At 71.1% G+C, this 57,671-nt stretch carries 31 protein-coding genes (2 of these 31 cut by a window edge); 20 read left to right on the top strand and 11 right to left on the bottom strand.

The annotated features are described in order from the left end of the window. Both CHC08_RS17535 and CHC08_RS17530 read right to left on the bottom strand, forming a co-directional pair. Positions 1–958: the 5' end (the start) of a tetratricopeptide repeat protein gene (locus tag CHC08_RS17535; protein WP_089208368.1), read on the bottom strand. 1,229 nt of this gene lie to the left of the window's left edge; only the first 958 of its 2,187 coding nucleotides appear in the window; its start codon is at positions 956–958; the stop codon falls past the left edge of the window. Positions 959–1,084: 126 nt separating this feature from the next. Then, entirely contained in the window at positions 1,085–2,176 is a 1,092-nt protein-coding gene (locus CHC08_RS17530) for a YihY/virulence factor BrkB family protein (protein ID WP_245878382.1), read from the bottom strand. A 145-nt stretch (positions 2,177–2,321) separates the two neighbouring features. On the opposite strand from CHC08_RS17530, the gene CHC08_RS17525 reads away from it, so the two are divergent. Further along, positions 2,322–2,867 (top strand): ferritin-like domain-containing protein, encoded by a 546-nt coding sequence (locus tag CHC08_RS17525; RefSeq protein ID WP_089208366.1) that lies wholly within the window; start codon positions 2,322–2,324, stop codon positions 2,865–2,867. 160 nt (positions 2,868–3,027) lie between these two features. Here the strand turns inward: CHC08_RS17525 and CHC08_RS17520 are convergent, their stop codons facing one another. Further along, entirely contained in the window at positions 3,028–4,113 is a 1,086-nt protein-coding gene (locus tag CHC08_RS17520) for a cellulose binding domain-containing protein (RefSeq protein WP_089208416.1), read from the bottom strand. A gap of 181 nt (positions 4,114–4,294) precedes the next feature. Then, positions 4,295–5,443, bottom strand: coding sequence for a serine hydrolase domain-containing protein (locus CHC08_RS17515; RefSeq protein WP_089208365.1), 1,149 nt, complete (start codon positions 5,441–5,443; stop codon positions 4,295–4,297). Between the two features lie 178 nt (positions 5,444–5,621). Here CHC08_RS17515 and CHC08_RS17510 point away from each other — a divergent pair, with 178 nt between their 5' ends. Beyond that, positions 5,622–6,236 (top strand): TetR/AcrR family transcriptional regulator, encoded by a 615-nt coding sequence (locus tag CHC08_RS17510; protein WP_089208364.1) that lies wholly within the window; start codon positions 5,622–5,624, stop codon positions 6,234–6,236. Between the two features lie 627 nt (positions 6,237–6,863). Here CHC08_RS17510 and CHC08_RS17505 read toward each other — a convergent pair. From CHC08_RS17505 to CHC08_RS17495, 3 genes are read right to left on the bottom strand one after another with little or no spacing between them, the layout of a single operon-like run. Next, complete coding sequence (locus CHC08_RS17505; protein ID WP_089208363.1) at positions 6,864–8,159, bottom strand: FAD-dependent monooxygenase; 1,296 nt, start codon at positions 8,157–8,159, stop codon at positions 6,864–6,866. A gap of 52 nt (positions 8,160–8,211) precedes the next feature. Continuing rightward, positions 8,212–11,292 carry an AfsR/SARP family transcriptional regulator gene (locus CHC08_RS17500; protein ID WP_089208362.1) on the bottom strand — a complete coding sequence of 1,027 codons (3,081 nt, stop codon included), beginning with the start codon at positions 11,290–11,292 and terminating at the stop codon, positions 8,212–8,214. Positions 11,293–11,331: 39 nt separating this feature from the next. After that, a complete protein-coding gene (locus CHC08_RS17495; RefSeq protein ID WP_089208361.1) occupies positions 11,332–11,733 on the bottom strand; it encodes a histone-like nucleoid-structuring protein Lsr2 in 402 nt (133 codons plus the stop codon). A gap of 648 nt (positions 11,734–12,381) precedes the next feature. Between CHC08_RS17495 and CHC08_RS17490 the strand changes: the two genes are divergently transcribed. From CHC08_RS17490 to CHC08_RS17410, 16 genes are all read left to right on the top strand, one after another. Next, positions 12,382–13,050, top strand: a complete 669-nt coding sequence (locus CHC08_RS17490) for an L-ribulose-5-phosphate 4-epimerase (RefSeq protein WP_089208415.1) — start codon at positions 12,382–12,384, stop codon at positions 13,048–13,050. Beyond that, a complete protein-coding gene (gene araA / locus CHC08_RS17485; protein ID WP_089208360.1) occupies positions 13,047–14,552 on the top strand; it encodes an L-arabinose isomerase in 1,506 nt (501 codons plus the stop codon). Before CHC08_RS17490 ends, araA begins: the two co-directional genes overlap by 4 nt. A gap of 361 nt (positions 14,553–14,913) precedes the next feature. Further along, positions 14,914–15,987 (top strand): MerR family transcriptional regulator, encoded by a 1,074-nt coding sequence (locus CHC08_RS17480; RefSeq protein WP_179282086.1) that lies wholly within the window; start codon positions 14,914–14,916, stop codon positions 15,985–15,987. After that, a complete protein-coding gene (locus CHC08_RS17475) occupies positions 15,984–17,363 on the top strand; it encodes an MFS transporter (RefSeq protein ID WP_089208358.1) in 1,380 nt (459 codons plus the stop codon). The genes CHC08_RS17480 and CHC08_RS17475 overlap by 4 nt, the downstream gene beginning before the upstream one ends. 158 nt (positions 17,364–17,521) lie before the next feature. Continuing rightward, positions 17,522–17,977, top strand: a complete 456-nt coding sequence (locus CHC08_RS17470) for a hypothetical protein (protein ID WP_089208357.1) — start codon at positions 17,522–17,524, stop codon at positions 17,975–17,977. Between the two features lie 109 nt (positions 17,978–18,086). Continuing rightward, entirely contained in the window at positions 18,087–18,389 is a 303-nt protein-coding gene (locus CHC08_RS49615) for a hypothetical protein (protein WP_089208356.1), read from the top strand. A 402-nt stretch (positions 18,390–18,791) separates the two neighbouring features. Beyond that, positions 18,792–19,661, top strand: coding sequence for an LLM class F420-dependent oxidoreductase (locus CHC08_RS17460; RefSeq protein ID WP_089208355.1), 870 nt, complete (start codon positions 18,792–18,794; stop codon positions 19,659–19,661). A 442-nt stretch (positions 19,662–20,103) separates the two neighbouring features. Then, the gene (locus CHC08_RS17450; RefSeq protein WP_089208353.1) at positions 20,104–21,912 is read left to right on the top strand and encodes an ABC transporter substrate-binding protein; all 1,809 of its coding nucleotides are present in this window, start codon (positions 20,104–20,106) and stop codon (positions 21,910–21,912) included. Then, positions 21,909–22,952: an ABC transporter permease gene (locus CHC08_RS17445; protein ID WP_089208352.1), complete on the top strand. Its 1,044-nt coding sequence runs from the start codon at positions 21,909–21,911 to the stop codon at positions 22,950–22,952. Before CHC08_RS17450 ends, CHC08_RS17445 begins: the two co-directional genes overlap by 4 nt. 76 nt (positions 22,953–23,028) lie before the next feature. Then, positions 23,029–23,958, top strand: a complete 930-nt coding sequence (locus CHC08_RS17440; protein ID WP_089208351.1) for an ABC transporter permease — start codon at positions 23,029–23,031, stop codon at positions 23,956–23,958. Between the two features lie 255 nt (positions 23,959–24,213). Beyond that, a complete protein-coding gene (locus CHC08_RS17435; protein WP_245878381.1) occupies positions 24,214–25,254 on the top strand; it encodes an ABC transporter ATP-binding protein in 1,041 nt (346 codons plus the stop codon). Beyond that, a complete protein-coding gene (locus CHC08_RS17430) occupies positions 25,251–26,261 on the top strand; it encodes an ABC transporter ATP-binding protein (RefSeq protein WP_089208350.1) in 1,011 nt (336 codons plus the stop codon). The genes CHC08_RS17435 and CHC08_RS17430 overlap by 4 nt, the downstream gene beginning before the upstream one ends. After that, positions 26,258–27,235 carry a GNAT family N-acetyltransferase gene (locus CHC08_RS17425; RefSeq protein ID WP_245878380.1) on the top strand — a complete coding sequence of 326 codons (978 nt, stop codon included), beginning with the start codon at positions 26,258–26,260 and terminating at the stop codon, positions 27,233–27,235. Before CHC08_RS17430 ends, CHC08_RS17425 begins: the two co-directional genes overlap by 4 nt. A 112-nt stretch (positions 27,236–27,347) precedes the next feature. Continuing rightward, positions 27,348–28,265 carry an N-acetylmuramic acid 6-phosphate etherase gene (gene murQ / locus CHC08_RS17420; RefSeq protein ID WP_089208349.1) on the top strand — a complete coding sequence of 306 codons (918 nt, stop codon included), beginning with the start codon at positions 27,348–27,350 and terminating at the stop codon, positions 28,263–28,265. Between the two features lie 65 nt (positions 28,266–28,330). Further along, positions 28,331–29,389: a serine hydrolase domain-containing protein gene (locus tag CHC08_RS17415; RefSeq protein WP_245878379.1), complete on the top strand. Its 1,059-nt coding sequence runs from the start codon at positions 28,331–28,333 to the stop codon at positions 29,387–29,389. Between the two features lie 326 nt (positions 29,390–29,715). After that, positions 29,716–30,423, top strand: coding sequence for a VOC family protein (locus CHC08_RS17410; protein ID WP_089208347.1), 708 nt, complete (start codon positions 29,716–29,718; stop codon positions 30,421–30,423). A gap of 43 nt (positions 30,424–30,466) precedes the next feature. On the opposite strand, the gene CHC08_RS17405 is transcribed toward CHC08_RS17410, so the two are convergent. Beyond that, a complete protein-coding gene (locus CHC08_RS17405; RefSeq protein ID WP_089208346.1) occupies positions 30,467–31,807 on the bottom strand; it encodes a lysine N(6)-hydroxylase/L-ornithine N(5)-oxygenase family protein in 1,341 nt (446 codons plus the stop codon). Between the two features lie 85 nt (positions 31,808–31,892). Between CHC08_RS17405 and CHC08_RS17400 the strand changes: the two genes are divergently transcribed. Next, positions 31,893–32,837: a methionyl-tRNA formyltransferase gene (locus CHC08_RS17400; RefSeq protein ID WP_089208345.1), complete on the top strand. Its 945-nt coding sequence runs from the start codon at positions 31,893–31,895 to the stop codon at positions 32,835–32,837. Between the two features lie 520 nt (positions 32,838–33,357). On the opposite strand, the gene CHC08_RS17395 is transcribed toward CHC08_RS17400, so the two are convergent. Genes CHC08_RS17395 through CHC08_RS17385 form a run of 3 tightly spaced genes read right to left on the bottom strand, consistent with a single transcriptional unit; the run spans position 33,358 to position 36,450 of the window. Next, positions 33,358–34,194, bottom strand: a complete 837-nt coding sequence (locus tag CHC08_RS17395) for an ABC transporter ATP-binding protein (protein WP_089208344.1) — start codon at positions 34,192–34,194, stop codon at positions 33,358–33,360. Between the two features lie 4 nt (positions 34,195–34,198). Next, entirely contained in the window at positions 34,199–35,422 is a 1,224-nt protein-coding gene (locus CHC08_RS17390) for a FecCD family ABC transporter permease (RefSeq protein ID WP_245878378.1), read from the bottom strand. 2 nt (positions 35,423–35,424) lie between these two features. Then, entirely contained in the window at positions 35,425–36,450 is a 1,026-nt protein-coding gene (locus tag CHC08_RS17385; protein ID WP_179282085.1) for a FecCD family ABC transporter permease, read from the bottom strand. A gap of 174 nt (positions 36,451–36,624) precedes the next feature. On the opposite strand from CHC08_RS17385, the gene CHC08_RS17380 reads away from it, so the two are divergent. Continuing rightward, a protein-coding gene (locus CHC08_RS17380) for a non-ribosomal peptide synthase/polyketide synthase (RefSeq protein ID WP_143653250.1) crosses the window boundary here: on the top strand, positions 36,625–57,671 show its 5' portion. It continues 2,629 nt past the right edge of the window; 21,047 of the gene's 23,676 nt are visible here — the first part of the coding sequence; the start codon lies at positions 36,625–36,627; the stop codon falls past the right edge of the window.

The following is a 57,671-nucleotide window of genomic DNA, read 5'->3' as shown; positions in this document are numbered from 1 at the left end:
CGGAGGGATCGTCGGCCAGCAGGCCCGCGAGCTCCCCGCCGACCTCCGCCGCCCGCGCGAGCAGGGGGCTGTCCAGCAGGACCTGGAGGACCACGTCGAGGGCGCGCGTCCGAGCACGGCCGTCGGCGCCGATCCGCCGGGCGAGCTCGGCGGCCTGCTCGGCCGTGCGCAGCCGTCCGGCCCATTCTCCGGCGAGCGGGACGAGGTCGCGGGCGAACCAGTGTGCTTCGAGCGCCGCCGCCTGATGGTCGGCCGGGCCTTCGGGGTCGTCGACCATCGAGCGGAAGGCCAGCTCCGACAGGCGCTCGGCGCTCGCCTCGGCCCAGCCGCCGGGGGGAACGCCGACCGTGAGCGCGGCGCGTTCCAGCCGGGGAGCCAGGTACCGCGCGTACGCGGTGACGCGGCCGTCCCACCCGGCGGCGGCCGTGGCGCCGTAGACCTCCGTCGTCTCCCACACCGGCTGGCTCTGTCCCGCGGACAGGCGTTTCTCCGACGTCGAGATGTCCCCGATCCCCAGGCGCACCTGGCTGAGCATGAAGCGCTCCACCTGGTGGAAGCGGGCCACCCTGCGCAGCGCCGCGGTGACCAGGTTCTGGGCGTCGAGCAGGGAGTGCGGCGGCTCGCCTCCGGCCGCGTCGCCGTCGGCGGCACCGGTTCCGCCGGCGGCACCGGTTCCGCCGGTGGCGTCGACGCTGTCGGCGTCGCAGGCGGTGAACTCGTCGAAGGCGTGCTTGACCGCCAGGGCCACGAGCACGCGCCGGCTCCTGACCTCGTTGTACAGCCAGACGGCGCTGCGTCCCCTGTCGCGTTCACCGCCCCGTGGCAGCCGTACGCGCTCCGCGACGTCCTCTGCTCTCACCTGGTGATAGCCCCCGTGGCGGAAGGCGTCGGCCGAAGCCGCCGCGATGGCGGCGAGCCTGCGTTCCTGCGCCGACACCTCTTCACCCCTCTGATTCACGGCATATGAATATATTTCACTATGGTTTTGCGCAGCCTAGGGGGACGAGTTGGCTATCGCAAGGGATGTCCGGCTCACGCTTTCGCGGAGGTTCCCGGCGAGGCGGCGTCACGAGCCGCCCCGCCGTCAGGCGGCAGGCGGCCTGTTCTTCGAGCCCGCGCGGCGGGGCCGGAATCCCGGCAGTTTCCGTACGGCCGAGACGACCTTGGTGCCCGAGGCCGTCGCCGTCAGCTTCCGCACGCCCGCGATGACCGCGCTGCCCGCGGCTCCCACCAACGGTTCCCGTTCCTCCTCGGCGGTGGGGCCGGGATCCGGCAGGACCGGTCCGGTGCCCCCGGCGCGGCGCGCCTCCAACTGCGCGGCGAAGGCCAGGCCGAGGAAGAGCGCCATCGAGCTCAGAAACGACCACAGCAGCAGCGCCACGACGGCGGTGAGCGGGCCGTAGGTGGCGCCGAAGGTGCCGCTGCTCTCGATGTAGAAGGCCAGCAGCAGGGTGAAGACCGTCCACAGGGCGAGGGAGACCAGGGCCCCGAACGCCAGCCAGGTATGGCCCGGCTGTCTTCGCCGGGGCGCGGCGCGGAACAGCACCGAGGCGGACAGCAGCGCGAGGAGGAAGCCGAGCGGCCAGCGCACCAGGTGGTACGCCCCCATGGCTCCGTCACCCCACCCGTAGACCTGGGCAAGGGCTCGCCCGATCGCTCCGCCGCCGACCATCACGACAAAACCGACGGTCATGAAGGCGCCCGCGGTCACCGCCATCAGCAGGGCCCTGCCGTATTTGCGATGGAACGGGCGATCGCGCTCGACACCGTAGATGCGGTTCGCCCCGCGTTCCACCTGGGCCATGGAGCTGGTCAGCGAGACCAGAGCGGTGATCAGGCCGAGCCACAGGGCGACGGCGCCCCCGGCGTGGCCCGCCTGCCGGTGGCTGTCGGCGAGCACGTCCCTGACCGCCTCGACCCCCGCGCCTGGTGCGATCCGGCTCAGGGTCAGCTCCAGCACCCGGCCGAGCTCCCGCTGGTTGAGCATCGAGCTCAGCCCGACCAGCGCGATGGCGCCGGGGATGATCGACAAGCAGATCTGGAAGGCCAGCGCTCGTGAGTTGGTCAGGCCGTCGCCGTACCTGAATCGTGCGAAGGAGTCACGGACGAGATGCCAGCGGCCGTACTCGCGCAGGGTGTCCCACGCATGGTCTGCCGAGAGCTCATCACCGTTCATGCCCCGTGTCTGCGGAACTTTCGTCGCTGTGCCCATATCAGGGACCTGACTACCCGAAAAGCGACACCGCGAACAAGGGAAATCCCTTCTCACCCTGTGTTGAAGAACACTTGATGTGTCCGAAATTCGGGGTAGGGGGAGGGGCATGGCTGAATTCCTGACAGATATCAAGGAGATCCGGGCACGAGCTCGGGAGGAGATCGAGAAGGGGCCGATCACGTCCGCCTACGGCGGAGATCTCCCCCGGGTGATCCAGGTGTGCAACGAGGCGCTGGCCACCGAGCTGGTCTGCGTGCTCCGGTACAAGCGTCACTACTACACCGCCTCCGGGATCCACGCCGGGGCGGTGGCGGCGGAGTTCCTGGAGCACGCGGCCGAGGAGCAGGAGCACGCCGACCGGATCGCCCAGCGCATCGTGCAGCTCGGCGGCGAGCCGGACTTCAACCCAGACACCCTGACCGCCCGCTCGCACGCGCAGTACGACGACAACCTCGACCTGATCGAGATGGTCAAGGAGGATCTGATCGCCGAGAGGATCGCCATCGCCTCCTACACCGAGATCGTGAAATGGCTCGGTGACGACGACGTGACGACCAGGCGCATCTTCGAGGACCTGCTCGCCCAGGAGGAGGAGCACGCCGACGACCTCAAGTCCCTGCTGGAGAGACTTCCCGGGGCGCTCGGCGGCTGAGTCCACCGATCGGGCCGCCCGTACGACGGCTGGAAATACTCCCTGGTGGGCTCAGCCACTGAGCCCACCGACCGGCCGCCCGTACGGCGGGGCGAACCGCACGGGCGGCCGGTCGAACAGTCGGTGAGCCGGTGAGAGAACCGCGGACGGTGGCGGCTCCCTAGCCGGTCGTGCAGGACACCTGCGGGTCGGGGGAGCCGGTCCCGGAGGAGATGAAGCCGAAGGTGGCGGTCGCCCCGGAGGCCAGGGAGCCGTTCCACGCGGCGTTCCGCGCGGTCACGGCCGCTCCCGTCTGGGTGAGCGTCGCATTCCACGCCTGGCTGATCTGCCGGCCGGTGAAGGTCCAGCTCGTCGTCCAGCCGGTGATCGCGGCGCCCGCGTTCTTGACGGTCACCTCGCCCTGGAAGCCGCCCGACCACTGGTTGGTGGTCTTGTAGACGGCCGTGCAGCCGCCCGCCGGGGGCGGGACGGTCGGAGTCGGGGTGGGCGTGACGGGCGGAGTGGGGGTGGGCGTGACGGGCGGGACGGTCGGGCCGCCGTCGAGCAGGGCGGTCAGTGCGGGGAACCAGCGGTCGGCCATCTTCTGGTCGCCCGACGCGTTGGGGTGCACCCCGTCGTAGGTGTCGGTCGCGGTGCTGAAGCCCGTCCACTGGTCGACCACCACGACGGGCGATCGTGCCGTGGTCTTGGTCGCCGCCCAGCCCGGGATCGCCGCGTTGAGCGCGGAGGTCCGCTGCCCGCACTCGGCACAGGTGGAGGGATTCATGGGGATTATCTTGGCGACCAGGATCTTCGTGTCGGGGTTGCTCGTCCGCATCTGGTCCACCAGCTTGCCGTAGGCGGCCAGGATGGTCGCGGTCGGACGGTTGCTCCAGACGTCGTTGGTGCCGAAATGCATCAGCACGATGTCGGGCCGGGTCGCCGAGAGCCAGCCGGGAAGCTGGTTCTGGTCGGCGACACTGGTGACCAGCGCCCCGCCGTGACCCTCGTTCTCCCCGTCGTAGGCGATGCCGCAGCCCTGGGGTGGGAGCGTCCCGACGAAGTCGACGTTGGTTTGGCCGGTGTTCGCGAGCCGGCTCCAGAGGAGGGCCCGCCAGCATCCGGGCGAACCGGTGATGGAGTCTCCGAGCGCCATGATCCGGGTGGCCGCGGCCTGTGCCGGCACCGCCGTACCCGCTAGAAGGAATCCGAGGGTCGCGGCCATCGCCACCAGGACCGTCAGAACCGATGTGCTTCCGTGCGTCATGCGCCGCATCGTCCGCTCCTGCCGTAGTCGGCTCGATGCTAGGCAGCCCTTCCTCGGGGCGGGAAGCCGTCGGCCCGTCGCGGGGAGGCCGACCTGCGGTGATGGTGACGGCGGGAGTGTAACTTTCAGTTACCGGACGAGGTTCCGGCCTTCCCGCGTGTGCCACGAGCCGGCGTGCGGCTCATCCGCCGGTCAGGCACTCCCGTACCGCCGCGACGAGCCGGCCGGCCCGCGCGTCGCCATGGCCGATCATCCGGTTGGCGACATATCCGAAGCCCACCCCGAACTCATCGTCCCCGAAGGCGAACTGGCCGCCCGCGCCGTCGTTGCCGAAGCTGCGCCGGCCGAGCATGGGCCGGAACCGGGGCGCGTCGAGCAGGAAACCCGAACCCCACCGGGCGCCCAGGTCCGGGAACCCCGACCACGAGACCCCGGACGACAGCTCCCGCACCGCGTCGGTGACGGTGTCCGGGGTGAGCAGCCGCGCCGAGCCGTTGACCCCGGTCACGGCCGCGGCGTACAACCCGGCCAGGCCGCTCGCCGAGGAGACCGCGCCCGCCCCGGGAAGCTCGGCGCCGAGCAGCGCGGGGTCGTTCCAGCCGTGAGGCTCCTCCAGGCCGGGGAAGGCGAGCGCGCCGTTCATCGTCACCATGCGCATGATCAGCGATTCGGGGTCGGGCATCGCGGGCCGCCCTCCGGCCTCGACGAGCCGGGCCAGGTGTACGGCCTCGTCCCGCGGCAGGCCGATCCAGGTCCTCGATCCGAGCTCGTCACCGATGGCCTTACGGAAGTACGGGCCCGGGGTGAGCCCGGTGATCCGCCGGATCACCTCGCCGATGAGGAAGCCGAAGACATGCCCGTGGTATTCGTGATCGCGGCCCGGCTCCCACAGCGGCTCCTGCTCCTCGATCGCGCGGACCACCGGGGTCCACTCGACGATCTCCTCGAAGCTGAGGACGCGATCCAGGACGGGGAGCCCGGCGCGGTGCCCGAGCACCATGCGCGGAGTGATCGTCTCCTTGCCGCCCCGCGCGAACTCCGGCCAGTACCGGCTTACCGGAGCGTCGAGATCCAGCCGTCCCTCCTGCGCGAGGAGGTGGGCGCAGATGCTGACGATGCCCTTGGCGCAGGAGAAGACCGGGACGACCGTGTCCTCGTCCCACGGCCGGCCACTGCGCTCGTCCGCGACCCCGCCCCACAGGTCCACGACCTTGCGTCCGCCGACGAACACGGTGACGGCCGCGCCGAGTTCACCGTACTCGGCGAAGTTACGGGAGAATGCGTCCGCGACCGCTCCGAACCGTTCGTCGGCCCATCCGGTGTTTTCCACGGTGTCTCTTCTTTCTCATCTCGGGTTGCCGGCGGTTTCGGGCAGGGCTCTCCTACGCGCACACGTATGGGGACCCGGAGAGCTCCTGCTCACTCACTGCTCTCACGGTGCGGAACGCTACAGTTCCTAGGCATATTAAGCAAATGCCTAGGGGTCCTAGGAAAAATGGAGATGGCGGATGGCTCGTGCGGGACTGACGGCGGAGCGGGTGACGGAGGCGGCCGCGGAGCTGGCGGACGCCGTCGGGTTCGAGAACATCACGGTGTCCGCGCTGGCGCGGAGCTTCGGGGTCAAGGACGCGAGCCTCTACTCGCACGTCCGAAACCTTCAGGACCTGCGGGAACGCGTCGCACTGCTGTCCGCAGGCGAGCTCGCCGACCACATCGCCGCGGCGGTCGCGGGCAGGGCCGGGAAGGACGCCATGATCGCGTTCGCCAACGCGTACCGGGAGTACGCGCTGGCCCACCCCGGCCGTTACGCGGCGACCCAGATCCAGCTGGAACCCGCTGCCCTCGCCGCCCTCGCCAAGAAGTCCACCGCCTACGCCCGCAACGTCGAGCTCACCCACGCGATGCTGCGCGCGTACCGGCTGACCGAGCCGGACCTGACCGACGCGGGCCGCCTGCTGCGCAGCGCCTTCCACGGCTACATCACCCTCGAGGCCAACGGCGGATTCAGCCACTCCCGCGACGTGCAGACGTCCTGGGAACGGGCCCTCGACGCCCTCCACCTCCTGCTGGAGCAGTGGCCCTCGGAGCCGTCGCGTCACGCGGCGGAGGAAGAGGGGATCTGACGTCCTTCCGGACGTCGATCTCGACGGTCCGCGGACTACGGGCCCGGTGAGCCGCCCGGCCGGGCGTGACGTGATCGAGTGGGGAGGGTGGGCGTCACACACCCAGGAACGGGTTACCCACGGTGAAACCTGTCCTGGTTGAAAGGGCTCGCGTAGCCGACGATGGATCCACGGCCACCACCGTCAAGCATCGTCAAGCATCGCAAGCCCGCCGATCACCGACCACAGTCCACCTCGAAGCCCGTCGATCACTCACCACCGCCGTCCACCCCCGAAGCTCGCCGATCACCGACCACTCCGCCCCATGGACACCACGAGAGGAATCACGCTGATGTATGTACACACCTACGACATCAACGATTTGAAGGCGCTGTTCGTGGCCTTCGACGTCCTGTTCACGGTGCTGATGTTCGGTGGTGTCGGCGCGTTGCTCCGTCACTCGTATCCGAACGGACCACACGGCGTCCGCCGGTCGTCCGAGGAGAACCTGCTCTTCAAGAAGTTCGCCAACGGCAAGATCGACGATGACGAGTACCGGCGGCGCAGGGAAGCCCTCAGAAACTCCGCCGACGCCGCCCACTGCGCGGTGATCGACTCGTGGGGCGTGCCCGGGAACCGCCTCGACGGTCAGTCGCCGTTGGGGACGGGATCCGTCTTCGGCTGCGGAGGAGTCGCCGTTCGCGCCACGGCTCGCTCGTCGGAGAGCCGGACCGTGGCGCACGCTCCAGGCTCCCCGTCGCGGGTTTCGGCGCCGTCGGAGGACCTGACGAGCGACGTGTAGTCCTTGAGCTCTATGTCCGTGGCGAACCTGTCGGTCACCCTCAGCATCGCCCTCAGCAGGAACCCGCGCTTGAACATCCAGTTGCGCATCCTGATCCGCCCCCGCGTCGACGGGGCGAGGAAGGGGCCGGCGCTGCCCTGCCCGGCCACCTTGGCATAGCCGCGGAACGCCTCGTCGTACTTCTGGAACGCCACCCGGTGGTCGCCGTCGGCCGCCGCCAGTTCCCCGGCCAGCACATACGCGCCCACGATGGCCAGCTCGGTGCCGAAGCCGCCCAGGGTGTTGCCGTAGGCGGCGTCGCCGAGCAGAACCACCCGGCCCCTGGCGTAGCGGTCGATCCTGACCCGGCTGATCGAGTCGAGATAGAGCCCGCGCGCATCCGGCACACCGGCCATGAGCTGGGGGATCAGCCAGCCCGCGCCCCGGTAGGCGTCCGCCAGGATCCGCTTCTGCTGATCGACGTCGTATCGGTCGTAGTCCAGCTTCTCGGAGGCGAAGACGAAGAACGCGGGTGCCTTGGGGCCGCCGAACGACGCCAGCCTGCCCGGCTCGTTGTACATCACGCTGTCGAAGCCGGTGTCGAGGTCGAGGTCGAGGTCGACCAGGGCGTAGTGGTACCCGAGGAATTGCACGTACTCCGACTCGGGGCCGAAGGCCAGCCGCCGCACGTTGGAGTGGATGCCGTCCGCTCCCACCACCAGGTCGAAGGTGCGCGGTGCGCCGTGCTCGAAGGTGACGTGCACGCCGCCGGCCGTCTCGGTCAGCGAGGTGATGGAGTCGCCGAAGACGTACTCACAACCTTCCGCGGTCCTCTCGTACAGCAGGGCGGCGAGGTCGCCCCGGAGGATCTCGATCTCCCCGCCGGAGAACTCACCCGGCATGACCGTCAGCCGCCTGCCGTTCGCGTCGACGATGACCTGGTCGGTCCCGCCGGTCTGGCGCCGGCGTACCTCCTCCAGGATTCCCATGCGATCCAGCACGGTGCGGTGGGTGACGCCCTTGAAATCGACGGCCTGGCCGCCGGCGCGGAGCCCGGGGGCCTTCTCGACGACGGTGACGGTGTGGCCGTAACGGTTCAGCCAGTAGGCGAGTGCGGGACCGGCGATGCTCGCGCCGGAGATGAGGACCGTGGTGTTCTCCATGGCCACGAGCTTCGCGAGGGTTGTTGACAGTTCACCGCCTACCGGCTGACACTCACGCGTCCTCGCCGCCGAGCACTGTCAGCGCCTCCTCGCGGCGCATCGCGGCTCCCCGGGCGAACGCCGACGCGAACGCCTCCGCACCGATGAGATCCCGGGCGTCCGCGGCGATCCGGGCGACGTCGCGGTCACCGGCGACGGTCGTCCCGCGCAGCGCCACCGCCACACCGAGCAGCAGCGACGCCCGCAGGTTCGTGCCCGCCATCAGGGCGGCTCCGGCCTGGCCTTCGGCGGCGTCGGCGAGGTCCGCCGTCAGCGGCGACCTCCGCGCGGTGGCCAGTGCCTCGCGATGACGCAGCCGGGCCTCGGCGACCTCGCCCTCGGCCTCGGCCAGCCGGGCCAGCGCGGTGAACACCCGCGCCCGCGTCCCCTCGGCGCCGAAGGCCCCGGTCTCCGAAGCACGCAGGGCCGCCTCGAACCGGCGGCGGGCCCCGGCGGGGTCGCCCTCGAGCCGCGCGATCTCCCCCAGCCCCAGGTCGACCGGGGCGGGCGTGCCCGGCAGGCCCGCCTTACGGGCGAGTTCTCCGGCGCGACGGTAGTCGGCGGCAGCGGCGGCGAGATCGCCCTCACGCACCAGCCCCTCGGCCCGGCGTCCCAGCACGTCCGCGCTCTCCTCCAGGGCGCCGAGCTCTTCGAGCAGCTCCAGCGCCTCCGCCCACAGCTCGCGGGCGCGGGCCCACTCCCCGCGCCAGCTCGCGATCATGGCCAGCCAGTCGAGCCCCTGCGCCGTCCCCCAGCGCTCTCCCAAGGAACGGAAGCGAGCCAGCACCTCCCGGAGCTCTCGCTCGGCCACGGTCGGCTCACCGTTGAGCAACGCCAGCAGGGCCAGGCTCAACCTTCCCAGAGCCAGGTTCCACGGATCGGCGCCGAGCAGCCGCTCCGTCTCGGGGCCCATCGGTCCCGACGGCCCGGCGACCATGCCCCACAGGGCGGCGGTGAAGGGGTGCCGAAGCGGCCGGTCCAATGACCGCATGATCGCCTTGGCCCGTGCCCAGTGCTCGGGCAGCGCTCGTGGTACGGCATGCGCCACGCACATGACGTACTCCTCCTTCAGCCCCGGGACGGGCCGGACGATCGCCCCAAGAAGCTCGGCGGCCGCCTCCCCGGCCTGACTGCGCCGCCCGCTCAGCCACCAGTACGCCGCCAGCGCGGCGATCAGCCGCAGCGCCGTCTCCCGGTCGTTCGGTACGGCCCAGCGCAGCGCGGCCATCAGGTTGCCGTGCTCGGCGGAGAGCCGGGCCAGCCACCGGAGCTGTTCGGACCGGCGAAGGTGGGGGTCGGCGCGCTGTGCCAGATCGAGGAAGTATCGGGCGTGGGCGCCGGCCAGGCGCTCGCGCTCCCCGGTCTCGGCCGGCCGTTCGGCGCAGAACAGCATGATCGTGTTGATCATTCGGTATCGGCCGCCGTCCATCTCGATCAGCGACTTGTCCACCAGATCGGCCAGCAGCCCGGCGGCTCCCTCCACCTCGCAGACCGCCTCGACCGCTTCGGAGGAGGCGCTCCCCGCGAACACGGCGAACCGTCTGGCCAGCGTCTGCTCCTCCGGCGTGAGGAGGTCCCAGCTCCACTCCACCACCGCGTGCAGGGTCCTGTGCCGGGCCGCCGCCGTACGGTCACCGCGCGACAGCAGCCGGAACCGGTCGTCCTCGGCCAGGCGCGTGGCGATCTCCTCGACGGTGAACGACCGCAGCCGCGCCGCCGCCAGCTCGATGGCCAGGGGCAGCCCGTCCAGTGCCGAGCAGATCCGCGTGACCGTCTCGACGTTGGCCTGCCGTACCTCGAATCCCTGCCGTACGGCCGCCGCCCGGTCGGCGAACAGCCGCACGGCCGGGTAGGCCAGCGCGTCGGACGGAGAAGAGCCCCGCGGTGGGATGGGGAGCGGGGCCAGCGACACCAGCGTCTCGCCGGTGATGCCGAGGGGCTCGCGACCGGTGGCCAGGATGCTCAGCTTCGGACACGCGCTCAGCAGGCCGCGGGCCAGCGTGGCCGCGGCGACGATCACGTGCTCGCAGTTGTCGAGGATGAGCAGCAGCTCCTGCTCGGCGAGCGCCGACACCAGGCGTTGCGCGAGATCGGGTGGTGACTGAAACGACTGCAACGAGATCTCGCGCAGCCCGAGCGCGCCGAGCACCGCCTGGGGCACCTGGTCGCCGTCGTCGAGCGGGGAGAGGTCGACGAAGCACACCTCACCTCGAGTACGTCCGGCCGCCTCGATCGCCAGCCGGGTCTTGCCGGTGCCGCCGGGCCCGGTGATCGTGATCAGCCGGGAGTCACGCAGTGTGTCGATCCGATCGAGCTCCCGCTCGCGTCCCACGAAGCTGGTGAGCTGAGCCGCGAGCCGCTGTCGCGGCGCCGGGCGCTCGGCGCGCAGGACGGACAGGTGGACCGCGGCGAGCTCGGGCGAGGGGTCGGCGCCGAGTTCTTCGGCGAGCCGCCGCCGGACCTCCTCGAACACGGCCGACGCCTCGGCCTGCCGCCCCGTCGCCTGCAGGGCGCGCATCAACTGCCCGCTGAGCCGTTCCCGCAACGGATGCGCGGCCACCAGCCGCTGCAGCTCGGCCACCGAACAGCCCTCGGGAAGGGCGAGTTCCGCCTCGACGAGATCTTCCGTCGCCGTCAGCCGGAGCTCCTCCAGCCAGGCCACCTGGGCCTGCCGGAAAGGCAGATCGGCCAGGGCGGACCCCCGCCACAGATCGAGAGCCTCCCGCAGTAGCCCCGCCGCGGCGGCGGGACGGCCCGCGGAGACCAGCCGCCGCCCTTCGCGGGCGAGCCGCTCGAACCGGTGGACGTCGACGTCGTCGGGATCGATCGCGAGCCGGTATCCGGTCCCGTGAAACTCGATCAGCTCCGCGCCCAGGGCGCGGCGCAGGCGGGCCACCTGGGCCTGCACCGCGTTGACGGCACCGCCGGGGGGCGCGTCGCCGTACTGGCTGTCGATCAGCTGGTCCACGCCGACCACGCGGCCCGCGTTCAGCAGCAGGATCACCAGAAGGGCGCGCGGCCGGGGCCCGCCCACGACGATCGTCTCACCGGCAGGGGAGCGGACGTCCAACGGCCCGAGGATGCCGAACTGCATGGCGTTGATTGTCCCGCATGCCGACGGCCTCCCTCGAACTCAGACCTCGTGCTGTGCGCCTGGCGTGTCCGGCGCGTCCTGCTCCTCCGGCGTCGCGTCGGGGTGGGCGGCGATGAACCTGTCGACGATCTCGTCCGTGATCTTTCCGCGAGGGGAGATCTCCAGCCCCTGGTCGCGCGCCCATTCGCGAACGTCGGTGTTGGTGTAGCCGCGCAGCCGGGGCGCGGTGTCGACGGCCTTCCTGGAGCGGGTGGCCTGCTTGACCTCGCGAGATCTCTCCAGGATCCTCTCGATGAAGGCGAGGGCGTCGCCGAGTCTCTGCTGGTTGCCGTCTGACAGGTCGATGGCGAAGGTCCTGTCGAGCAACGGGAATTCCCGGCGTATCACGTCGGATCCCTCGGAATTATCGAGGTCGTCCACCAGGATCACCTTCTGTGCCATCTGCCGTCCTTCCCAATGAATCTTGGTCGCTGTCGCCCGTGGCATCCTGCCGCCCCGGGCCGGATCGATCATGCTCTTGGCTCATTGTTTGTCGATTTGTTTGTCGATCCACGAGGTTTTCCCGGCCCTGCCGGGCCGGACGGGATCCGTACCGCCGGTCGCCGGGACCGCCGCGCCCGCGGGTGGGTCGAGGCAGGCGACGGGCTGTGTTTTTCGGGGGTTCCCGGGAAAATCCCCGGGGATTCCCCGGCAGATCTCCCGGTGGTTCCCTCGAAGGAGGGCGTCCAGGTAACAGGAGCGGGGTTGACGCGGTGAGTGTTAGCGCTATCACTGGACGGGGTCAAACAGCTCCTCCTTTTTAACAGGAAAAATGCGGTTCCCTGGGAGAGCCTGGTCTGGGCTTGACACCTAACCCTGTTATCGCAAACACTCAGAGGCCCCAGTGTGCGTGACCCCCGGACCGCCGGATCGGAGATCGTCGTCCGAGAGGCCCCCGGAGTCCGCTCACGTAGTCGTTCCTCAGCAGAAAGGCGCTTGTCCCTGAAGGAAAGGGGCTTGCCTCCATGGGATCGTTCCGCGCCGGATCGGCCCATGTCATGGCCGTTAACGCAATCACAAGCAAGCGATAGGTTAGTGAGCGAGGAGACGATGACCGTACCCCTTACCCGGCTCCGTGAGGAACTCGCGGAGCACCACCGGCAGCTGGTCGCCTCCGAGCTGGTCGTGTGGACCGCGGGCAACGTTTCCGCGCGAGTCCCCGGCGAGGAGCTGATGCTCATCAAGCCGAGCGGCCTGCCGTACGAGGAGCTGACGCCGGAGTCGATGGTCCTGTGCGACCTGTACGGCGAACCGGTGGACGGCGGGTTGAAGCCGTCGAGTGACGTGTTCGCGCATGCCTATGTATACCGGAACATGCCGCAGGTCAACGGTGTGGTGCACACCCACTCGACCTATGCGACCGCGTGGGCGGCACGCGGCGAGGCCATTCCGTGCGTGCTGACGGCGATGGCCGACGAGTTCGGCGGGGAGATCCCGATCGGCCCGTTCGCGCTGATCGGCGGCGACGACATCGGCCGGGGCATCGTCGAGACCCTCTCGGGTCATCGCTCGCCCGCCGTGCTGATGCGCAGCCACGGGGTGTTCACCATCGGCGCTTCGGCCAAGGCCGCGGTCAAGGCCGCGGTGATGTGCGAGGACGTGGCACGGACCGTGCACATCACCCGGCAGATCGGCGAACCCGTCAAGATAGCGCCGGACGACGTCGACAAGCTTTACGACCGTTACCAGAACGTCTATGGGCAAGGAGCCGACAGGTGAAGTCCCTCGAAGAGCGCGAGATCTGGTTCCTCACGGGAAGCCAGGCACTCTACGGCGATGACACTCTGCGCCAGGTCGCTGAGCAGTCGCGGCAGATCGCCGACGCCCTGAACGACGCCTCCGGCGTACCCATCCGCGTGGTGTGGCAGCCGGTGCTCACCGACGCCGAGTCGATTCGGCGGATCTGCCTCGACGCGAACACCTCGGACGCGTGCGCCGGCGTGATCGCGTGGATGCACACGTTCTCGCCGGCGAAGATGTGGATCGCCGGGCTCGACGCGCTGCGGACACCCCTGTTGCACCTGCACACGCAGGCCAACGTGACGCTGCCGTGGAGCTCCATCGACATGGACTTCATGAACCTCAACCAGGCGGCGCACGGCGACCGGGAGTTCGGCTACATCCAGTCGCGGCTCGGGGTGGCCCGCAAGACCGTCGCCGGGCACGTGAGCGACCCCTCGGTGGCGGAGCGGATCGGCGCGTGGGCGCGGGCGGCGGCCGGGCGCGCGGAACTGAGCTCGCTGCGGCTGGCCCGGTTCGGCGACAACATGCGCGACGTCGCGGTTACCGAGGGCGACAAGGTGGAGGCCCAGCGGCGGTTCGGCGTGTCGGTCAACACCTACGGCGTCAACGACCTGGTGGCGGCCGTCGACGACGTCGCCGAGTCCGAGGTGACCACGCTGGTCGGCGAATACGCGGACACCTACCGGGTTGTGCCTGAGTTGCGCTCCGGCGGGGACCGGCACGACTCGCTGCGCTACGCCGCGCGGATCGAGCTCGGCCTGCGGCACTTCCTCGTCTCCGGCGGCTTCGGCGCGTTCACCACGAACTTCGAGGACCTCGGCGGGCTGCGGCAGCTCCCCGGTCTGGCCGTGCAGCGGCTGATGGCCGACGGCTACGGCTTCGGCGGCGAGGGAGACTGGAAGACCTCCGTACTGCTGCGCACGCTGAAGGTGATGGCCGGCGGGCTGACCGGCGGGACGTCGTTCATGGAGGACTACACCTACAACCTGGAGCCGGGGCAGGAGCGCATTCTCGGCGCCCACATGCTCGAGGTGTGCCCGTCCATCGCCGAGGGCGTGCCCTCGTGCGAGATCCACGCGCTGGGCATCGGCGGCCGGGAGGACCCGGTCAGGCTCGTCTTCGACGCCGAGCCCGGTCCCGCGGTGGTCGTGGGCCTGGCGGACATGGGGGACCGGTTCCGGCTGGTCGCCAACGAGATCGAGGTGGTCGCCCCCACCGAGCCGCTGCCGAACCTCCCGGTGGCCCGTGCGGTGTGGAAGCCGCTGCCCGACCTGCGCACCTCCACGGAGGCGTGGCTGACGGCCGGAGGCCCGCATCACACGGTGCTCTCCTCTGCCATCGGTGTTGAGGAGCTCGCCGACCTCGCCGACATGGTCGGTGTCGAGCTGCTTGTCATCGACGCGGATACCAAGATCCGGGAGTTCGCCAAGGAGATCCGCTGGAACCAGGCCTACTACCGCCTGGCCCAGGGCTTCTGAGAGAGCGTCACCACAACCGGGGCCCAGGCCGGTTCGGAGGATTCGGGGGAACGGTGACGGCCCGGCCGTCCCCCGGGGTGCGGGAACTCCGCACCGACGGCGGTCGCGATCCGCGACCGCCGTCGGCGCGTCCATGACCGGTCTCCACGATCCGCTCGCCGGACCGGCGCCGCCGGCCCGGCGGAGCCCACCGGAAGCGCGCCGGTTCGATCTCTGGGCGACACCCCGTACGGTGACGTGCTCGGCGGTGACGACTTCTGTCGTTCACGGCCTGATTCACGGTGAGGGGTGGACCTTGCCCCTGGGTGAAGGCCCAGCATCATGGTGCCGGTCGCCTTGGCCGGCACGAGGAGGGTTGGGCGTGGAGCTGCTGACGATCGGGGCGTTCGCCCGGGCCGCGCGACTGTCGCCGAAGGCGTTACGGCTGTACGACGAGCTCGGGTTGCTCCGGCCGGCCGCGGTGGACGGGGAGTCGGGATACCGCTTCTACGATCCGGCGCAGCTGGAGCGGGCACGGCTGATCGTGTGGCTTCGGCGGCTGGGAATGCCGCTGGCCCGCATCCGCCAGGTGTGCGACCTGGAGCCGGAGGCGGCGGCCGAGCAGATCGCCGGCTACCGCGCGCAGATCGCGGCCGAAGCCGCCGCCCGCGAACAGCTGGCCACCTTCCTCGTCGACTATCTCTCAGGAAGAGGCAGCGCCGTGGAAGACAGGGAAACCATGATCGGAATCCGTTATGCGGCCCGGTCGGAGCTGGGACTGGTCCGCACGAGCAACGAGGACGCCGTCTACGCCGGCACCCGGCTGCTGGCGGTGGCCGACGGGGTGCGCGGGCCGGGCGGAGATCTCGCGAGCGCGGCGGCCATCGACGCGCTCAAGCCGCTGGAGACGAGGGCCGTACCCGCCGGCGACCTTCTCGGCGCGCTCACCGACGCGGTCGGTCAGGCCGGCCGGGCGATTCAGGACATCGCCGAGTCGACACCGTCCGGTGAGGCGGTCACCACGCTGACCGCGATGCTGTGGTCGGGCTCCCAGCTGGCGCTGGTGCACATCGGCGACACGCGGGCGTATCTGCTGCGCGACGGCGAGATCTTCCAGATCACCCATGATCACACCCACGTGCAGTCGCTGGTCGACGCGGGCAACCTCAGCCCCGAGGAGGCCGCCTCGCATCCGCAGCGCTCCCTGCTGGTCCGCGCGCTCACGGGTACGGGCGGATCCCAGCCGGACCTGTCGCTGCACACGGCCGCGGCCGGCGACCGTTACCTGCTCTGCTCCGACGGGCTGTCCGCCGTCGTCCCGGAGGAGTCCCTGCACGGCGTGCTGAGCGGCGAGGGGGACCCCGATCAGGTCCTCGATGAGCTGGTCAGGCTGGCGTACGCCGCGGGCGCACCGGACAACATCGCCTGTGTGGTGGCCGATGTGGTGACGCTTTGACCGGATTCCGTCCGGTCGGCCGGGCCCGCCGCGACGGCGGTGCGGAAAAGGGGAACGCGCCGGCCGCTCGCTCCTTCGGCACGTACACGCTCGACCGGCGGCCCCTGGCGATCCCCGCCTACCGGCGGTTGTGGATCGCCTCGGTCATCTCCGCGGTCGGTGGCTCGTTCAGCGTGGTCACGGTACCGACGCAGCTGTTCACGTTGACCGGCTCCTCCGCGGCCGTCGGCGCCGCGGCCGCGGTGTCGTTCATCGCCCTGGTCGTCGCGTCGCTGGGGGTCGGAGCCCTCGCCGACATCGTGGATCGGCGGCGGCTGCTGCTGGCCGCGCACTGCGGCCTCGCACTGACCTACGTGGCGCTGTGGGTCCAGGCGGCGTTGGGGAGCCGCTCCGTCGCCGTCCTCCTGGTGCTGGTGGCGTGCCAGGGGCTGACCTTCGGGTCGATCATGGTGACGATGGGGGCCGCGGTGCCCCGTCTCGTCCCCGCCGAGCTGCTGCCGGCGGCGAATGGCCTCAGCTCCCTCGTCCGGTACACCGGATCGATCATGGGCCCGTTGCTGGCGGGCGTGCTGATTCCGGTGGCCGGGCTCGGCACGCTCTACCTGTTCGACGCCGTCGCGTTGCTGGCCGTCATATGGGCGGTCGTCACGCTGCCGCCGATCTTGCCCGGCCCTCACCCGGCGCCGCACGACGGGATCTCGGAAGCGCCGCCGAACGAGGCGACGGCACGGAGCGGCCGGCGCCGGTTCACGCTCGGGCAGGTGTTCGCCGGGTTCCGCCATCTGCTCACCAGCCGGGTGCTCGCGGCCCTGGTGGCGGTGGACCTCGCCGCGATGGTCTTCGGGATGCCGACGGCGCTCCTTCCGGAGCTGGCGCAACGCACCTACGGAGGACCCGTGGGAGGAGGCTGGGAACTGGGCCTGCTCTACGCCGCCTATCCGGCCGGCGTCTTCGCGGCCGGGCTGATGTCGGGGACGTTCACGCACGCGCGCCGCCACGGCGCCCTGATGGCGTCGGCCGCCCTCGCCTGGGGAGGAGCCGTCGTGGTCCTCGGGCTGGCTCCGCGACTCTGGCTCGCACTGGTGGCGCTCATATTCGGCGGGGCGGTGAACTTCGTGCTCAGCACCTTCCGCAACGCCATCTCGCAGGCGTACACCGACGACGCCCTGCGCGGCCGGATCCAGGGATCGCTCACCGTCGTCCTCATGGGGGGTCCGCAGCTCGGCAGCCTGCTGCACGGGACCGCCGCGGCGGCGTACGGCCCCCAGGTGACGATCTGCGTCGGCGGCCTGCTCACCGCGGCGACCGTCGCCGTGATCATCAGAGCGGTGCCTCAGTTCTGGCGCTACACCGCCCCGACGGCGGACCGCCGATGAGGCCCGGCGGACGCTGCCGGTCGGCCGTCACCGTAGTGGCTCGCAGAAATCCTCGATGAAGGCGTGCATCGCATGGTCGAGATTCTCGAACTCATCAGGGCTCGGCCACATCTTTCATTAGCAACAACGAAAGCCGAGGCAACCAGCATAATGACGACGTGTTCTTTAAAATGCCGCCTGGTCCGTTCAAACTGCTCATCGGCGTGCTGCTGCTGTCAGTGGCGATCCGTGGTCTCAAATGGATAAGCGGCGTAGACCCCTATGTGCGTGGACCGTTCGACTGGGCGGCCTTGGTCACCTCAGGCCTTGGCATGGCTCTTGCGCTGACGGTGGCCGTGGAGGGTTTTCGCAAGGCCCGCAGACATGAGTATGACGAGCCTGCGCCAGGGGAAGCATCGGATGGGCCGCGTAATCGCCTGCTCATGTCCTCGGGCGCCATGCTTGTAGTGATGGCGGCGACGCTGTCATCGATTTTCTCGTTGCTCGCGTCCACGGATGGCGGGGACCCCTATACAACGGGCCCGCTCGATTGGGCCTCGTGGGCGAGCATGGGGCTCATCTTTGTGTCGATTTTCGCGCTGATCGCCTGGATCGCGCATAAGGGTCTCATGTAGCGGGACTGGAGCGGTCGGCGCCGATCCGAAGGGCTGGGGCCGGTGGGTGGAGCGACGCATGTGCATAGAAGCTCTTGGAGTGAAGAGGCCAAGGTGCACAATTGATCTCATGCGTAAGCGAGCTTTTTTCTTCCTTCCGGTGGTCATGTACGCGATCGCAGCGGCACTCATGGGTATGGAATCGATGGTGCGGACGCAGTATCAAGTGAGTCCGTACGAGCAATGGAGCGTTTTGGGCTGGCTGGGATTCGCCGTCCTGGTGCTCGCCATGCTCGTGAGCCTCGGCCTGGCTGTCTGGATGGTGCATACCGCAAACGTGGAGCGTGACCAACGCGAGCTGGCGCAAGGGGATTTTTCCGAGGCGTCTCGTAATGCCTGGGCGGCGGCGGGCCGGTGGTTGGCGCGGCACTGAGGTACAGCATGGCGCGTGTGCGGTGCCGCGCTGTGACCGGTCCTCATCGATGAGCCGGTCGTTGTGCATGAAGCGTGCCGGCCCGATTTCCTTCTTGCCGGAGGCACTGGTGATTGGGCTGCTACCGGCATACTTTCCGCAGGATTTGGTGTCGTCGCAGCGGTTTGAGTCGACGCCGAACTCGCCTTCCAGGCTGCCGGTCAGGGAGCCGTCTTCGATTCTGCTGCCATCGGCCGATCCAACGCTCATCGTGCCGACCCCGTGAGACGGAAGCCACCCCGAGGCGTTCCAGATGTAGATCTTTCTCCTCGAACCGGCGGTCAGGGCGTCGCATGCGGTTGAACGGTGTCATGTACGGAATGATGATCGATGAGTTCGTCTGACCGTTGACGGGAGCCATGAATGCAGATCGGTGTTGTCTTTCCCCAGACCGAGCTCGGCGGGGACGTGGGCGCGGTGCGCGCCTACGCGCAAGGGGTGGAGGAGCTCGGCTTCCGGCACCTGATGGCCTATGACCATATTCTCGGCGCCGATCCGGCGGTCCACCAGGACTGGCAGGGTGTCTACGACGTGCGGGACACGTTCCACGAACCGATGGTCCTCTTCGGGTATCTCGCCGCGCTGACCTCGCTGGAGCTTGTCACCGCGATCATCATCCTGCCCCAGCGGCAGACGGCCCTGGTGGCCAAGCAGGCGGCGGAGGTCGATCTGCTCAGTGACGGCCGGTTGCGGCTGGGCGTGGGACTGGGATGGAACGCGGTCGAGTACGAAGCCCTCGGCCAGGACTTCACCACCCGGGGTAAGCGCGTCGAGGAACAGATCGAGTTGATGCGCCGGTTGTGGACCGAGCAGTCGATCACCTTCGACGGCACCTATGACCGGGTGACGGGAGCGGGGCTGGCGCCCCTGCCCGTGCAGCGGCCGATCCCCATCTGGTTCGGTGCGCAGTCGCCCGTGGCGTACCGCCGTGCCGGACGGCTGGCCGACGGCTGGTTCCCGCAGATGCCTCCGGGCCCGAAGCTGGACGAGGCCAAGGCGATGGTCGAGGAGGCCGCGGTGCAGGCGGGACGCGACCCCTCCGTGCTCGGCATGGAAGGCCGGGTCAGCTGGACGGGCAGCGCGGAGGAGCTGGACGATCTGGCTCGCCGGTGGCGGGAGTCCGGTGCCACTCACCTCGCCGTCAGCACCATGAAGGCGGGACTGCGCACGGTCGACGAGCACCTGGCCGCGCTGGCGACCGCGGCCGAGACCCTCGAACTGCGGAAAGGTTAGTTCCGTCCGAGCGTGACGGTAAGTCCTTCCTCGGCCGCCGGCACCTCATCGCCGAACTCCTTCCGTGCGGCGGCCACGGAGGCGGCCTGGTCGTTGCCCGGCCAGAAGTGGGTGCAGGATGTCAGTTCTCTCGACGGCCATGGATGGCTCGGGCGTGTGCTCGTCCGCTCCGTGCGCCGCCATTCGGGGGGCGGAACGTAAAAATTAAAGGCCGCGGATAGGGGCCGGGGGACAGGGCGGGGGCGGGCGCCGCCGTCCGCGTGGTGGCCCCGATCCCCTTTCGGGGCGGGAGTTCCGCGACACCGAGCATCGGCGGACGGCATATGAAGGAAAGTTTCATAAGAATCGCCGACTTTGGAATTTATTGACTTAGGTCGCTGGATGAACGTAGTGTCCGGACAACCCCGACGTCCTGACCTCGCAAGACTCCCCGGAGTAGTTCATGAAGCGACTAGCAGTGGTAGCGGTGTTGCTCGCCCTCACCTCCGCCACCGCGTGTGGCGGAGGAGGCGGCTCCGCCGCGGATAGAGAAGGCCTCTACACGACGATCGACGCTCTCAAGCCGGGCCTCGACGCGAACGCGCCGATCAACCCGTACAACCCCAAGGGCAACGCCTTCCTGGGGTACAACGCCCAGTGGCTCGGGTGGACCAAGAATGATCTGACCGACTCGGACCAGTTCTACCCGGGTGTCGCGGAGAGCTGGAAGATCGCTCCCCACCAGTCCTCGATCACCATCAATCTCCGCCCGAACGGCAAGTGGTCCGACGGCGCGCCGATCACCGCGGAGGACGTGAAGTTCTCCATCGGCCTGGCCTACACCCAGGGCGGCACCGCCTACGCGCTCGACCCCTCGGCGGCCGGCACGGCCTCCGACATCAAGATCGTGAACGAGCACACGATCAAGATCACCCAGTCGGCGAAGAACCCGAGCAACTCCTTCGTCCAGGGCGTGATGCAGACCTTCATCGTCCCGGAGCACGTCTGGGCCGGAGCGCTGCCCGCCGACTTCTGGGCCAAGCTGAAGCTCGCGCAGAGCACCGCCCCCGGAGCTGACGCGGCACGTGCCGAGATCACCAGCCTGGCCGACAAGGTCATCGCCTTCGCCCCGCCCAAGGACGTCTCCGCCGGGCCGTTCACGCTGGCGCGGATGAATCCCGGTGAGGCTCTGCTGGTCAAGAACAAGAACTTCTACAACGCCGCCAACGTGGCCCCCGACAAGGTGAAGATCCTCAACTACACCGGCAACGAGCAGATCTGGAACTACCTGATCTCCGGGCAGCTGGACAACGCGCCGTTCACCGCGCTCCCCGCCGACGTCATGGAGCGCATCGTCCAGACCTCGGGCAACGGCGTCGTCCAGGGATACTCGCCGGTCGGCAACGCGCTGGCGTTCAACCAGTCCAAGAAGCCCTACGACAACGTGCACGTCCGCCGGGCGCTGGCCTACCTGATCGACCGCAAGCAGGTCACGAAGGTCGCCTCGCCGGAGGGCGGCGTCGCCGCGCTGACCACCTCCGGCATGCACCAGAAGGCCGCCGAAGCCTGGCTCGGCGCCAGGTTCGCCGCGCTCAATCCCTACAGGGTCGACCCCGCCCAGGCCGCGAAGGAGCTCGAGGCCGCGGGCATGAGGAAGATCGACGGCAAGTGGACGATGCCGGACGGCACCCCCTGGAAGCTGACCATCAACGTGCCCGCGTCGTTCTCCGACTGGGTGGCCGGCGCGAAGGCCGTCACCAGCCAGCTCAACGACGCCGGGATCGACGCCCAGGTCGTCACCACCGCCGACTACCCGCTCTACCTGCAGGAGATCGCCGCGGGTAAGTACGACATCGGATTCTGGCTGGTCGCGCTCGGGCCCTCGCCGTACAACATCTTCCAGCGCCTGTACGGCGCGTCGAACGGCTGGCAGCTCTTCGGCGGCAGGCTCAAGCACGTGGCGCCGGGCAAGGAGGGCAACTGGATGGGCGGCCCGGAGACCATCGAGGTCAAGGGCGTCGGCAAGGTCGACCCCGGCGAGCTGGCGGTCAAACTGAACTCGGCCCCGGAGGCGGAGCAGAAGAAGATCATCGGGATTCTCGCCGAGGCCGCGAACCAGGACCTGCCGGTGATCCAGATGTGGGACTACGTCAACACCCAGTTCGTCAACACCACCCGCTTCACCGGCTTCCCGCCGAACAACAGCGACACGCTGCGGCTCACCTCCGGCGTCTGGATCCAGCTCGGACTGATCAAGAGGAAGCAGGCATGACAGCCATCGGGGCCCGGCGTCTTCCCGGGGTGAACAACGTCGTACGGCGGTTGGCGGGCCACCTGGTCCGTGGATTCGTCATGATCCTGGTGGTCACCACGATCAGTTTCGTAATCATCAGGCACATCCCCGGCGACCCCCTGCTCGCCCGCTACGAGAGCCTGGTCGAGAAGGGCATGTCGCCGGAGCAGGCCCAGCGGGCCACGGCCGCGCTGTACGGCTTCCTGCCGCGCGGAACCCTGTGGGAGCAGTACCTCGACTACATGAGGGGGCTGTTCCACCTCAACCTGGGGCAGTCACTGAGCACACCCGGCGTGCAGGTCACGACGCTGCTCGGCTCGGCGGTCGCGTGGACGATCGTCCCGGTCCTGGTCGGCACCCTGCTGAGCTTCATGGTCGGCATCACCGTCGGCGTCTACGCGGCGATGAAGCGGTCGGGCAAGCTCGGCGACGTCCTGGCCCTCTCGGGCTCGCTCCTGCACGGCCTGCCGCAGTACGTCCTCGCGCTGCTGATAGCCGCGATCTTCACGACCCTGCTGCCGATCTTTCCCTCCGGCGGCACGGCGGACATCCTGTTCGAACCCGGCTTCAACGCCGGCTACATCGGCTCGTTGATCCAGCACGCCGCGCTGCCGATCGTGACCTACGCGCTGGCCAGCTACGGAGGCTGGATCCTGGCGATGAAGTCGAGCGTGGTCACGGTGCTCGGCGACGACTTCATCCTCGCCGCCGAACTGCGCGGCCTCAAGCGCGGGATCATCTTCCGCTACGTGGCCCGCAACGCGATCCTGCCGCTGTTCACCATCCTCGCGCTCTCGCTGGGCATGCTCTTCGGCGGTGCGATCTTCATCGAGCGGATCTTCAACTATCCGGGACTGGGGCTGCTGCTGATCAACAGCATCACCAGCCGCGATTACGCGCTGATGGGCGGTGCCTTCCTGCTGATCACCGTGGCGATCGTCGTCGCCAACATCGTGGCGGACATGCTGTACACCGCGATCGACCCGCGCGTGCGGAGCGGAGGGGGGACCGCCTCATGACCTGGAGACGCGACGGAGGCCACGGCGTTGTGATGCCGGCGAGCCCGATGGCCACACGACCGGCGGAGGGGATCGCATGACCGCGCCGACCATCATCCCGGGGGCCCCGGGCGGCACGCGCACGACCGGCGGCGCCCGCGCGACCCTGCGACGAAACTTCTGGCGCGGTGTCGGGCGGGTGCTGCGGCGCAAGCCCAGCCGGATGCTGGGCGTGATCATCCTGGCCGTGTTCGCGGTCATGGGCGCGTTCGGGCCGCTGTTCTATCCCGCGCAGCTGCCGCGCGACAACAACGCGCTCTACGCGGCGCCAAGTCTGATCCACCCCTTCGGCACCGACTTCGAGGGCACCGACGTGCTCGCCCTGGTGATCACCGGAGCGCGGTACGTCCTGCTGACCGGCTTGATCACCGCGGTCATCGCGATCGTGCTCGGCACCGGCGTCGGGCTGTTCGCCGGGTTCAGGCGGGGGCGCTGGGACAGCCTGCTCATGCGGATCACCGACATGAACCTGGCGATCCCGGGTCTGCCGCTGCTGCTGGTCCTGTCGACCGTGTGGAAGTTCACCAGCGCGTTCGAGATGGGGCTGGTGCTCGGCCTCCTCGGCTGGGGCGGGGTGGCACGTTCCGTACGAGCCCAGACCCTGTCCCTGCGCGAGCGCGGGTTCATCGAGGCGGCCAGGGGGCTGGGCCTGTCCACGAAGCACATCATCGGCAGGGAACTGCTGCCCAGCATGGCCCCCTTCATCGCGATGAACATGCTCATCGCGGTGACCGGCGCGGTATACGCGCAGGTGGGGCTGTTCTTCCTGGGTGTGCTGCCGTTCGAGGCCAACAACTGGGGTGTGATGCTCAACCTCGCCGTGTTCGGGGGCGGCGCGCTGACGACCACCGCCGCGCTGCCGTACCTGCTGGCGCCGTTGCTGGCGATCCTGCTGCTCACCCTGGGCATCGTGCTCGTCGTCGACGCGATGGACGAGATCTTCAATCCCCGGCTGAGGGAGGAGTGACGGATGTTCCTGTTCCCCACCAAGAAGGCACCGGCTCCCGAAAGGGAGGCGTCCTCTCCTGAGAGGACATCGCTCCCCGAGCGGTCCGAGCGGTCCGAGCGGTCCGAGCGGTCCGGAAGACCCGAGGAACTCGGAGGACCCGAGCGGTCCGGGAGATCCGAGCAGCCCGGAGGGCCCGAGCGGTCCGGGAGACCCGCGGAGGTCTCACCCCCTGGAGAACCAGAGAAGGCGTTCCCCGGGAAGAAGGCGCCGGGAGTGCGCGTCAGCGGCCTCTCCGTCGTCTACCGGACCCCGGCGGGGGAGCTCCCCGCCGTACGCGGAATCGACCTGGAGCTCGTTCCCGGCACGATCACCGGCGTGGTCGGCGAGTCCGGTTCCGGGAAGTCCACCCTGGCGCTGTCGCTGCTCAACGCCGTCCAGCCGCCCGGCAGGATCAGCGCGGGCAGCGTGGAGATCGACGGTCTCGGCGACGTCGTGCGGCTGGGAGGAGACGCGCTGCGCAAGGCGAGGGGCCGGCACATCGGATACGTCTTCCAGGCCGCCCAGAACTCTCTCAACCCCCTCAAGACGGTCGGCAAGCAGCTCCTCGACCTCGGGCGCTCGCACGAGGTGGACGACCTGCGCGAGCTGGTCAGGGATGCCAAGGAACTGCTCGGCCGGATGGGAATGGACGGCGCCCGCGTGCTCGACTCCCACCAGCACGAGCTGTCGGGCGGGATGCGCCAGCGCGTGGGCATCATGCTCGCGCTGGTCCTCAACGCGCACCTCGTCGTGCTGGACGAGCCCACCACCGCGCTCGACATGATCACCCAGGCCACGATCCTGCGGATCATCCGCGAGGTGCACGAGGAGCGCGGGCTCACCACGCTCGTCATCACCCACGACCTCGGCGTGGTGGCCGAGGTCGCCGACCGGCTGGCCGTCATGTACGGCGGGCGGGTGGTCGAGCAGGGGCCGACCATGGAGGTGCTCGGCGCGCCCCGCCACCCCTACACCCAGGGACTGATCCGGGCCATCCCGCGCCTCGTGGGCGACATCGGCGAGGCCCGGGCACTGCCCGGCCGCCCGCCGACGCTTGGGACGATCCCGGCGCGGGGATGCGTCTTCAGGGAGCGCTGCCATCTGCGGATGGCCGTCTGCGAGACGGAGGAACCGCCCGCGATCTCCCGGGGGGAGTGGATCGTGGCGTGCCACGCGGTCGCGGCGGAGGCCGAGGCGGAAGGCGGAAGGCGACGGGTCGCGGCGGGGACACAGGGAAGCGCGAAGGCGCACGGAGCGAAGGGGGAGCAGGGGTGATCACTGGGCAGGGCATCACGAAGACCTTCAGGCAGCGGGGCAGCGTCCTCGCCGGGCGGGAGGTCAAGGCACTGCGCGGGGTCGACTTCGCCATCAAGAAGGGCGGCGCGGCGTCGTTCATCGGTGAGTCCGGCAGCGGCAAGACGACGCTGGGGCGGATCATCGCCGGGCTGGAGAGCCACGACGCCGGGGAGATCACCATTGACGGCACTCCCATGTCGTCACTGCGTCCGAAGCAGCGGCAGCCGTACTTCCGCCGGATCCAGCTCATCCACCAGGACCCGTACTCGGCGCTGAACCCGACCCGCACGGTCCACCAGACGCTGAACGCGCCCCTCGACCTTCGGGCCAAGGGGACCGGCCGTTCGCGGTCGTGGGTGGAGGGACGGGCGGAGGAGCTGCTGGAACTGGTCGGGCTCGACCCCGGCTACGTTCTGCCGCGCTATCCCCACCAGCTCTCCGGCGGCATGCGCCAGCGGGTCGTCATCGCCCGCGCGCTCACGGTCGACCCGGAGATGCTCGTCGCCGACGAGGCCGTCTCCATGATCGACGTATCGCTGCGGCTGGGTATCCTGGCGTTGCTCAAGGACCTGCGCGAGCGGCTCGGCGTGAGCGTGCTGTTCATCACCCACGACGTGGCCACCGCCCGCTACATCGGCGAGGACGGCGAGCTGTACGTCATCTACCGCGGGCAGGTCGTCGAACGGGGCCACGTGGAGACGATCATCTCCGACCCCGTCCACCCCTACACGCAGTCGCTGCTGTCGGCCATTCCCGTACTGCGCGGCCTGGAGCAGCCGGGCGAGGAGCCGGTGGTGCCGACCGAGGCGCTCGACGAGGGCAACCACGACGCGGGCTGTCTGTTCGCGCGGCGCTGCCCGTTCCGCACCGGCCGCTGCGAATCGGAGCACCCGGTGCTCGGCCACGCCGAGGGCACGTCCCAGGAACACGCCTGCTTCCACCCCCGGCGCCGAAGCGTCGTCGCCATGCCGGCGGGCCGGGCATGAACCCCCTGGGGGACGTCTACGATCCCGTCATGCGGGCCGCCGGAGCGGATGTCCACGACCTCGCCTCGCCGGTCGCCGACGTGGGGAAAAAGGGCAGGTTCACGCCCGCCGAGGGGATTCGCGAGGCCGCGGCCGCCGACGCGGCGGCGCTCGGCGAGCTCGCCTCCTCGGCGCTCACCCTGGACGCCGAGGAGGCGCCGCACCTGGTGGCCCGGCTCTCGGCGCCGCCGCCCGGACGTCGCTGGACGGCGCTGGTGACCGACGACCTCAAGGGCGTGGTGTTCGCCTCGCTGTCGGCACGAGACCGGTCCATCGGGCACATCGACCTGCTCGCCACACATCCGGACGTCCGGGGCAGGGGCCTCGGGCGGGCACTGGTCGTCGCGGCCGAGGGCTGGCTGCGCGGCGAGGGCGCGGTCGAGGCCCGGTTCGCCGGCAACCCGCCCTGCTACGCCTGGCCGGGCATCGACGTGCGCTACACCGTGGCTGCCTGCCTGGCCGAGAGCCTCGGGTACGAGCGTTACCACGTCGCCTGGAACATGACCGCCGACCTGACCTCCCCGCTGACGACGTACACCGATCTCGTACGGCTCGCACGGGAGGACGTCACCGTGCACGCGGCCGGTCCCGCGGACCGCGCCGCCGTGCTCGCCTTCGTCCGGGAGCACTGGAACGAGAACTGGGCGTGGGAGGTGGGGCAGGCGACAGGTTGCCACTACGCCGCCAGAGAGGGGGAGATCCTCGGCTTCGCCGCGTGGGGCGCCAGGCCCGCCTGGTTCGGCCCGATGGGCACCGCCCCCGCCGCGCGGGGGCTCGGCATCGGCCGGGTGCTGCTGCGCCTCTGTCTCGCCGAGCAGCAGACCGCGGGCATGGCGAGCGCGCAGATCGGCTGGGTGGGACCGCTGGGTTTCTACTCCCGAGCCGTCGGGGCACGCGCAGAACGGGTCTTCTGGCTCTACCGCCGTGACCTGTGATGGCGGCCGGATCCGCCGAGGTGTTCGATTCGACACGGTGGGCGGGGCTTCACTGATAGAAGATAATCTACTTAATAGAAGTGTGATATGAAAATTAGCGACATGAGACGACATGATTGATTCACTCGCAGCTCTGTCCACGGAACAGAGCGATCCGCGCTACAGCCAGATCGACCGGCTCTCGACCGAGCAGGTCGCCCGGTTGATGAACGCCGCCGACATCACGGTGCCCGCGGCGGTGGCCCTGGTGATCCCGGAGATCTCGGCCACGGTCGACGCCGTCGTCACCCGGATGAAGGCGGGGGGACGCCTGTTCTACGTGGGCGCCGGGACGTCGGGCCGGCTGGCCGTACTGGACGCCTCCGAATGCCCGCCGACCTTCGGCACCGACCCGGAGCTGGTGCAGGGCATCATCGCGGGCGGCCAGCCCGCGCTGACCCGCTCGGTCGAGGGCGCGGAGGACGACCACGCCGGGGGAGCCGCCGCGATCGCGGAGCGGGGCGTGGGCGCGCTCGACTCGGTGGTGGGTGTCTCCGCCAGCGGCCGGGCGCCGTTCGTCCTCGGGGCGCTCGCCGAGGCGGGCCGTCGCGGAGCCCTGACCGCGGGACTGTCGTGCAACGCCGGAACCCCGCTCTCCGAGGCGGCGACGCACCCCATCGAGGTGATCGTCGGACCGGAGGTGGTGACCGGATCGACCAGGCTCAAGGCCGGGACCGCGCAGAAGCTGGTCCTCAACATGATCTCCACGATCGTGATGGTCAGGCTGGGCCGGACCTACGGGAACACCATGATCGAGGTGTCGGCGATGAACTCCAAGCTCGCCGACCGGGCCGCCCGGATGGTCGGCGACATCACCGGCGCCGGACTCTCCGTCACCCGCCCCGCGCTGGAGGCGGCCGGCTGGAACGTGAAGATCGCGGTGCTGATGATCGAGTACGGACTCGGCGCCGACGACGCCCGAGCCCTGCTGGAGAGCCACGGAGACCGTCTGGAGGCGGCGCTGGAGGCGGAGAAGGCACGAGGTGCCTGATGGGGCTCGGCGGGCCGGGGGCGTCGGAGAGGCCCGGTGTTCACGGGGGCATTGAGTCCTCCTCCGTGCTCGGAGGGATCCTGGCGGCGGCGGTGCCGCGCGTGTGCTCGGCCGCGGTCGCCGTGATCGCCGTGGACGGGACCACGGTGGCCGCCGCCGCGGTGGGGGAGACCGTACGGTACGCGGCGGTCTCGGAGGAGCTGGCGGACGACCGCCCTCCGGTCCGCCGCGACTCGATCTTCGACCTCGCGTCGATCACCAAGCTCTTCACGACGGCCGTCATCCTGTCGCTGACCGAGGAGGGCCGCCTCGACCTGGACGAACCCGTCGCCACCTGGCTGCCCGCCGGCTACGCCGGTGCCCCGGAGGTCACCCTGCGGCACCTGCTCACCCACACCGCGGGCCTGCCGCCCGGACGCAGGGCCCACGAGGAGATCCCCGGAGACGGTCCCGAGGTCCATGCCTCACGGATGGACCGGATCCTGTCGACGCGGGCCCTCCACCCGGTGGGTGAGCGCTACCTCTACTCCGACGTCGGACTGATCACGGCGGGACGGGTGGCCGAGATCGCCGGGGGAGCGTCCCTGGACGAGCTGCTGCGAGCCCGGGTCGCCGGCCCGCTGGGTCTGCCTGACACCGGATACCTGCCCGCCGAATCCCTGCGATCGCGGGCCGTCGCCACCGAGGACAAGCCCGAACGCCCGGGCCCCGGATGCGTGCGGGGAGAGGTCCACGACGAGACCGCGTACGGCCTGGGCGGGGTCGCCGGGCACGCCGGCGTCTTCTCCACGGCCGACGACCTGGTGCGTTTCACCGAGGTGATACGCACCGGGGGAGCCCCGATCCTGAGCCCGGACGCGACCGCCGAGATGACCCGCGACCAGGGCGTCAGGGGCGCGGACTTCCGCCACGGCCTGGGGGTGCGCATCGGCGATCCCGCCATCGTCGGCCCGCTGACCGACGCCTACGGCCACTCCGGCTTCACCGGGACCTCGCTCGTCGTCGACCCCGTACGCGCCCTCACGGTCGTCCTGCTGACCAACAACGTCCACCCGCTCCGCGGCCGCGCGGGCATCCGCGACCTCCGCCACGCCGTGGCCGCCGAGGCCATGCGCCTGTCCTGAACGTCTCGTCCGACCCTGGGGGCCCGTCCCGTCTCCTGTGGACCCTCCCGCAGGAGACGGGGCGGCCATCAGATGAGGATCAGATGAGGCCGCTGACAGTGCTCGCCCTCAAGGTGCCGCTACTTCGAGTCATCCTCAGGGAACCAGGTGAAAAGTCCGAAGAACATCGTTCCTCCTTTCATGTCGTCCCTGAACGGCCGGCGGCGTCGCGCCGGCCGATCACGGGTGGCTTGTTTGTCATGATCTAGATGGTCGGCGGCCCGGAAGTGTGACATCGGCCCGCTGGAAAAATCGCGCGCCCGGATTCGCGCTGCGATCATGGCGAGATGACACAGAATCTGGATACCGGCAGGAGACTGAGCCGGCAGGAGATCTCCGACGCCGTCGGCGATCTGGGGTGGCGCTACGTCCTGGGGGCCGTGTGCGCGTCGGTGCCCGTGGCGTCGCTGGCGCAGTCGGCGGAGGTCGCCGCGCGCGTGGTGGCCACGGCCGGTGACGACGGCGAAGGAAGCCTGCGGTTGGACGTCCGCCGGGATCGGGTGGTCCTCACGCTGCAGTCGTTCGCCGTCGGCCGGGTGACACCGTTCGAGATCGAGCTCGCCGGCCGGATCTCCGCGACGGTGGGCGACCTCGGGCTGCGTACCGACCCCGAGGTCGACGCTCAGGGGCCGCGGTCGGTTCAGATCCTTGAGATCGGGATCGACGCGCTCGACATCGCCGCCATTCGTCCGTTCTGGAAGGCGGTGCTGGGTTACGACGACGAGGCCGGCGCGTCGGGGGACGAGGACCCGCTCGTCGATCCCGTCGGCCAGGGGCCCGCGATCTGGTTCCAGCAGATGGACGCGCCACGGCCGCAGCGCAACCGGATCCACTTCGACGTCTCGGTCCCGCACGACGAGGCGTCCCATCGCATCGAGGCCACGCTGGCGGCGGGCGGGGTGTTGCTGTCCGACGCCGCGGCGCCCGCCTTCTGGGTGCTGGCGGACGCCGAGGGCAATGAGGCGTGCGTGACGACATGGCAGGGAAGGGACTGACCCCGCGTGCGAGGACGGCGGTGCCGTCCCGTCGCGCGAAGGTTCAGGCGGGGATGTCGGCCAGCGTGGACGCGCGGGCGGCGAGAAGGGAGTCGCGGATCTCGCCGGCGCGGATGGCGGTGGTGGACAGGAGGGTGGAGGTGATGCCGTGGGTGTGCTCGGTGCCGCCCTGAAGATAGATGCCGGCGGTGACCTCGGGGGTGAGCTCGACGCGGTGGTCGCGGCCGACGCGGACGGCGTCCTCCTCGTCGCGCAGGCAGAGCTTGGCCGCGTCGCCGAGGATGACGCCGATGTCCGAGGAGCGGTAGCCGGTGGCGTGGACGAGGACGTCCACGGCGAGGACCTTCCGCTCACCGGTGGGCAGGAACTCCACGGTGACGTCCAGGCGGTCGTCCAGGGCGCGTACGTCCCGGATGCGGGAGACGTTGAGAATGCGCAGGCGCTGCCGGCCCTGGACCTTCTCGCGGTAGGTGGTCGAGTACAGGGACTGGATGAGGTCCATGTCGACCACCGAGTAGTTGGTGCTGCGGTGGTAGTCGAAGAAGGACTGCTTCACCCCGGGAGGGGCGTTGAAGTAGAGGTCGACCGCCTCGGGATCGAAGATTCGGTTGGCGAAGGGGCTGTCGTCGGCGGGGGTGTAGCCGTATTTGGCGTGGACCGCGCAGACCTCGGTCTCGGTGAGGGTGCGGTGCAGGTAGTCGACCGCCTCGGCGGCGCTCTGCCCGGCGCCGAGCACGACGGCGCGGCGCACCGGGACGCCCGCGGCGACCAGTTCGGCGACGCGCGGGACCAGCTGACTGGTGTGCCAGACCCGGTCGGAGAGAACGGTGTCCGGCGGCAGGTGGGGTTCGAGACCGGTGGCCACGGAGATGTTGCGAGCCCGGCGCAGGATCGTGCGGGCAGGGTCGGCGGGGTCACGGCTGATCACGTCGAACCAGCGGATCTCGCCGTCCTCCGTCATCACCGGCTCGACGGCCAGAACCTCGGCGGAGTACGCGACCAGGTGCTTCACCCGGGCGGCGGCCCACTCGAAGTAGTCGTGGAACTCCACCCGTAGCGGGAAGAGGGTCTTCTGGTTGAGGAAATCCACCAGCCTGCCGCGCTCCTGCAGGTAACACAGGAAGCTGAAGTCACTCGACGGGTCGCGCATGGTGACCAGGTCCTTCAGGAAGGGCACCTGCATCGTCGCGTCGTCGATGAGCATTCCCCGGTGCCAGCCGAAGTGCGGCTGCCTCTCCAGGAACCCGGCCCGGAGCCGCTCCGCGGCCGGAACCCTCGCATTGTGCTCCTCAACGGCTATGGCCAGCGCCAGATTCGAGGGTCCGAAACCGACCCCCAGGATGTCGTAGATGCTGTCCGGACCACTGTGCAGTGTGTCGTCCACCGCGGCATCGCCTCCCTATGCGCGCCACATCCTAGATAAGGTTAGCCTTGCCTTGCAAGAAAGCATATCGAGGAGAGGATCCACCATGCGGGTCGTCATGTTTGGCTACCAGACCTGGGGTCATCGCACGCTGCAGGCTCTGCTGGACTCCGATCACGAGGTGGTCCTCGTCGTCACCCACCCCAAGAGCGACCACGTCTACGAGAAGATCTGGGACGACTCGGTCGCGGAGCTCGCCGAGAAGCACGGTGTCCCGGTGCTGCTGCGCTCCCGGCCCGACGACGCGCTGCTCCGCGCGCTCCGTGACGCGGCGCCGGACATCATCGTCGCCAACAACTGGCGGACCTGGCTGCCGCCGGAGATCTTCGACATTCCGCCGCACGGCACGCTCAACATCCACGATTCGCTGCTGCCCGCGTACGCGGGCTTCTCGCCGCTGATCTGGGCCCTGATCAACGGCGAGAAGGAGGTCGGCGTCACCGCGCACCGTATGAACGCCGAGCTGGACGCGGGTGACATCGTGATACAGCGGGCCGTGCCGGTGGGGCCGGGCGACACCGTGACCGACCTGTTCCACAGGACGGTCGACCTGATCGAGCCGATCGTGCAGGAGTCGCTCGACCTGATCGCCTCCGGCAGGGCGCAGTGGATTCCGCAGGACCGCAGCAAGGCGAGTTTCTTCCACAAGCGGTCGATCGAGGACGGCCGGATCGACTGGAACTGGTCGGCGGAGGACCTGGAGCGGCTGGTGCGCGCCCAGTCGGATCCGTATCCCAACGCGTTCACCTACTACCGCGGGGAGCGGATCCGGATCGTGTCGGCGGAGGTGTCGCAGGCCCGATACGGCGGCACCCCGGGGCGCGTCTTCATCCGGGAGGGGGACGGTGTGGTCGTCGTCACCGGACTGGACGCCCGGAGCGGACAGTGGCCCGGACTGGTCGTCAAGCGGGTGCGCACCGAGGACGGCACGGAGCACGCGGCAGTCGACTACTTCCAGACCATGGGCGGCTACCTCACCGCCCGGCCGTGAACGTGGTGTCCGATGTTGCGCCCCATATTGGGGGGTCCGGATTTTGGCGGTAGCAACCTTCGTGCTGGCTTTGAGGGCGGAATAAGTAGATCGTGGGGTCAGCAGGCCCTACCCGTTCGCGTCACGGACATCCCGGCCGCCCGGAGTCTTCTTGGGGCCCGACTGCTTCACAGGCTTCCATGCCGACCCGGATGGCCAAGGAAAGACAGCCGCGCGGGCCAGAGCCCGGGCTGGGCTTCGGCCTCCGCTCCGGCAGGCAGGTGATCGCGGAGGGGGCGTCGTGTGGCCGTATCGCTACTCCACGGAGACGACGAGGCCCGGTGCCGCAGTCGGCAGGGGCGCTCTGATCGGCGTGGCCGTCGGGGTGCTGGAGGGCGTGAGCTGGCTGCTGGTGAGCCGTACCGCGTCCTTCAACTCGGTGGCCCTTAGCCGGACGCAGGGCCCGAACGGGCGCCGCCGAAGCGGTCGCTACCACTTTCCGCCTTTCCGTCGCGGTATCGGCCGGTCGTGAGGATGGTGCTCAGCCGGCCGTCCCGGCGACCGCCTGTACGTCGGAGACGTCGTGGTGGCGGCCCATCGGGATGATCAATGGTGTGCCGCTGACCGGGTCCGTCGCGATCTGGCAACGCAGGTTGAAGATCTCCTCCACGGACCGGGCGGTGATGACCTCGGCCGGGGCGCCCTCGGCGACGATGCGGCCGGACTTCATGGCGATGACGTGGTCGGCGTACCGGCAGGCCTGGTTGAGGTCGTGGAGAACCATCACGATCGTACGGTTCTCACGCCGGTTGAGGTCCGTGACCAGGTCCAGGACGTCGATCTGGTGGGCCAGATCGAGATACGTCGTCGGCTCGTCCAGCAGGAGCACCGGGGTGCCCTGGGCGACGGCCATGGCGATCCAGGCGCGCTGGCGCTGCCCGCCGGACAGCTCGTCGACCGCGCGGTTGGCGAGGTCGGTCATGCCGGTGGCGGCCAGTGCGCCGTGGACGGCCTGCTCGTCGGCCTTCGACCACTGCCGCCACCAGGTCTGATGTGGCGAACGGCCGCGGTTGACCAGATCGATGACGGTCAGCCCCTCCGGGGCCACCGGCCCCTGCGGCAGGATGCCGAGACGCCGGGCCAGCTCCCTGGTCGGGATGGACTGCAGGGCGCGGCCGTCGAGCTGGACGCTTCCCTGACGTGGGGCGAGAAGCCGGGCCAGGGCCCGCAGCAGCGTGGACTTGCCGCAGGCGTTGGCGCCGACGATGGCGGTGATGCGGCCCGGCGGGACGACCAGGTCGAGATTCTCCACGACCAGCCGGTTGTCGTACGCCAGGGAAAGGCCGCTCGCCCGCAGGTCCGGGTCGATGGTCGACATGCGTTCAGCCTCCTGAGCCCGCGCGGTTGGCGCGGATGAGCAGCCAGAGTAGGATCGGCGCCCCGAGGACGCCGGTGACGATCCCGACAGGCAGTTCCGTGCCGGAGATCATTGTGCGCGCGATGAGATCGCTGGCGAGGACGACCATGGCCCCCGCCAGTCCCGAGGCGATCGGGGGCGGCCAGGCGGTGCGGGCCAGCCGCTGGGCGATCTGCGGTGCGGCGAGTGCCACGAAGGCGATCGGGCCGGCCGCCGCGGTGCCGAAGGCGATGAGCCCGACGCCCGTGAGCAGCAGGGCGAGACGGACGGGTTGCACGGGGGTGCCGAGGCCGGCGGCGACGTCGTCGCCGAGCTGGAGCGTACGCATCAGACGGCTCAGCATGAGCGCCGCCGGCACCAGCACCACCATGACGACGGTGAGCGGGACCACCTGGTCCCAGGTGCGGCCGTTGAGGTTGCCGACCAGCCAGCCGAGCGCGGCCTGCGCCTGGAACTGCCCGCCCCTGGCCACCAGGTAGTCGGTGGCGCTGGTGCAGATCCACGACACCCCGATGCCGACCAGGACGATCCGGTAGCCGGTGGTACCGCGCTTCCAGGCCAGCACGTAGACGAGCAGGGCGGTGGCCAGCGCGCCGATCAGCCCGAACGTCTGGGTGCCGAGGCCGCCGCTCCAGCCGAACACGATGCCGGCGACGACGGCGGTGCCGGCGCCCTCGGTGATGCCGATCATGTCCGGGCTGGCCAGCGGGTTGCGCGTCATGGTCTGGAACAGCGCGCCGGAGATGCCGAAGGCGACGCCGACCAGCAGCCCGACCACGGCGCGCGGCAGCCGCAGCTCCCGGACGACCAGCAGGGTCCCGGGGTCGCCGGAGCCGACCAGCGCCTTCATGACCGCGGTCAGGCCGATCGGGTAGTCACCGGTCGAGACGCCCCAGCAGAGGATCAGGAAGGTGGCGACGGCGAGTGCCGCGCACACCGCGATCAGCCGGGGTCGCAGGATCCCGGAGACGGGCGGCGCGGCCAGGCGGAAGGTCCGGTGGGAAGGCGCGGGGGCCGTTCCGCCGGAGCGGAGCCGGGCCTTCCCGAGGTTCAGGAAACCGCGGGAACGGCCTTCGGCAGGGGCATCGGGACGGGCGTCGGCCGGACCGTCGGGACGGATGTCGGCAGGGGCGCCGAGGTGGGCGTCGGACGGGGTGTCGGGACGGGTGTCGGGAGACCGGCGAACCATGCTCACACCTCCGCGAGTCGGCGCCGGCGGACCATGGCGATGAAGAACGGGCCGCCGATCAGGGCGACGAGGATCCCGGCCTGGATCTCGAGGGGCCGTTCGATGACCCGTCCGACGATGTCCGCGGCCAGCAGCATGCAGGGCGCGAGCACCGCCGACAGCGGTAGCAGCCAGCGGTGGTCGGGGCCCAGCCCTACGTGTTGGACGAGGATCCGGGCGAGGTGCGGGACCACCAGCCCGATGAAGACGACGGGGCCGATGACGGTCACCGCCGCGCCGGTGAGCAGCGTGATCGCGATTACCCCCTGAAGTCGGATGAGACCGAGCCGCTGCCCCAGCGAGGCGGCCACGTCGTCGCCGAGCGCCAGGCTGTTGAGCGCGGGCGCGCAGGCCAGTGCCAGCGCCGCGCCGGCGGCGACGAACGGCAGGATCTGGAGCACCACGTCGCCGCCCTGGTCGGCGAGCGAACCGGCCGCCCAGAAGCGGTAGCGGTTGAGCGCCTCGGGGTTGGTCAGAACGACGGCACTGGTGATCGAGGACAGCAGCGAGGTCACGGCGACCCCGGCGAGCGCGAGTTTGACCGGCGTCAGGCCGGAGCGCCCCAGCCTGCCCAGCAGAAAGACCAGAACGCTCGCGATGAGCGCGCCCGCGAACGCGAACCAGATGTATTCGAACAGCGATCCCAGCCCGAACACCGCGACCGACAGCACGATCGCGAAGGAGGCGCCGGCGCTGACGCCCAGCAGGCCCGGGTCGGCGAGCGGGTTGCGGGTCAGCGCCTGCATGAGCGCGCCGGACAGTCCGAGGGCGGCGCCGGCCGTGAGGCCGAGCGCGGTGCGTGGCACCCGCACCGACCAGATGACGTTCTCGATGAGCTCGCTGCCCGGTTGGCCGAACAGCGCCCTGACGACCTGGTCGAAGGGGATGCTCCGGGCGCCGAGCGCGATCGACAGCAGGCAGAGCGCGACGAGGACGGCGCTGAGCAGCGCCACGAGAAAGGCCGGGCGCAGCCTCTCGTTCCGGGTCACCGAGCTGTCTCCACTTTTCGACTTCCTTAGGTTAGGCAGTCCTTAACTTTAACGTCCAGGACTGTAGGGCCTCTCGCGGTGGGGGTCTATCTACTTAGGTAATGCTTACCTTAGTATGTGCGGTCGTGGCTCGACATGGGCCGGTTCTGCGCAGCTTGGGAGGCTCGGTCACCTGTGTCCGCTATTGAAGATGTGACGGCGTACTGGGGTCGACGACTCGCTCCGCTTCCGCAGGAGACGGCCCTCCCGGTCGACTTCCCGTACCGGTTGCCGCCCGCCGAGGACCTGGAGACGCGCAGCCGCACACTCGCCGTCACCGCGCCCGAGGCGTCCCTGTTCGCCGCGTACGTCGCGCTGTTGCACCGCTACGGCGGGGTGAATGACATCTGCGTCGGGTACGAGGGGCTACCGGTGCGGGTCGGGCTGAGTGGCGACACGAGCTTCGGTGAGCTGGTACGACGCGTGGCCGACGCCTGCGGGGAGGCGCGGGCGCACCGGATGCCGCTGTCCGCGCTCGTGGCCGGGCTGCGGCCGGAACCCACACGCGGCGGCGGGCTGTTCTTCAACGCGGGCTTCAGCACGGACACCGGCATGGGCATGGGCACCGGTACGGACACAGATGCCGACACGGACACCGGTACGGGCACGGATACCGGCACCGGCACCGGTACCGGCACAGGCATGGGTGCCGGTTTTGGGACAGACACCGGCGCGGGAACCGGTTTCAGCGCGGGGACCGGCGCCGGGGCGGGGGAGACCGCGGGAGCGCTGGATGTGGCGCTGGAGGTCTCGGCGGGAGAGGCGCGGATGCGCTACCGTCCCGACCTGTTCGAGGCCGCGACCGTCGATCGGCTGCTGGGCCACTACGCGACGCTGCTGGCCGACGGACTGGCCAGGCCGGACACCCCCGTCGGTGAACTGGAGCTGCTGAGCGGCGAGGAACGGCACCGGATTCTCGTCGAGTGGAACAACACCGACCACCTCGTCCCGCTGCGCACCTGGCCGGAGATGTTCGCCGAGCAGGTCCGCCTGCGGCCGGACGCCGTCGCCCTGGTCTTCGAGGAAACCCGTCTCACCTACGCCGAGCTGGACGAACGTGCCAACCGGCTGGCCCACGCGCTGATCGCGCGTGGCGCCGGGCCCGAGCGCGTGGTGGCCCTGGCCCTGCCCCGGTCGGCCGAGCTGATCGTCGCAGAGGTGGCCGTCCTGAAGTCCGGCGCCGCCTACCTGCCGGTCGACACCGACTACCCGGCCGACCGCATCGCCTACATGCTGGCCGACGCCGCGCCCGCCTGCCTGGTCACCACCGCCGACACGGTGACGGACATCCCCGCGTGCGACGGCATGGAGCCGATGGTCCTCGACGCGCAGGAGACGGCGCTGGAGTTGGAGGCCCGCCCGAGCCACGACCCGGCGGAGACCGACCGGGGACCGCTGTCCATCCTCAACGCGGCATATGTGATCTACACCTCGGGTTCCACCGGCCGCCCCAAGGGCGTCGTGCTCTCCCACGCCGGGGTCGCCAAGCTCGTGGCCACCCAGAGCGAGCGCTTCGGCATCGGGCCGGACAGCCGCGTCCTGCAGTTCGCCTCGCCCAGTTTCGACGTGGCCTTCTGGGACCTGTGCCTCGGCCTGCTCTCCGGTGGCCGCCTCGTCGTCGTACCGGCCGAACGCCGGGTGCCCGGCGCGCCGCTCACCGACTACGCGAACGCCAACGGCATCACCTTCATGATCCTGCCTCCGGCCCTGCTCGCCGCCATGCCGGACGACGTCCACCTGCCGCCCGCCGCCACCCTGCTGGCCGGTACGGAACGCGTCTCGCCCGAGCTGGTCGGCCGCTATGCGCGTGGCCGGATGATGTTCAACGCCTACGGTCCGACCGAGGCGACCACCAACTCCACCCTCGGCCTGTGCGACCCCGACATCCCGTCCGGCTCCATCGTGCCCATCGGCGTCCCCGACCCGGGCACGCGGGCCTACGTGCTCGACGGACGTCTGCGACCCGTCCCCGCGGGGGTCTCGGGTGAGCTGTACCTCGGCGGCGAGGGGCTGGCACGCGGCTACCTCGGCCGCCCTGACCTGACCGCCGAGCGGTTCGTCGCCGACCCCTTCGGAGCGGCGGGGGAGCGGCTGTACCGTACGGGCGACCTGGCGCGCTGGAAGCCCGACGGGCGGCTGGAGTATCTCGGCCGCGTCGACGCGCAGGTGAAGATCCGCGGATTCCGGATCGAGCCCGGTGAGATCGAGTCCGTACTGCGGGGGCACCCGGCCGTGGACCAGGTCGCGGTCGTGGTCCGCGAGGACCGGCCCGGCGACCGGCGGCTGGCCGCCTACGTCGTCCCATCGCTCGAAGCCGAGGCGGGCCACGACGAGACCGAGCAGGTGGAGGAGTGGAAGGACCTCCACGAGCTGCTCTACTCCGCCGCTGGCTCCGAGGGTTTCCAGGAGAACTTCGCGGGCTGGAACAGCATGTACGACGGCCTGCCCATCCCGGTCGCGGAGATGCGGGAGTGGAGGGACGCCACGATCGGCCGCATCGAGGAGCTACGGCCGCGCCGGGTGATGGAGATCGGCGTCGGCAGCGGGCTCATCCTCTCCCGCGTCGCATCCGGCTGCGAGACCTACTGGGGCACGGACCTCTCCGAGGAGGCGGTACGGGTACTGCGCGTCCAGGTCGACGCGGTGCCGGAGCTGGCCGGACGGGTGGAACTGCGCGCCCAGCCCGCGCACGACGTCACCGGACTCCCCACGGGCTTCTTCGACACCGTGATCGTCAACTCCGTCGCCCAGTACTTCCCGAGCGCCGAATATCTGGCGGACGTGCTGCGCAAGGCCAGGACGCTCCTGGCCCCCGGTGGCAGCCTCTTTGTCGGCGACGTACGGAACCTGCGCCTGCTGCGCTGCCTGCGAGCCGCCGTCGAGACCCGGCGCGGCGCCGACCCCGAGGACAAGCAGGCCCTGCTGGCGGCCGTCGAGCGGACCGTGGCCTGGGAGGGCGAGCTGCTGCTCGACCCCGACTTCTTCGGGACGCTGGAGGATTTCGAGGCCGACATCCGCATCAAGCGGGGAGCCCACCACAACGAGCTGACCCGGTACCGCTACGACGTGGTGCTGCGGAAGCGGACCGCCGTCACACCGGGCGTCCCCGCCACCTCGGATGCCGTCCCACCGGCTGATCTCGCCGCATCGAGCACCGCCGCGATGCCGAGTGCCCCTGCCGCACCGGGTGTCGTCACGTCGGGCGTCGCCGTCACGTCGGGCGTCGCCGTCACGTCGGGCGTCGCCGTCACGTCGGACGTCGCCGTCACGCCGGGCGTCGCCGTCACGTCGGGCGTCGCCGTCGTGGCGGACGGAGACGGGGCGTCGGTCCTGGCCGGCGCGGAGGAGATCCGCTGGGACGACCTCGGCGGCCTCGACGCGCTCGACGCCCGCCTGGCCGCCCGGCCCGTCCGGCTCCGGGTCACCGGCCTCCCCAACGCCCGGCTCACCGAGGACCTCACCGCGCTGTACGCCCTTGAGGACGGCAGCCGCCCCGCCACCCCGGCGGACGACACCGATCCCGAGACCCTGCACGCCCTCGCCGTCCGGCACGGCTACCGCGTGGCCACCACCTGGAACGGCCACGCCGACGACGGCGGCCTCGACGCGGTCTTCGTCTCCGGGGACACACCCTTCGGCGTCCTCTACCGCCCGGCCGGCACGTTCCCGCCCGCCAACCGGCCCGTGCCGTTCCGGGACGTCACCGCCCTGATGAAGACCCTGCGCTCCTACGGGGCCGAGTGGCTCCCCGACTACATGGTCCCCTCGGCGTTCGTCCCCCTCGACCGGCTTCCCGTCACCCCGAGCGGCAAGCTGGACGGCGCCGCGCTCCCGGTCCCCGACTACGCCGCCCTCAGCTCCGGCCGCGCTCCGCGCGACGCCCGTGAGGAGCTGCTCTGCGCGCTGTACGCGGAGGCGCTGGGCCTGCGGTCGGTCTCGATCGACGACGACTTCTTCGCCCTCGGCGGCGACAGCATCATCGCCATCCAGTTGCTCATCCGCGTCCGCGGGGCGGGGCTGCAGCTCACCGCCCGGGACATCTTCCGGTACCGTACGGTCGCCGCGCTGGCCCCGATCGCGGTGGACCGCACGGACGCCGGGCACGCCGGGAATGCGGCAGACCCAGGGAATGCCCGGAACGCCGGGCACGCCGGGCACGCCGGGCACGCCGGGCACGCCGGGCACGCCGGGCACACAGCAGGCCCGGGGCAGACCGGGAACGCGGGGCACGCGGGAAGAACGGCGAGCGACACCCCGCTCGTCGAGGTGACCGCGGCCGAGCTCGCGGAGGTCCAGGGCGATCACCCGGTCACCGTCGAGGATCTGCTGCCGCTCAGCCCCCTCCAGGAGGGCTTCTTCTTCCACTCCCTCGTGGACGGCTCGGACGGCGACGCCTATGTCGTCCAGCAGGTCATCGAGCTGGCCGGCCCGGTCGACGGCGAGGTCCTGCGCCGCGCCGCCCAGAACCTGCTGGACCGGCACGCCCCGCTGCGCGCCTGCTTCCGCCAACTCCCGGACGGCAGGCCCGTTCAGATCGTCGCCGGGCGGCTGGAGGTGCCCTGGCACGAGGTGGATCTGTCCGGGCGGGACGCCGAGGCGCAGCCCCCGCTCGTCGACGCCGTCACGGCCGGCGAGCGCGCCCGCCGGTTCGACCTGGCCAGGCCGCCGCTGGTGCGGTGCGCGCTGGTGCGGCTCGGACACGACCGCAGCCTGCTGGTGCTGACGTTCCATCACATCGTGGCGGACGGCTGGTCGCTGCCGGTGCTGCACCGCGAGCTGATGGCCTCCTACGGGGCCGTTCCCGCGGCGCTGCCCGAGGCGGCCCCCTACCGCGAATACCTGCGCCGCCTGTCGGCGGCGGACCGCGACGCCGCCCGCGCGGCCTGGCGGACCGCGCTCGCCGGGCTCGACGAGCCGACCCGTCTGGTCGACGTCCCGGCGGACGGCTCGCCGCTCAGGTCCGAGCAGGTCCGCGTCGAGCTGTCCGAGCGGGTCACCGCCCGGCTCGCGGCCCGCGCGAGGGAGCACGGGGTCACCCTCGGCGCGGTCGTCCAGAGCGCCTGGGGTCTGCTCCTCGGGCGGCTGACCGGCCGTCAGGACGTGGTCTTCGGCACCACCGTCTCCGGCCGCGACGCCGAGGTCGACGGCATCGAGTCCATGGTCGGCCTGTTCATCAACACCCTGCCGACCCGCTTCCGATGGGAGCCCGCCGACACCCTGGCCGGCCTGGTGGGCCGGCTCCAGGACGAGCAGGCCGGTCTCCTGGACCACCAGCACCTCGGTCTCGCCGAACTCCAGCGCATCGCCGGACTCGCGGGCGGCGGCGAGCTCTTCGACACCCTCGTCGTCTTCGAGAACTACCCGTCCGGCACCGGCCTCGCCGACCCTTCCGGCACGGTCCGGATCACCGGTCACGAGTTCCACGACGCCGTCCACTACCCGCTCACCCTGATCGTCAAGCCGGGCCGCCGGCTCGACCTGCGCCTGAAGCACCACGTCCGGCGGCTGGACGGTGAGGCCGTCCGGCGGATCGCGGACCGGCTGACCCGGATCCTCCAGGCACTGGCCGCCGACCCCGGGCAGATCGTCGCCGACGTCGACCTGCTGTCGGACGAGGAACGGGCGCGAGCCCTGCCGGAGGGGGAGAGCCGGCACATCCCCGAGACCACCCTGGCCGCCGCCTTCGAGGCCCAGGTGCTCCGTACCCCGCAGGCCACGGCGGTCGTCTACGACGGCGAGACCCTCACCTACGAGGAGCTGGACGCGCGCGCCGAGGCGCTGGCCCTCCGCCTGCGCGCACGGGGCGCCGGTCCGGAACGGGTCGTCGCGGTCGCCGTGCCGCGCTCGGCGGAACTGATGGTGGCACTGCTCGGCGTGCTGAAGTCCGGCGCCGCCTACCTGCCGGTCGACACCGACTACCCGGCCGACCGCATGGCGTACATGCTCACCGACTCCGGCGCGAGGACGGTTGTGACGACCGCCGCCACGGCCCCGCGGCTGCCCGAGGCCGACGGCCTCACCCCCCTCGTCCTCGACACCCCGGCCGATCCGCCCGTCCTGCCCGTTTCGGCGGCCCTGTCCGCCCCGTCCGTTTCGGCGGACGCCTCCGTCCTGTCCACCCCGTCAGGTCCGCCCGCCTCGGCTGTCCCGATCGCTCCGGCTGTCCCGGCCGCTCCGGCTGTCCCGGCCACTACGGTCGGCCCAGCCGACGGTGGCCGAAGCGTGGACTCCGTACCGGTGGCCGCGGGACCGGACGATCCGGCGTACCTGATCTACACCTCCGGCTCGACCGGCCGTCCTAAGGGCGTCGTCGTCACCCACCGCGCCATCGTCAACCGGCTGGCGTGGATGCAGGGTGAGTACGGGCTGCGCGCCGACGATCGGGTGCTGCAGAAGACGCCGTCCAGCTTCGACGTGAGCGTCTGGGAGTTCTTCTGGGCGCTGTGCGAGGGTGCCGCCGTGGTGCTCGCCAAGCCCGACGGGCACCGCGACCCGTCCTACCTGGCCGCGCTCATCCGCGAGCAGCGCATCACCACGATGCATTTTGTGCCGTCGATGCTCGAAGCCTTCCTGGGGGCCGACGAGATCACCGATGATCCGTCCTGGGCCGTCAGCCTGCGCCGCGTCTTCAGCAGCGGTGAGGCGCTGCCCGGCGCCGCCTCCGCGCGCTGGCGGGCGCTCACCGGGGTGCCGTTGCACAACCTGTACGGGCCCACCGAGGCCGCCGTCGACGTCACCTACCACGCCTACGACGGCTCGGCGGACACCACCGTGCCCATCGGCCGCCCGGTGTGGAACGCCGGCCTGCGGGTGCTGGACTCCTGCCTGCGCCCGGTGCCGACCGGCGTGCCCGGCGAGCTGTACCTGACCGGCGTGCAGCTGGCCAGGGGCTACCACGCCCGGCCGGGACTGACCGCCGAGAGGTTCACGGCCGATCCGTACGGCCCGGCCGGCGGTCGCATGTATCGGACCGGAGACCTGGTGCGCCGCCGCGAGGACGGCGCCGTCGAATACCTGGGCCGCACCGACCGGCAGGTCAAGCTGCGCGGCAACCGCATCGAACTCGGCGAGATCGAGGCCGCCCTGACCGGTCGGCCCGCCGTCGCCCAGGCGGCGGTGAACATCCACGGGTCGATGCTCGTGGCGTACATCGTCCCCGCGCGAAACCGGCAGGACCCGTTCGATGTGGCCGCGCTGCGGGCCGCCCTCGCCGACGCGCTGCCCGCGCCCATGGTGCCCGAGGCGTACGTGGTGCTCGACGCCCTGCCGCTCACCCCCAGCGGCAAGCTCGACCGCAACGCGCTGCCCGCCCCGCAGGTGGTGCGTGCCGAGGCGCGCGCCCCGCGTGACGAGCGCGAACGCGCCCTCACCGAGATCTTCGCGGCCGTGCTGAAGCTGGACGAGGTCGGCGTCGACGACGACTTCTTCATGCTCGGCGGCGACAGCATCACCTCGATCGGCGTCTCCAGCCGTGCTCGCCGGGCAGGTCTGGAACTGAACCCCCGCGACGTCTTCGAGCACCGCACCCCCGCCGGCCTGGCGGTGGCCGCGACGGTGGCCGCCACGACGGTCACCGCGGCCGGACCCCACGACCCGGGCGTCGTCTTCGCGCTGACCGGCGAGGAGACCGAGCGCGTGCACCGCCTCGGCGGCTCCGTGGAGGACATCTGGCCGCTGGCGCCCCTCCAGGAGGGACTGTTCTTCCACTCGACGTACGACGACGGCGCCCTGGACGTCTACACGGTCCACGAGTCCTTCGACGTCGCCACCCGCCTCGACGCCGGACGCCTGCGCACCGCCACCAGGGCTCTGCTGGCCCGTAACCCCAGCCTGCGCGCCGGGTTCACCAGCGACGGCCTGCGCCAGCCGGTGCAGTTCATCGTCGGCGACCCCGAGATACCGCTCGAAGAGGTCGACCTGTCCGCTCTGCCCGCCGCCGTACAGGACGTGCGGCTGCGCGAGCTGATGGACGAGGAGCGGACCCGCAGGTTCGACCTGTCCCGGCCGCTGCTCTTCCGGATGCTGCTGATCCGCCTCGGCGAGGCCCGCGGCGACCGGCTCGTCATCGGACGGCACCTGCTGCTCTGGGACGGCTGGTCCGCCTGGCTCTTCCTCGACCAGCTCTTCGCGCTGTACGAGAACGACGGCGACGGGCGCGGACTGCCGGACCCCGGCTCCTACCGCGACTACCTGACCTGGCTGGAGGCCCAGGACGCCGAGGTCGCCACCCGTGCCTGGCGCGCCGCCCTCGGCGGACTGGACGAGCCCACCCTGCTCGCCGCCGGCCAGGGGCTGGAGCCGGTCATCCCGGAGAGCCTGGACGCCGACCTCCCCGCGGACCTGGGCGACCGGCTGCGCGACGCCACCCGCCGGCACGGCCTGACCCTCAACACGGTGTTCAACACCGCCTGGGGCCTGGCGCTGGCCGGCGCCACCGGCCGCACCGATGTCGTCTTCGGCACCACGGTCGCGGGCCGGCCGAGCGAGGTGCCGGACGTCGAGAACGTCATCGGCATGTTCCTCAACACCGTCCCCGCCCGCATCGCCTTCAAGGCGGACGAGCCGGTACTGGAGCTGCTGCGGCGCGTCCAGGGCGAGCGCCTGGCCCTGATGCCGTACGAGTATCTGGGTCTGGGCGTGCTGCAGGCCGAGACCGGCCACCGGCAGCTGTTCGACACCCTCTTCGTGCTGCGCAACAGCGATACCGAGGAGCGGCTCGCGGAGCTCTCCGACCGGTACGGCGCCACCGCCGTCGCCAACGTCGACGCCACCCACTATCCCGTCAACCTCATCGTGACGCCGGGGGAGCGGATCCGGATCACCCTCGCCCACCGGCCCGACGTCATCGCCCGCCCGCGAGCCCAGACCCTGCTGGACCGCTTCACCCTGCTCCTGGAGCGGCTGGTCGCCGACCTGGACGCGCCCGCCGGCCGTCTCGACCCGCTGCTGCCCGCCGAGCGCGTCGCACTGGAGCGGGAGTGGGCCGAGGGCCGCGTGCCCGTCCCGCGGGAGACCGTCGCGGACCTGCTCGCCGCCCAGGCCGTACGCACCCCCGAGGCGACCGCGCTTGTCTTCGGCGACGCGGGCGTCACCTACGCCGAGCTGGACGCCCGGATCAACCGCATGGCCCGGCTGCTGCTCGCCCGGGGCGCGGCACCGGAGAAGATCGTCGCGCTCGGCCTGCCGCGCTCCATCGACATGGTCGTCGCGCTCTTCGCCGTGCTGCGCACCGGCGCCGCCTACCTGCCGCTGGAACTGGACTACCCGGACGACCGGCTCACGATGATGCTCGTCGACGCCCGGCCGGCGCTGCTGCTCTGCACCGCCGCGGTCTCGGCACGGCTGGAAGGCGGCGCTTCAGGCGCTCCCGGTGCTTCCGTCGGGTCCGGCGTTCCCGGTGCGGTCGGAATCCCCAGCGCCTCCGATGCCCTCCGCGCTCCCGGCGGCCTCGTCGGTCCTGACGTCTCCGGCGCGCCGGACGTCCCGCGCGTCTCGCTCGACGACCCGGCGACGGCGGAGGAGCTGGCCGGGCTCTCCGGCGACCCGGTCACCGAGGCGGACCGCCCCCTCTTCAGCCTGGAACACCCGGCGTACGTCATCTACACCTCCGGATCCACCGGGCGTCCCAAGGGCGTCGTCACGCCGTACCGCGGCCTGACCAACATGCAGCTCAACCACCAGAAGGAGATCTTCGCCCCGGCCATCGCCTCCGCCGGCGGCCGGCGGCTGCGCGTCGCGCACACGGTCTCCTTCGCCTTCGACATGTCGTGGGAGGAGCTGCTCTGGCTGGTCGAGGGGCATGAGGTGCACGTCTGCGACGAGGAGCTGCGGCGTGACGCCGGGGCACTGGTCGCGTACTGCGAGACCCACCGCATCGACGTCGTCAACGTCACCCCCACCTACGCCCACCTGCTGATCGAGGAAGGGCTGCTCGAAGGTCACCGCCCGCCCCTGGTGCTGCTCGGCGGCGAGGCGGTGTCGGAGACGGTCTGGAGCCGGCTCCGCGACACCGAGGGCACCTACGGCTACAACCTCTACGGTCCCACCGAGTACACGATCAACACCCTCGGCGGCGGTACGGACGACAGCCCCACCTCCACCGTCGGCCGCCCCATCCGCGGCACCCGCGCCCACATCCTGGACGCCTGGCTGCGCCCGGTCCCCGACGGAGTCCCCGGCGAGCTGTACATCGCCGGCATCGGCCTCGCCCGCGGCTACCTCGACCGGCCGGGCCTGACCGCCGAACGGTTCGTCGCCGACCCGTACGGCGAGTCCGGCGAGCGCATGTACCGCACCGGCGACCTGGTGCGCCGCCGCGCCGACGGCAACCTGGACTTCCTCGGCCGCACCGACGACCAGGTCAAGATCCGGGGCTACCGGGTGGAACTGGGCGAGATCGAGACCGTGCTCGCCGGGCACCCCCAGGTCGCCCAGGCCGCCGTCATCGCGCGCGACGACCCGTCGGCCCCCGGCACCCAGCGCCTCGTCGGCTACGTCGTGCCCGCCGAACTCACCGGCGAGGAGCGGGAGTCCGCCGAGCGGGAGCGGATCGACGAGTGGCAGGAGATCTACTCCGACGAGTACGAGCAGATCAGCACCGCCGTCTTCACCGAGGACTTCGCGGGCTGGGACAGCAGCTACGACGGGCGGCCCATCCCGCTCGAGCACATGCGCGAGTGGCGCGAGCAGACCGTCGCCCGCATCCGGGAGCTGAGCCCGCGCCGGATCCTGGAGATCGGCGTCGGCTCCGGCCTGCTGCTGTCGCGCCTGGCGCCCGAGGCGGAGGCGTACTGGGCGACGGACTTCGCCGCACCCGTGATCCGCAAGATCGGCGAGGACCTGCGTCGTGACCCCGAGCTGGCCGCCAAGGTCGAGCTGCGCTGCCGGCCCGCCCACGTGACCGAGGGGCTGCCCACCGGCTACTTCGACACGATCGTCATCAACTCCGTCATCCAGTACTTCCCGAGCATCGACCACCTTACCGAGGTCATCCGGGGCGCCATGGGGCTGCTCGCGCCCGGCGGCGCCCTGTTCGTCGGCGACGTGCGGAACCTGAGGCAGGCCCGCGCCTTCCACACCGGCATCCAGCTCACCCGCGCGGGGAAGGACGCCGATCCCGAGCACGTCCGCCGGGCCGTCGAGCGGAACCTCGCGCTGGAGAAGGAGCTCCTCGTCGACCCCGACTACTTCACCACCCTGGGCTTCGGCGTCGACCTGCGCACCAAGCGCGGACACCACCACAACGAGCTGACCCGCTACCGCTACGACGCCGTCCTCTACCACGGTGAGGCCGACGTCCGGCTCGGAGACGAACCGGTGCTGGACTGGGCCGACGGGCAGGTCTGGGCCGGCGGGCTCGCCCGCCATCTGCGTGAGAGGCGGCCGGAGCGATTGCGGGTGACCGGGGTCCCCGACGCCCGTGCCGCCAGCGAGCGCGGTGCCGCGACGACCGGGGGAGTGGAGCCCGAGGCGCTGCACGAGCTCGGGGCGAGGGAGGGCTACCGGCTCCTCACCACCTGGTCGCGCGAGCCGGGCCGCTACGACGCCGTCTTCGTACGGGGAGAGTTCCGGGTCACCGCGGGCCTCTACCCGACGGGCGGCGGTGCGGCCCCGTACGCCAACACCCCGACGGCGACGCGCGGCACGGGCGGCCTCATCCGGCGGCTCCGGGAGGACCTGCGGCAGCAGCTGCCCGACTACATGGTCCCGGCCTCCTTCGTCACCCTCGACCGGCTGCCCATGAACGACAACGGCAAGCTCGACGTGCGGGCGCTGCCCGATGCCGAACCGCCGGTGCCGCTCGCCGGAGGACGCGGGCCGCAGACAGCCCAGGAGGAGGTGCTCTGCCGTCTCTTCGCCGAGGTCCTGGTCCTGCCGAAGGTCGGCGCCGAGGACAACTTCTTCGACCTCGGCGGCCACTCGCTGCTCGCCACCCGGCTCATCAGCCGGGCCCGTACGGAACTGGGCGCCGAACTCGCCATCCGCGACCTGTTCGAGGCCCCGACGCCCGCCCTGCTGGCCGGCCGCGCCGACGCCGGCCGGCCCGCCCGGGCGGCCGTCACGCCGACGGCGGAACGCCCCGAGCGCGTCCCGGTCTCCCCGGCGCAGCGGCGGTTGTGGCTGGCCGAACGGCTCAGCGGCGGCGACGCCTACCACTTCCCGCTGGTCTTCCGGCTGCGAGGGGAGCTGGACACCGTCGCGCTCCACCGGGCGCTGCGCGACGTGGCGGACCGTCACGAGGCGCTGCGCACCGTCTTCGCCGAACACGAGGGCGAGCCGTACCAGCTGGTCGTGCCCGTCGGCGAGGCCGAGCCGTACTTCACCGTCGAGGACTGCCCGCCGGAGGAGCTGGACGCCCGGATCGGCGCCGCGGTCGGCCGCCCGTTCGACCTGGGAACCGAACTCCCGCTGCGGGCCGAGGTGCTCCGGGTGGCCCCGGACGACCACGTGGTGGCGATCGTGCTGCACCACATCACCACCGACGAGTGGTCCGACCGGCCCTTCCTCGCCGACCTGGACACCGCCTACCTGGCACGTCGCGAGGGCGGGGCGCCGCGGTGGGCGCCGCTGCCGGTGCAGTACGCGGACTACACCCTCTGGCAGCAGCGGCTCCTCGGCGATCCGGCCGACCCCGGCAGCGAGGGCGCGCGGCAGCTCGCCTTCTGGACCAAGGCGCTGACCGGCCTGCCGGAGGAGATCCCGCTGCCGCTCGACCGGACCCGTCCCGCCGAACCGACCGGTCGCGCCGGCACGGTGCGCACGGAGCTGCCCGCCGAGACCGCCCAGGCCCTGCGCGCCCTGTGCGCCGAGACCGGTACCAGCATGTTCATGCTGCTTCACGCGGCGGTCGCCACCCTGCTGCACCGGATGGGATCGGGCACCGACATCCCGCTGGGCGCTCCGATCGCCGGGCGCACCGACAGCGCCCTGGATGACCTGGTCGGCTTTTTTGTCAACACGCTGGTGCTGCGCACCGACCTGTCCGGCGACCCGACGTTCACCGAGCTGCTGACCCGGGTCAGGGACGCCGACCTGGCCGTCTTCGAGCACCAGGACATGCCCTTCGAACGGATCGTGGAGGCGGTCAACCCGCCGCGCGAGCCGGGCCGCAACCCGCTGTTCCAGGTCATGATGGGCTACCACTACCGCCCCGACGGTGATCCGCACGTCCTGGACCTGCCCACCACGTGGTGGCCGGCCCGGATCGAGACCGCCAAGTTCGACCTGGACTTCACCTTCGTCGACCACGCCGGCGAGAACCGGGTCACCCTGCTGCTGGAGTACGCCGAGGACCTCGCCGACCAGGGGACGGCCCAGGCACTGGCCGACCGCACCGTTGCGCTGCTGGGCCGGCTGGCCGCCGATCCGGGCCGGCCGATCAGCCGGGTGCCCGTACTGACCGAGCAGGAGCGCGAGGCTTCCCTGAGCGCCTGGAACGACACCGCGCGGCCGGTGGAACGGCGCACGGTCCCCGAGCTGTTCGCCGACGCCGCCCGGAGGAGGGGCGACCAGGTCGCCCTGGTCACCGACGGTCGCCGGATGACCTTCGACGAGCTGTCCGCCGAGGTCGACCGCATCGCCGGGTTGCTGTTGCGCCGCGGATTGGGCGCGGAGAGCGTGGTCGGACTGGCCCTTCCCCGGGCCGAGATGGTGCCGGCGATCCTCGGGGTGCTCACCGCGGGCGCCGCCTACCTCCCGCTCGACCCCGGTTATCCGGCCGAACGGCTGGAGTACATGCTCGACGACGCGGCACCGGTGTGCGTGCTCACCACCTCGGCCATCGCCCCGGGGCTTCCCGCCGGGCGGACCGACCTGCTGATGCTCGACGATCCGCGGACCCTCGCGGAGCCGGCGAGTCGCTCCCGGGAAGCGGCTTCCGACGACGACATCGACGACGCGCGAATCGTCGTGGAGCGTGCGGGCCACTCCGGTGACCGCCTGCCTGTTCCCGGTATTCACACGCTGCCGTCCTCGTCGATCTCCGGCACAGGTACGTTGCCGTCCTTCCCCGATGTTCACGCCCTGCCGTCCGCGTCCGTTTCGAGCACTCGCGCGCTTCCGTCCTCCGTCGCGTACGTCATCTACACCTCCGGGTCCACCGGCAGGCCCAAGGGCGTGCTCGGCACCCACGGCGGTCTGAGCAACCTGTTCGGCTCGAACCGCGAGGACCTCATCGAACCGGCCCGCCGGGCCGCCGGCCGCGAGACGCTGCGCGCGGTGCACGCCGCGTCGTTCAGCTTCGACGGCTCCTGGGAGCCGATGCTCTGGCTGCTGGCCGGACACCAGCTGCACGTCGTCGACGAGACCACCATGACCGACCCGGCCGCCCTGCTGGCCTACCTGGCGGACGAACGCATCGACTACGTCGACGTCACCCCCACCTACCTGCAGGAAATGGTTCACCACGGTTTCCTCGATCCCGGTCGTCCCCGCCCCGGAGTCATCGTGGTGGGTGGCGAGGCCACCCCCGCCTCGCTCTGGAACCGGCTGTGCGCGCTGCCCGGCACGGTGGTCCACGACATGTACGGACCGACCGAGTCCGCCGTCGACGCCTACGGCTGGCACAGCGCCGGCCAGCACGACAGAGACCCGCATGAGAGCGGCGGGCACGACGGAGACCCGCATGAGAGTGGCCGGCACGACGGAGACCGGCACGACGGAGACTGGCATGAGAGCGGCCGGTATGACGAAGACCCGCATGAGAGCGGTAGACATGACGGAGAGCGGCACGACGGCCCCGCCCAGGGGGCCGGTCGTCCGGGGCCCTGGGCGGCGCCCGTGGCCAACACCCGCGCCCACGTGCTGGACGCCGCACTGCAGCCGGTCCCGGTCGGCGTGCCCGGCGAGCTCTACGTGGCCGGTGAGGGACTGGCCCGCGGATACCTCGGCCGTTCGGGACTGACCGCCGAGCGGTTCGTCGCCGACCCGTTCGGGACACCGGGCAGTCGCATGTACCGGACCGGCGACCTGGTGCGCCGCCGCGCCGACGGCACCCTCGCCTTCCTCGGACGGGCCGACGACCAGGTGAAACTGCGCGGCTTCCGGATCGAGCTCGGCGAGATCGAGGCGGTGCTGAGCACTCACCCCGACGTGGCGCAGGCCGCCGTGGCGATCCGTGAGGACGTCCCCGGCGCGCGGCGACTGGTGGCCTACGTGGTCCCGCCGTCCGGCTCCCGCTCAGGCGCTCATCCCGACGCTCATTCCAGCCCGAGCATCGACCCCGCGAAGCTGCGGGCGCACGTCGCCGCCGTGCTGCCCGAGCACATGGTCCCGGCGGCCTTCGTACAGCTCCAGGCCCTGCCGAGGTCGATCGGCGGCAAGCTGGACCGCCGCGCGCTGCCCTCTCCGGATTCGGCGGCCGTCACGTCCGGGCGACGCCCCCGCGACGCCCGCGAGGAGATCCTGTGCGAGCTGTTCGCCGCCGTGCTGGGGGTGGACCGGGTGGGCGTCGACGACGACTTCTTCGCCCTCGGCGGCCACTCCCTGCTGGCGATGCGGCTGATCAGCCGCATCCGCACGGCGCTGGGCGCCGAGATCACCCTTCGCGCGATCTTCGAGGCCCCCACCGTCGCCCGGCTCGCCGAGCGGCTACGGGAGGAGCGGGAGGAGGAGACGGGCGGCATGCCCGTACTCGCCCCCGCCGTCCGGCCGGAGCTCCTGCCGCTGTCCTTCGCCCAGCGGCGACTGTGGGTCCTGTACCGGCTGGAGGGCCCGAGCCCCGTCTACAACATCCCGATGGCCTGGCGGCTGTCGGGCCCGCTGAACCCGGAAGTGCTGGGGGCCGCCGTACGGGATCTGGCGATCCGGCACGAGAGCCTGCGCACGGTCTTCCCCGAACGGGACGGGCACCCCCACCAGCTCGTTCTCGACCCCGGCCTGGTCCGCGTCGTCACCCGCACCGAGCAGGTCACGGAGGACGAGCTCCCCGGACGGCTGGCAGAGGCGGCGGGGCAGGGCTTCGAACTCGACCGCGAACCGCCGCTGCGGGCCTGGGTGTTCCGGGTGGCGCCGCAGGAGCATGTGCTGCTGCTGGTGGTCCACCACATCGCCGGTGACGAGTGGTCGGACCGGCCCCTGTGGGACGATCTCGCCACCGCCTACCGGGCCCGCATCGAAGGCGGGGCGCCGCGATGGGCGCCGCTGCCGGTCCAGTACGCCGACTACACCCTCTGGCACCGCGACGTGCTCGGCGACGCCGGCGACCCCGGCAGCCCGCAGGCGCGCCGGCTCGCCTTCTGGCAGCGGGCCCTGGCGGGGCTGCCCGAGGAGCTGTCGCTCCCGGCGGACCGGCCACGTCCTCAGGAGAGCAGCCACCGCGGCGGGGCGGTCGGGCTGACGCTCGACCCCGAGCTGGAGCGCGGCCTGCGCGGGCTCGCCCGCGACCAGGGCGTCAGCATGTTCATGGTGGCCCAGGCGGCCGTGGCCGCGCTGCTGCACCGGCTGGGAGCGGGGGAGGACATCCCCCTGGGCGCGCCGATCTCCGGACGCGTCGACGAGAGCCTGGAGGACCTGGTCGGGTTCTTCGTCAACTCCCTGGTGCTGCGCACCGACCTGTCCGGCGCGCCCACCTTCGGCGAGCTGCTGGCACGGGTGCGCGAGACCGACCTGGCCGCCTACGAGCACCAGGACCTGCCGTTCGAGCGGCTGGTGGAGGCGATCAACCCCACCCGCTCGCTGGCCAGGCACCCGCTGTTCCAGGTGATGGTCGTCTACCTGACCGGCCAGGGCGCGGCCCCCGATCTCCCGGAGCTGTCCGCGCGGCCGGAACCTCTCAGCCAGGAGACCGCGAAGTTCGACCTGAGCTTCGACTTCATCGAGCAGGGCGACGGCAACGGCATCCAGGGCTGGATCGAGTACAGCGCCGACCTGTTCGACCGCGACACGGTCGAACAGGTCGCGCGGCGGCTGGTGCGGCTGCTGCACCAGGTCGTCGCCGACCCCGGCCGCCCGGTGCGTGAGCTGGAGGTGCTGGACGAGCCGGAGCGCGAGCTGGTCGTCGGCGGGTGGAACGACACCGTGCGAGCGGTGGAGCCGACCACCCTGCCGGAGCTGTTCCGCGCCCAGGTGGCACGGACGCCGGACGCGCTCGCCCTGGTCTTCGACGGCGAGCGCCTGACCTACGCGGAGCTGGACGCCCGCGTCGAACACACGGCACGGGCGCTGGCCGGGATGGGCGCCGGCCCCGAACGCACGGTGGCGGTGGCGCTGCCGCGCTCGGTGGAACTGGTGGTCGCCCTGCTGGCGGTGCACCGTACGGGCGCGGCATACCTACCGCTGGACGCGGACTACCCGCGGGAACGCGTCGCGTTCATGCTTGAGGACGCCCGCCCGGTCTGCGTACTGCGGGACGAGCTGCCCGACGGCCCGCCCGGAGAGCTGCCCGGGTCGTACGATCCCCGGCACCCGGCGTACGTGATCTACACCTCCGGATCCACCGGCCTGCCCAAGGGCGTGGTGGTGCCGCACGAGGGCATCGTCAACCGCCTGCTGTGGATGCAGGACGCCTACGGCCTGACCGCCGAGGACCGGGTGCTGCAGAAGACGCCGTCCAGCTTCGACGTGTCGGTGTGGGAGTTCTTCTGGCCGCTGGTCACCGGGGCGGCGCTGGTGGTGGCCAGGCCGGAGGGCCACAGGGACCCGGCGTACCTGGCCGGACTGATCCAGGACGAGCGGATCACCACGGTGCACTTCGTGCCGTCGATGCTGCGGGCGTTCCTGCTGGAGCCGGACGCCGCGCGGTGCGAGGGGCTGCGCCGGGTGATGTGCAGCGGCGAGGCGCTGCCCGCCGACCTCGCCTCCCGCTTCCACTCCGTGCTCGGCGCCGAGCTGCACAACCTGTACGGGCCGACCGAGGCGTCCGTCGACGTGACCGCGATCCAAGTCCTGCCGGGGGCGCCGGTCGTCCCGATCGGCCGGCCGGTGTGGAACACCAGGACGTACGTGCTGGACGCCGCGCTGCGCCCGGTGCCGCCGGGCGTGACCGGAGAGCTGTACCTCGCGGGGGTCCAGCTCGCCCGGGGGTACCTGGACCGCCCCGGCCTGACCGCCGAACGGTTCGTCGCCGACCCGTACGGCGCGTCCGGCACGCGCATGTACCGCACGGGTGACCTGGTGCGGTGGAGTCGTGACGGTTCGCTGGAGTTCCTCGGCCGGGCCGACGACCAGGTCAAGGTCCGGGGCTTCCGGATCGAGCTCGGCGAGATCGAGGCGGTGCTGTCCCGCCACGAGGCGGTGGCGCACGCCACGGTGGTCGTCCGCGAGGAACGGCTGCTCGCCTACGTCGTCCCTGCCCCCGGCCGGGACGCCCCCGGGTCCGCGACCCTGCGTGACCACGCCGGCGCCGTGCTGCCCGAGCACATGGTCCCGGCGGCCTTCGTCACCCTGGACGCCGTTCCCCTCACCCCGAGCGGCAAGCTCGACCGCAGGGCCCTGCCGGCGTTCGACTTCGCGGCCGAGGTGACCGGCACCCTCCCGCGCACCCCGCGCGAGGAGCTGCTGTGCGAGCTGTTCGCCGCCGTCCTCGGCCTCGAGCGCGTCGGCGTCGAGGACAACTTCTTCACCCTCGGCGGTGACAGCATCGTCGCCATGCAGTTGGTCAGCCGGGTCCGGGCGGCCGGGCTGGTGATCAGTCCCCGGGACGTCTTCCGGCACCGGACGGTCGCAGCGCTGGCCGCCGTCGCCGGGGTGCGGGCCGTCGCCGACGGTACGGCCGTGCCCGCGGGCAGCGTGTCCGCCGTGCCCGCCGTGGACGCCGCGCTCGTCACGCTCACCGACGACGAGCGCGCCGAGGTGCCGGCCGGGGACGCCGCCGCGATCCTGCCGCTGACGCCGCTCCAGGCGGGCCTGCTGTTCCACGCCTCGTTCGACTCCGGCTCCGATGGACCGGACGTCTACACGGTCCAGGTGTCGTACGACCTCGACGGCCCGCTCGACGCCGCCCGGCTGCGCGAGGCCGGGCAGGCCCTGCTCGACCGGCACGACAACCTGCGCGCCGGCTTCCGATACCTGTCCTCCGGCCGCCCGGTGGCCGTCATACCGCATGTGGTCGCCCTGCCCTGGCGCCAGGTGGACCTCTCGGAGCTGGACGAGGAGGCCCGCGAAGCCCGGTGGACCCGCTGTCTCGCCCAGGAACGGCGCCGTTTCACGCCGTCCGAGCCGCCGCTGCTGCGGCTGATGCTGGTCCGCCTCGGTTCCGGCAGGCATCGCCTGGTGCTGTCCCACCAGCATCTGCTGCTGGACGGCTGGTCGGTGTCACAGCTGATGCGCGAGCTGTCCGAGCTCTACGCCCGTGGGACGGGTCCCTCCGGGTCGCACACCCGTGGCGCGGTCTCCTCCGAGCCGCGCGCCCTTGAGGCGGGCACTTCCGGGGCATCCGTCCACGGCGCGGTCCCCTCCGGGGCGCACGCCCCGGGGACCGATCCCTCGGGTTCGCCGGCCCCGTACCGGGACTTCCTCGCCTGGCTCGCGCGGCAGGACGCCGACGCCTCGGCCACCGCCTGGGCCGAGGCCCTGGACGGCCTGGACGAGCCCACCCACCTGGTGCCCGCCGATCCGAACCGGACCCCGATCGTGCCCGAGGCGCTCACCACGCACCTGACCCGGGAGTTGACCGAGGCACTGACGGCTCTCGCCCGGTCCCGCGGCCTGACCGTCAACACCCTGGTCCAGGGCGCCTGGAGCATCCTGCTGTCGCGGCTCACCGGCCGCGACGACGTGGTCTTCGGCGCGACCGTCTCCGGGCGGCCCCCGGAGCTGGACGGCGTCGAGTCGATGATCGGCCTGTTCATCAACACGGTCCCGGTCCGGGTCCGTCTCCGGGATGACGAGCCCCTGTCGGTGTTCCTCGACCGTCTCCAGGACGAGCAGTCCCGGCTCATCGTCCACCAGCACCACGGCCTGGCCGACATCCAGCGCCGGGCCGGGCTGGGTGAGCTCTTCGACACGCTCGTCGTGTTCGAGTCCTACCCCGACGCCGGGGGCCCCGACCTCGGGGCCGGTGACGGCCTGCGCACCGCCGTACGCGATCACCAGGACTCGACCCACTACCCGTTCGCCTGGGCGGTCGAGCCCGCCGACCGCCTCGCCCTGACCGCCGAGTACCGGCCCGACCTGTTCGACCGTGCGACGGCCGAGCGGATGACCGCCTCGATGGTCCGGCTCTTCGAGGTGATGACGGCCGACGCCGAGCAGCTCCTCGGCCAGGTCGACATCCTCGGCCCCGCCGACCGCCACACCATCCTCGCGACCTGGAACGACACCGCACTCCCCGTGGCGCCCGGCGCGCCCGCCACCGTCCCGGCGATTTTCGAGGCCCAGGCGGCCGCCACCCCGGACGCGGTCGCCGTCGTCTCGGGTACGGTCACCTGGACCTTCGCCGAGCTCAACGAGCGCGCCAACCGGCTCGCACGCCTGCTCGCCGAGCACGGCGCGGGACCGGAGCGGATCGTCGTCCTGTCACTGCCGCGCTCGGCGGACCACCTGCTCGCGATCCTCGCCGTGCTGAAGTCGGGCGCGGCCTACCTGCCCGTCGACGCGGACCTGCCCGCCGAGCGGGTGCTCGACATGCTCGACGACGCCCGGCCCCGGCTGATCCTGACCAGTGCGGAGCTCGCGGACGCCCTGCCGGACGGCGGCGTGCCGAAGCTGCGGCTCGACACGCCCGAGACCGCCGCCCGGCTCGCCGCCCAACCCGGGAACAACCTCGTCGCCGCCCCGGACCCCCGGCACCCGGCCTACGTCATCTACACCTCCGGGTCCACCGGCCGCCCCAAGGGCGTGGTGGTCTGCCACAGCAGCGTCGCCAACCTCTTCCACAGCCACCGCCGGACACTCCACGACCCGGCCAAGCACGCCACCGGCCGCCGCCACCTGCGCGTCGGCCACGCCTGGTCGTTCTCCTTCGACGCGTCCTGGCAGCCGCAACTGTGGCTGCTGGACGGGCACGCGCTGCACATCCTGGACGACGAGACACGCCGCGACCCCGAGCTGACGGTCGCGGCCATCCGCGAGCAGCGGCTGGACTTCATCGAGGTCACGCCCTCGTTCTTCGCGCAGATGGCCGACATCGGCCTGATCGAGGCCGGCGAGTGCCCGCTCGCCGTGGTCGGCGTCGGCGGCGAGGCGGTCCCGGACTCGCTCTGGAGCGACCTGGCCGGACTGCGCTCCACCGAGGCGTTCAACCT

Origin of the sequence: Streptosporangium subroseum, from assembly GCF_900188345.1 — a bacterium.
GTDB classification, from domain to species: Bacteria; Actinomycetota; Actinomycetes; order Streptosporangiales; family Streptosporangiaceae; genus Streptosporangium; species Streptosporangium subroseum.
The sequence above is the reverse complement of the archived record's forward strand: the minus strand, read 5'-3'. Positions and strand labels throughout refer to the sequence as shown.

What these genes read in the sequence shown, in the direction of transcription:
- CHC08_RS17530 (WP_245878382.1), bottom strand. Translation starts at nt 2,176, where the DNA reads ATGAACGGTGATGAGCTCTCGGCAGACCATGCGTGGGACACCCTGCGC.
- CHC08_RS17525 (WP_089208366.1), top strand. Translation starts at nt 2,322, where the DNA reads ATGGCTGAATTCCTGACAGATATCAAGGAGATCCGGGCACGAGCTCGG.
- CHC08_RS17520 (WP_089208416.1), bottom strand. Translation starts at nt 4,113, where the DNA reads ATGACGCACGGAAGCACATCGGTTCTGACGGTCCTGGTGGCGATGGCC.
- CHC08_RS17510 (WP_089208364.1), top strand. Translation starts at nt 5,622, where the DNA reads ATGGCTCGTGCGGGACTGACGGCGGAGCGGGTGACGGAGGCGGCCGCG.
- CHC08_RS17505 (WP_089208363.1), bottom strand. Translation starts at nt 8,159, where the DNA reads ATGGAGAACACCACGGTCCTCATCTCCGGCGCGAGCATCGCCGGTCCC.
- CHC08_RS17500 (WP_089208362.1), bottom strand. Translation starts at nt 11,292, where the DNA reads ATGCAGTTCGGCATCCTCGGGCCGTTGGACGTCCGCTCCCCTGCCGGT.
- CHC08_RS17495 (WP_089208361.1), bottom strand. Translation starts at nt 11,733, where the DNA reads ATGGCACAGAAGGTGATCCTGGTGGACGACCTCGATAATTCCGAGGGA.
- CHC08_RS17490 (WP_089208415.1), top strand. Translation starts at nt 12,382, where the DNA reads ATGACCGTACCCCTTACCCGGCTCCGTGAGGAACTCGCGGAGCACCAC.
- CHC08_RS49615 (WP_089208356.1), top strand. Translation starts at nt 18,087, where the DNA reads ATGCGTAAGCGAGCTTTTTTCTTCCTTCCGGTGGTCATGTACGCGATC.
- CHC08_RS17460 (WP_089208355.1), top strand. Translation starts at nt 18,792, where the DNA reads ATGCAGATCGGTGTTGTCTTTCCCCAGACCGAGCTCGGCGGGGACGTG.
- CHC08_RS17450 (WP_089208353.1), top strand. Translation starts at nt 20,104, where the DNA reads ATGAAGCGACTAGCAGTGGTAGCGGTGTTGCTCGCCCTCACCTCCGCC.
- CHC08_RS17445 (WP_089208352.1), top strand. Translation starts at nt 21,909, where the DNA reads ATGACAGCCATCGGGGCCCGGCGTCTTCCCGGGGTGAACAACGTCGTA.
- CHC08_RS17440 (WP_089208351.1), top strand. Translation starts at nt 23,029, where the DNA reads ATGACCGCGCCGACCATCATCCCGGGGGCCCCGGGCGGCACGCGCACG.
- CHC08_RS17425 (WP_245878380.1), top strand. Translation starts at nt 26,258, where the DNA reads ATGAACCCCCTGGGGGACGTCTACGATCCCGTCATGCGGGCCGCCGGA.
- murQ (WP_089208349.1), top strand. Translation starts at nt 27,348, where the DNA reads ATGATTGATTCACTCGCAGCTCTGTCCACGGAACAGAGCGATCCGCGC.
- CHC08_RS17410 (WP_089208347.1), top strand. Translation starts at nt 29,716, where the DNA reads ATGACACAGAATCTGGATACCGGCAGGAGACTGAGCCGGCAGGAGATC.
- CHC08_RS17400 (WP_089208345.1), top strand. Translation starts at nt 31,893, where the DNA reads ATGCGGGTCGTCATGTTTGGCTACCAGACCTGGGGTCATCGCACGCTG.
- CHC08_RS17395 (WP_089208344.1), bottom strand. Translation starts at nt 34,194, where the DNA reads ATGTCGACCATCGACCCGGACCTGCGGGCGAGCGGCCTTTCCCTGGCG.
- CHC08_RS17390 (WP_245878378.1), bottom strand. Translation starts at nt 35,422, where the DNA reads ATGGTTCGCCGGTCTCCCGACACCCGTCCCGACACCCCGTCCGACGCC.